Here is a 57671-nt window from a genome sequence, read left to right on the forward strand (position 1 = left end):
GCAAAGCGCAGCGGGCGAACGCCCGCCAGCACGCAAGGGACCGCCGCGCCGGACACCGCCCTCGCCTCGCGCGGGCACGCTCTCCGATGACGCCACGCAGGCGAGCCGGGGCGACGCAGCCGGACCGCGACGGCGGGCCGCTGCAAGCCCGTCCGGCGATGCCGTGACCCGGCCAGGCGGACCGCGCAAAGCGCAGCGGGCGAAGGCCCGCCAGCACGCGAGGCACCGCCGCGCCGGACACCGCCCTCGCCCCATGCGGGCAACCGCGCCTTTGACACCACGTAGGCAAGCCGGGGAGGTGGATAGCAGGATTGATGTCTTGGGTGAGGTGCAGAAGCGATCTACCCTAATGGGCACCTCGCACGCGCGGCGAAGGGGCTCGATGCCCCTGAGCCGCGCCTCCTCGCGACGAAAGAGGAAGGGAGGCCCGGGCGGATGCCCGAGCCTCCCATCGGGCGCTCACGCCCGGGTGCGTGCCTGCGGTGCGCGCTGGTCGTCGAGGCGGCGGATGTGCAGCGGGACACCTGCTGCGCGAAGGCGTTGCGCGAGGTTCGCCTGGATGCCGCTGCCTTCGCAGACCAGCGCTTCGACCGGGCGGAGGCGCACCAGGTTCTCGTTGCGCTTGAAGGGTGCGCTCTGCCCGTGTGCTGCGCTTGGTACGAAAGCGATCGACTTGACCTTGCGGGCCTGCGCCCATGCGGTTGCGATGGCGTCGACGCCCTTGCGCATGCCCGTCGTTGCCAGGACCATTTCGGGGATACGCGCCTTCATGTCGTCCAGCAGGCCCCAGAGCATCTCGTGGTCATGCCAGACCTGACCGCCCGACACGACGACCATCGGCCCGGAGGGGGCGTGATCCTCGTTGCGCTGACGCGCCCGGGCGGCAAGGAAGTCGCGTGCGGAGATCTGCGAGGCGGTTGCGCTGGTGCGCGCGACCTGCGAGCCGCGCGTTGCGGTGAACGGGCGTCCGGTCTCTACGCGGTACACCTCGGAGGCATGGTCGCGCATGGCTTCCAGAGCTTCGCGGCATCCCTGCAGGGTCTGGCAGAGCAGCTGGGCTTCCTCCATCTCGACGGCGTGGATTTCGGAGGTGTCGCTGATCCGGGCTAGTTCACCCAGCTTCTTGGCGGCATCGTCCTCGCGACCTTCTGCAAGGCGTGCGGTCATGTGGAAGGAGTTGACGATCCCCCACACGATCTGCTGCGCAAACTCCTCCATGCGGGTGTCGCGAAGGACGTCGAAGACCGTGCCAACGGCGAGTTCGACAGCTGCGCGGGCCATGTCGGGATCGGGCATTTCGGCTGCGATCGGCTCGTCCATGATCGAGAGCTTGGCCATTTCGCTGTGTTCGATGAAGGCGCCGCCGTAGGATGCAGCCTGTTCCTCGTCGCGTGCTGCTTTGGCGATACGGCCGTTTGCGAGGTTACCGGCGAGATCGGCGAATGAGTTGAACTTGGTCATGATAAGCCTCCATTTTCTCGTCATCCTCTTGATGACCCTCATCATCAGACACCGGGGATCAGGAGGTCAGGGACGGCCGCAGGCCGCCGCGAAGCGGGGAGCGGGGGAACCGATTTTCTGGGGCGTCCCGCAGGGGCGGTCGTGAAAATTGGGGGGACCGCTCATCCTTGACGGACGCCAAGCCCCGTGTGTCAGACTTGGACTAACAGTGAGAGTATTTTAGTTTGAGGTTTCTCCGCGCCCGCGGAAGGCCGTGTGGTTTACGCTGCCGTCATTGGGCGCGGGCACCATGCACAAGGGATCGTCACCCGTAGGGCCGAGACGGCCGCAGGCTGGCTCGGTGGAGCTTGGTCCGCCTGCAGCCCTGGCCGCGCCAGGGCGAAGCCGGGCCTAGCGGAATAGCGCCCGGTCACGCGCAAGCGTGATGTGCCCTACCCTTCGTCCGCCCAAGCCTTCGGGTTGTTACTGGAAAGCACGAACTTCACAGTGTTCCCGAAATACCGAGGATCAAAGGCCCGCATTCCGCGCCAGCGACAGCGGCGACGCGGATCGGTTTGCCTGAAAGCCCCCTGACCAGGCCGAGTGCAAAGGCGACAAAAATCCCGGCTAGTGCTGCAGCAAGGTACGGCAACCCGGCAGGCGGTATCGCAGCGCAGAGCAGGAACAGCACCAGTTCGACAAGAACAACCGCGAATGCCTTTCTCGTCGCAATCTCTCGCCAGTACCAGCACGGCCGTTGGCACGATGAACAAGCCGAGAAACACAAGGCCCGGCGTCGGAAAAGGAAGATCGAGCAGCACGGCCTGGCCCCGTCAGGTAGCAGCAGCGGGCACGCCGGAGTGGCCGCGGCGGCAACCGGACTCCCGGCTTCCGGACGTTGTTGCGTTGACGGTTTGAGCCCGCCGCTTATGCGGCGGGCGAGAGCGCCATCCCGAGGTTTTGCATGTCGACGAGGTGGCACAGGTAGATGTGGCCGGTGGCGATCTCGAATTCGATGTCCTCCCCATCGTAGAATATGCCGCACAGGGTATTTGATCCGAGTGCATCAAGGCCGAGGGCATCAATGAAGTCGGCGCGCCGCTGGGCGAAGCGCTCGAGGCTGGCGAGGCGGCGCGCTGCGCGATCGAAGGTGCGTTCGCGGGTGATATCGAAGTCGGACATTGGCGATCTCCTGCTGGAGCAAAGCGAAAGGGCGGCGCTGTGCGCCGCCCTCTTGAGGATCAGAGGAACTCGACGTCCTCGGCGATGATCTCGCAGCCGTAGCGGGTCTGGCCTTCGTTATCGGTCCAGCGGCTGTAGTGGATGCGTCCGGTGATCGCGAGCAGATCGCCCTTCTTCTTGTGGCCGCGCACGCCCATGCCCAGTCCGTTGAAGATGGTGATCTTGTGGAACTCGGCGTCCTTGACCGGATAGCCCGTCTCGGGGTCCTTCTCGACCTTGCCGTCGCGGATGCGGGGGCGTTCGGTGACGAGGATGACCTCGGTGATGCGGGTGTCGCGAAAGTCGCGGGCTATAGGGTCCTTGGCGATGCGGCCGACCAGGTTGACGGTGTTCATTTCGTAACCCTCCGATTGTGCCGGCGGACCGTCCGCCGGTGCCCCTGTTGAGCCCACGGGCGGGTGCCCTGACCACCGCAGCGAAGCGAAGGGGAACCCCTAAGGAGCGGGGTGGTGCGGGCAGCCCGCCGCAGGCGGGCAACACGGCCCGCGACGCCGGGGTTGGCTAGGGCACCGGTCGGGGGCAAGGGGCCCTGGCGAAGGCGGTCGGCTCCGCCGGCACTCTCAGGTGGTTGATCGCGAAGTGTGCTCCCAAGCAGGTTGACCCCTGGCTTGAGGACACTGGCGTCTTTGCCGGAACCAGCACCGCCGCCAGCCGCTCGCTCCTGCGGACCATCCGGCAGCGATGGCGCTGGGACAAGGCGAACTGCCGGCGCCTCCGGTCCTGGTGCGGACCTGGTTTCACGCTTCCGGTAGCGACTGGCCATGGGGACGTCCGGCCCCATCTGGGCTGGTGCGGATCGAAAGCCCCAACCTGTCGATGGCTCCATTCGCCCGACCCGCCGCACCAGCGGTTCTACAAGCGATCGGTCCACTGATCAAAGCGGCGGCCGGTGCGCTTGCCCGCTATGTAGCGGCAGACGTCACTGCAATGTCCGATCGTCAGAGCCAGAACGAGAACCCACCGTCCCCATTCGACAGACGATGCAGTAGTCACCCACGCGGTATCGCCCGCGCCCCGCGAGACCACCTGTCATAGCCTTGCCAGAGGCGCTGCTCCTCGCCTGCCGCTACCCGCGTCCTCGGGACACTGACGATCCGCTCGGACGGTGTCTGTCGAGCCCGAAAAAGGGTCTTTTCAGCGCAGGATGACAGTCCGATCTGCCAAGCCGAGGCGCTTTTCCACCTCGTCGAGCGTGCTGGCCGTATCACGGCCTGCGCGAATGTCCTCGAGGACCTTGTCGGAGAGGTAGATGCCTTTCATGTCCTCCAGGCCATGCTCGATAATTTCGCGCAGAGCAGATAGGAGAATTTCGTCCGCCCGGTTGCGGCAGCAAGATGATCGAGGCGCTGCTCGACGTGGGCAGCCAGCCGAACTGAGGTTGCCATGGCGGCTCCTTCACACGAATACGTGTATTCAATGTATCGCCACCCAAACCCGGCTTCCAAAGAAGTGCTTGCGGCGGCCACCATCCTGGTCTTCAGTGCTCGTAAGAGCACCATTCAAAAAGAAAGGCCCGCCACCCCGGAGGCTGGGTGACGGACCTTTCCCCGACGCTTGTGCGTCATCCATCAGGCGGCAATGGGGTGGACCATTTCGCCAATGAGCGGGATCCCACCATCGCTGGCCGCGTTCGCGGCATTCGAACGGAATGGACATGGTTGCGCCCAGCTTCCTGAGATCGCCGTGCGCGTGAAGGACCTGCGAACGCGCCTCGATCAGCGTGGTCTGCAAGCCGGCAACCCGGGCCAAAGGACGCTGGGCGTCCTGGGCGCTATGCCCGGTGGCTGCGCGCGCGCGAAGGATCTCGGTGAGCAGGGCCCCGGTCTTGCCGAGAAGGGCGTCGATGTCGTTTTCCACTTCGCCCAGCGAACGGGCGACACGCAGACATGCGGTATCGGCAGTCATCATCGATCTCGTGTCCTGTATTCTCGAGATGAGGTGGATGGCCGGGCCCGATGGAGCCCGGCCAGGGTGTGTCGGATCAGGCCGCAACGGTGTCTTGGGCCTCGGCGGGCGCCTTGCGGCGGGCACCGGCTGGCGCGCCGCGTGCAGGCGCGGTGCTTTCGCCGAGGCCATCGCCGCCCGACATCGCACCCGAGCCCGAGCCCGAACCGATGCTGTCCGCACCCTCGTCAGAGCCTGCGGGGGGCATCGGCGGCAGGGCATCGTTGCTACCGAAGCTGGGCGCTGCGCGGCGCCGCTGGGGACGACGCCAGCTGACGTTCAGCGTGCCGTCTTCCTGCCGGAACATCGCCACGTCGAGCGGCTTCTCCAGGCTGGGATCGTCGATTCGGCCCGACAGGAAGGCTTCTCCGGTCTCGTTCGAGGTATATTCCCAAAGGGCACCGATCTTGACCCAGGTGCGGCGATCAGCCGACAAGCCCATCATGTCGTAAGCGGGTGCACGATCGTTGCTCGAGTTGACCTCACGCAGGGCGACTACAGCGTTGAAACCCAGCGTCACGATGCGACCGACCAGAGTGCCTTCGTCGTTTGCCTTCAGGCTTCCGATATTCATGCTCATGCTGCTTCTCCAGATGCTCCCGAACCTCATGTCCGAGACACCTTCTCCCTTCCCCCTCTCCCCCCGGGCCGTTTCAGGCCCGGCAGCGCGCGAACGCGCGCATCCGCTTCGCCTCTTCAGGCCAGCGTCCTCCTGAAAAGGTGCAAGGAAGACGAAATGCACCACGCCCTCCTATGCACGCCCGCTACGTACCGGGCTCAAAGAGGCAGACCGACCAAGGGCATGGACCATTCGAGCGCGGCGCACCCGCCAGCCCCACCGCGACCCTCTAATCCCAGTACACCGTGCGTCGGTCCGCACATCGCCTGGCTTCGCCCCTACCCTCGGAGGGCTGGACATGGGCACGCAACATGAAGCTCTGGCCCGCGCGACGATAGTCGAGCGAATGCATGCCGGCCTTGCCGCAAGCAGACCCGCTGCGCATCGGATGGTCGGCTCCGTCATCGATCACATCGCCGATGCGCTGGGGCGCGGAGAAAACACGAAGATCACGGGCTTTGGCTCGTCCGATCTGAACGACAAGACGGCGCGGACCGGACGGAACTCCAAGACCGGGGTTGAAGCGTTGGTCAGCGCACGGCGGGTGGTAGCACTCCGGCCAAGCAGGAATCTGCGGACCAGGGTCAGCCGGCCGGATAGAAGGGCGAGACCGGCAGCGCGGATCGTTGAGATCCGCGATGAACGCCCTGTGGCCAGGTAAATCGAAAATGACCCGGAAGCGGATGCACCGGCTCAAGTTGAATAAGGGCATAAACCCTTCTGGTCGGGCGAGATGAAGTTTGTCAGAACCGGGTGGCTGCCGATCGGCATGGGAATAACACTTATGATCCAGACGATGCGACAATTTGTGGATCGCGCGCTGGACCGCGTTCGGTATGAGCCACCGCCGCACTCTTGAGATGTGCGCCCTCGCGCAACAACGCCGGTATCCACTGGGGAAAGGCCTCCAGAAGGTTGCGGTGCAACGTCTCATTCTCACTGGGAAAAAACGTACCACCCGGCGCCGGCCGCGTGATCATCATTGCGCTCGCGACAATGTCCTCAGCGGTGCGCCGCTCGTCGGACGGGGCCGCCCGTGCATTGTAGGTGATCGGTGCGGTGAAACCGGCACTGATCCATGATCGAAGCCCCTCTTGCACCGCTTCAACATAGGCGATCGCTTCCGGACGCTCCTGCGCCCTGGCGTCGATCACGGCGACAAGCTCACGATACGTCCCGAAATCATGCCTGTTTGCCCGCGCGGCGATCTCAACGCCTTCGGGCGGAAGCCCGTGTTTGGCAATAAGAGCCGCCCGGTAGACGGTAAGCTCAAGGCGATTACAGTCCTCAAAGTCCGGTGTGCAGCCAAGCTGAGCGCAAGCTTCCTCGAGTGGCGCGGGTCCGATCTGGAAAACACGGGTCATCGTCATCTCCTCTAGTGACGATCTGCGCTCCCCCCTTTTCTTTCCCATCTCGAAACAGCTGTCCTGGATGCACACGGTGCGACGGCTGCGAAGCGGCGCATCAGCCCGGTCATGTGCCGCGCAGGCGGTCGATGAATACGCGTGCGGCGATCTGGTGCTCGCCATCGGGGCGTGCCGAAGTTTTCAGCCGGTCGATTTCCAGGCACTGCCCCAGGTCGGCGGGGATCGTGCAGAAAGGTTCGATGAGACGGATGGCATCCGAGGCTGTGGGAAGCGCACGATAGTCTGTGCCTTCCCAGAGGAAACAGTCTTCCTCACCGTCCTTTATGCGCCTCACCTGAACGAAGAACGTCTGCAAGGGGCGATCCCACCCGATCGAGGCCGAACTTGCGCCGCTACCGGCTTTGACGGGGACATCATGACGGCTCATCCAGTTCGCCTTTGTAGGAGCGACCCGGGCAGGCGGTACAGGATTGTCCGGTACGCTCTGGTCAAGGCCGCGTTGATTGTCCGGGCTGCCTTCGAAACTACGGTTGCCGGAGGGAGTTTGCAGCCGCGATGTTGCGGTCGCAAGACATCGAAATGCCATTGCCCCGGCGACGCCTAACCCCGAGCACGCAGTCTTAAATATCCTCGCGCGCCATGATGGTGAGAACCCGGCCCTCCCGGTCATCAAGACAAGCCTTGCTGCATGCCGGGACCGGAACGGCAGTGTTTCAGGATTTTAATCGGCGAAGCGGTCAAGCGGAAAGCGCCCCGTCGCGAACATTCGGCATAGCGCCAGAAGGAATTCTTAACTGCTGCTTGTCAGACCTTCCATATGCACCGTACTCTTCTGATCCTCGTCGCCCCGCTCGCTCTCCTCGGTTGTGGCTCTGCGCCCAAATGCGCCACTCCAGACGCGCAAGGTGTTGTGAGTGCTATGGCGCCAAAAGAACAGTTTCGGTCCATGCTGAAGGCGGTAACTGAGCGGACCCAAACTGCGGCCATGGTCTCGAAACGTGACGAATCATCGTCACCGGAAGCACGCTCGCGCGCCGTCGACGCGGTTGTCGAACGCCATCATCACGAGTGGGAGCAGAACTTAATTAGCGTGTGGGGCACGCTTTCCTCTGGCGAGCTTGCTCAGGTCTGCACTGCTCTCGGCGAAAGAGATAAGGCTACATACATGAAGTACGTAGTGCGGGTTGGTGCGGAAGTGCAGAAGAAAAACGAACCGCTACTTACGCGGGCAGGAGTAGAGGTGCTCGAAGCGGTCCACTGATAGGACGTCTTGCGCTTGAAGCGGTACCTTTCCACCCCTCTCGGTTGTCAGGCGACGGCAAGCCGGTGCTTGGAAGCGGAATGACGCCTTGCAAGATTTTAATCGGCGAAGCGGTCCAGCGGCAGACGCCCCCTTGCGGTCATACTGATCAGCGTGGCACGCTCCACAAGCAGATGTTCGAAGGTGGGTAGTGATGGTTAAGCTGTTCCGTGCTGCTCTAATGGCGGTCGGATGTTTTTCCGCAATCATCGGCCTCGCGATTCTCTCGCAGATTTCGCACGCATCTTATTATGGTAGCCGGGCAGAGGGACTGAAAGTTCTAGCAATCGTATGCGGCATCATGGGGCTTGCCGCGGCGTGCTTTTTTGTCCGGGCGCGGCTGCGATTGCGGTAGGGATGCTCTCGCCCCGTTGCGGTCGTTCATTCTTGGGCTTAGCTTTCCCCCATGCGCGGGATAGCTGCTTTTCTAACAGTCATTCTGTTGCCATCCTTTGCGGTGGCGGCTGAATGTCCACTCGCCTTCACCCCTAACGACGTCAAATTGGTACGGCCAACGATGCCATCGTTGCCGGACCGAGACCGTGATCCTTTTCCCGAAGCTGACGCTCTTGTGACTTGCAGGATTGCAGTAGGCGGCCATTTGAACGGCTGCTCGTCAAATCTTGTGGACGAAAGGGGCGCTGCGCTCGTCGCCTATGTAACCCGATGGAGAGCCGTGTCTTCTGTTAGTCGCGGTTGCCCTCTTCGCGGGCAGCAATTCTCTGCAAAGTTCAAGCTTCGCAACGGCAGATAACCACCCCTTCCCGCCTCTCAGGAACCCGAGGGCCGCGCTCCATAAGGGCCTGTCCGATTACCCTCGCGCGGGAGGAAGAGCCGCCAGAGAAGAAAGTAGTGGTTCAGCGCAAAAGCTCGCTCACCGGCGACGGCTTCTTAGCCAGCATGGCGAGCAGAACCTGCGCGGGGCCGGTGGGATGGCGGCGGCCATGCTCTCAGTTGAGCAATGTCCTCCTGGCGACGCCGATGCTGCGCGCGAATGCGCTTTGGGAAAGGCCGGTGCTGGCCCGGACAGCGGCCACCTCCACGGTCGGCACCTCGATCCGGTGGACGATCGCCTCAGTCTCCTTGCCCTGTGCATGGTCCAGCGCCTCGTTCAATCCTTGCATAATGCTGTCACACGCGCTCATTTGCGGTCTCCATAGGCTGCGACCAGTGCCGTGTTTCCAGTGTTAAAGGAGCGAAGATGATGGGGCTCGAACAGATCACTGACAAAGAGTTGGTCGATGCCTGTGACAAAGTCTAAGCCGGTCTGATCAAAATTGAACAGATGTTAAGGCAACCGAAAAACGCGACCGGCTCGTTGCCGCTACCCTATATCAAGCGGGCAGCAAGCCTGTCGCGACCAAAAACGCACCCGCCAGACACAAAGACCACGTCCCGACGGGGTCAGCCCAAAGTTGGCCATGATCGTCGCAGTCACGACCATGATCCCGAAGGCGCTGATCTTCAGGAAAGATGCGGAAAAGGGCGGGTATCTGTGCAGCTCTGCACACTTGTCGATGAGGTGCAAGTTAGCGCAGATGGACGCTCACTCCGTCCGGTGCGTGATCTTCACCCGGCGCGCCAGAATATTGGCAGCAACCTGACGGTAGATTTTTTCGGGGATGACGCCTATAACCGGGGTGCCGTTAGCGCCCGATCGCACGTCAGGCCCGACCCATGTGAACTCGTTCATATCGTTCCAGACGATACGGCTTCGCACATCCAAGCGCAGATGCTCGATCACGCCCTGCGGCAATTCAAGCGAGTGCTCGGGAGAATAATCGCGCGTCGTCAGCGGCACCGTGATGACGCGCAAGCGTCCGTGCTTCAGGTACGTGCCAACGACCATACATGGCCGGATTTTCCGGCCGTCTTCTTGGCCTCGGTCGTGCTCGTGCCGCCAGAGGTAGAGATAGTTGATGACTTCGCCCGGGCGCGGCTCAGTCTAGGAGCTTGTTGGCATCGTAGGACTCGGGCACTGGCTGGGCATTGGCGATCGCGTTGAACGCATCGTCGCTCAGGTCCTCGGGAGCGAGCGCGATGTGGTCGAGCCGCGCCAAGCGTTCGTACTCCGCTGCAGGGAGCATGACGACGCGCGCGGCACCATTACGCTCGACCGCGATGGGGCGGGTCATGGCTTCATCGTAGTAGAAACCGAAGCGCTTCGAGACTTCGCTCGAGCGGAAAGTTTCGATGGACAAGCTCATGGCCTGATCTCCTGCTATCGCGCAGATACCGCGCAATCCGTACATTTATCGACATTCCGTATCATACGGAATCAGGGGAATTGCAATTGCAGGTCAAAGATCCTCGCGGACCGTGATTGTCATGACGCGGCGCGCAACGCTGGCATTTGTGGTGTCAGGCGAAACCCATTTCAGATCGGCGTCGTAGGCGTCGATCTGGAAATAGACTGTTGTTCCCTTGCATTCGATCTGGCCACGATCGCGCTGGCTCTTGTCGCCCTCGGGATAGGTGAACTTGCGGACTTCGGCGAGGATTGGGGCTTGGGCTACAAGTTCGGACATGGTGTTTTCGGCTAAGGTACCAAGACAGGGCCGGGTGACGACGATGCGTTTGGTACGGTCGAGACCGTGCCGGCAGCGATCGTTGAGACGGGGGATGATTTCGCGTTCGGGCCTGCCGGCGGTGGCATTTGCAAGGGACATCGAAATTCTCCATTGGGTCGGGCGGTAAGTCGGGGGCGCTGGGCTGGGGGCACGGCAGCGTTGAAGCGCTCGATCCAGCTGCGCATGGTCGGGCGCTCGTCGACGGGGATCCCCTACCTTGTTGGTGATGACGATCGGGGGAACAGGGAAATCGGCCTCGCCGAGATAGGCATTCACCGCCGCGAGACTGCCGAGTGCCGCGACTTTCGCGCGATCGACATAGGCGGTGCCGTCTTCGCTGCAGGGAAAGATGGTCGGATCGCCGGTCCCGGTGAAAACGACCTTTTCCGGGCCCCATTGCCCGGTAGAACCGTAGGAGGAGCGCACGAACGGTAAGCCGTGGGCCTGACAGATCGGTTCGAGTTCCTTGAAGGTGCCATTGGCGACTTCGTGGGCATAGAGGCACAAGGGCTGGCCCTCGATCAGGCCGCCGCCGGTGAAAGGTTCTCCGTCCAGATCGGCGGACGGGGCCTCGGACGCTATCGCGGCCGAAAGGGCCTGCCAGAGCGAAAAGCTGATGGTGCCGCCGATCGTGATCGACGCGGAAACGCGGTCTACCATGTTCCCGCCCTCAGCGCAGTTCTTTAAGGACATCGGCGCAAAGCTGCGCATCCTCGCAGGCGAGACGTTCGACGCGCGGCATGTCGCCCATGTCGATCACTTCGTAATCGTCGGACATGAACGCGTACTCGGCGGGATCGAAGTCGTCACGCCAGCACCAGGTTCCGTCCGGCCAGAGGACGAGCTTGATGCCTTTGTTGGCGTTCGGGGTGGCAGTCGGCTCAGTTTTAGGGCACATGCTGCATCTCCTACTGGCGCGGAAAATCCGTACCTTCGCCTTCACCCCTCCCCCTTTCCTTTCGCGGCCTCGGCCAGATGCAGGATGTCAGCGAGTGTCGGAGGCCCGGGCCTGCGGGGGCGCCGGCGAAAGACGTGGCACTGCTTTTTCGGGCATATTGGTGAAGGGCGTCGATTTCACGGCCGATCGCCGCGGCAAGATTTGTGAGGATGATGCCGTGCTCATAAGCGATCCGCAGCACGGCAAGATGATCAGGCGTCCAGCGCTGGCGGCTTTCGTGCACGAGGCTGAGGACATTTGTGCGCGTGAAGATGGCGACGCGGGTCCCGGTTCATCTGACGCGCGAGTTCAGGCCTCGGGATCTTGTCGTAGTCAGGGCGAAGCCAGGCTTCGTCGGCCTCGGACCAGTCAGGACCAAGGCGGAAGCCTTTGGACCGGGCATGGGTGCCGCGAAGGTTCAGGTATTCCGCTAGCCAACGGATTGAGAAGACCGATCGATCGAGACGATTGCGCTTAGGCGTCAGGCGGGCATAGTCGCGGTAGGCTTTGATGAGCAGTTCATCTTTCACGGGCATCCAGACGGGGCGCCAGCCCTTTCCCTGCCCTGTCCGCTTCCTCAGTCCCTGACGCGATGACGTGGTCCGGGTCTGAAACCTTCCGTGCCAAGGATCGTACCGATATGGGCTTAGCTGTGTCCGGTCTGAACAAGTTCGATAGCGCGTTCGATCTCGGCGTTGGTCCAGCCTTTGGATGGCTGGCATGCCTAATTCCCAGCTTGCTGGCAGGGCTATAAGCGCCGGAATGGGGTCGACCGACTATCAGGGCTGGCCAGAGCCGAGCGAATGGCTCAGCGCGTTCTGGCGACGGATTGCGGCGCGGCGAAACGCAGGGCGCTGCCGAAAGTGCGCAGGGCGCGTGCCATTTCACGGCGCATATGGGCTTTGTTGGAAAAGGGAACCTGCGAGGAGAGTCTCAGATTGCCGCTGGTCACAAAGCCTTCTGCGGGACTGCCGTCGGTCAGGCTCACCTGCAGCAGATGGCCACCCCCCGGACCTGAGCCGCCGTAGCGCACGATGAACTCGCCGAGCTTGCCGGTCAGCCCCAGCGACCGCTTGCTCCAGCGGATGTGCCCGGCGCCCAGGTTTTCTCCCGGCATCACCCCCCGGCACAGCCATATGTCGAAGTGCGCTCGCTGTTGCAGGGCTGAGTTGCGCGTGCGCTCCATTGTCCGGCAGATCGCAAGGGTAGCGACAAGGGCGTCGCTGACCCGCAGCTCTTCACCCTGCACGGCGACGAGGAGATCGGCGATGTCACGGCCCGCAAATGCGCTTCGCAGAATCGAGACCTGGACCGGGTCCTGGATCAGGGTATCGGCCTGCGCACGCGTCATCGGTTGCACGGGTACACAAGGTCCAGAGGGGTCGACGACGATCCCGCGCGCGCCGATGACAATAACAGTGGCGCGACAATTCGAGCGCTCCTGCACGATTTCGACGAGCGAACGACCAGGGCGACCCAAGATGTCACCGCAGTGCAGGTCGGCCTCGGAGAGGATGATCGCACGTCGGTGCCAGGAACAGGGCCTTCTCGCGTCTGAAGGTTAGGGCCACAGGCTCGGAAGCATCCGGGCTGTGTCCGGTCTGCCGCTGACCTGTTCGTCACGGGCTTCAGCGCCGAAGGCGCGCCTCGCCTGATCGAAGAGATCGCCGCGGTCACCGCCGCCATCGGCAAACCCTCTGTCGTAAGCTTCGCGCAAGGATGCAAGAGAACGACCTCGCCCTGCACTGAACGGCGCGCGGTGGGCCCATCCTGCATGCGCTGCATACCGGCCCTGCGCGTACTGAATAGAGGCGTCCCAGTCGTAGGCATAGAGATCGCGCCCACGCAGGATCGCCCGATCCTGTTCGTCGGCCTCGGCCCGCGCGACCTTTGCGGTCGTACAGTCCAAATTGTGCGCCTGGCGCGGTACCTCGAGACGCTCCGCGGTGGCCACGAAGATCGGCCGCATGGCGCGCACGCGTGCGCGGGTCCGTGCCAGGCGGGCCTCGGGCACCGCGTTTACGGGAAGGTCCGGGAATTCGCGCCAGGCTTGTGCAAGCGCCCCGGCCTCAGCGGGTGTCCGGCCTCGGGCTAGCCAGGCCTAGGATCGGTGGCAACGCAATCGAGCGTGGTCATTGCACGCTTTCCTGATCCGCAGCCCACTCTGCAATCCAGGTCTCGACCACAGCATCGTGCGCGATCTCGCCGGCGGCAATGAGGGCGTTGATCTCTTCCCTCGCGCGTCGCAGGTTTGCCTCCCATCCCCCGCCCTCAACTTGGAGCCCGTACGACGTGTCCAGCCGCACGTCCATGTGCCGCGCTGCGCCACGCGCGGCACATGGCGCGGCACAAGTAGCCAGGCGCTTCTGTTGCAGAAACCAGCGCGTCATATGATCGGCAACAAAGCGGTCGGTCTTGGAGATGCCCTGCTTCAGAGCATCGTGACGCGCGGCAATCCCGTAGGCCTGGGAGTCGATGCTGGCCACCCGGTCCCCGAAGGCCTTGAGGTAGGGTAGCGCTGTGCCTTTCGCTCCGAAGCAGTGGAGACGCACGCCCGCCGGCAGAATGCGGTCAAGGTGCTCGACGACCGCGACCAGACCTTCCGGGCCATGGATGTCGCGCCTGCACATGCTTCCGATTCCGATCGTGCGCCCCGGGATGATCGACCATGCCAGAGCATCCGCGCAGCGCGCGTAATCGCCCGGTGTCCGGCCCTGCAGAACGGGCATGAACCGCTCCGCAATCCCGGCATCCAGCGCACGCCGACGGGTTTCCCGGTTGGCGCAGATCGTGCGGGCAAGCCGTTCATCGATGGCGACACGGTCATGAGCGATCTCGCTCTCGACCGGGTAGTCGAAACTCGCAAACAACGTGAAGGGAAAGGACGCAGCAAGATCGATGTAGTGGTCGATCGTCCAGGGAAAGCCGCCGTACCGCATGTGGCTGGTGAAACCGCCGCAGTCGAGGATGAGCGAGCGCCCTGCCGGGACATTGCGAAGCTGGCGAAGATCCCAGCCCCGCCATTGGCGGGCAGCGCCCTTCCCCTGCCAGCGGGAGAGCCCGTTCGCGGAGACGAGCATGGTCGCCTTGAGCGTGAGCGCGCGGCGCAGGAGCGGGCCTTGCCGCAGGTGCGGCAGGCCAAGTGCGATATCGATCATGGCGCGGATCAGCGCGCGAGTTCGGCAGGGCGCTCGATCTGTTGTGCTACCAGTCCGGCGAAAGTGGCTGCCTCGCCGCGTTCGTCATAGCGGGCGGCATCGACCAGTGCATAGTACTCGGGACCCGCATAGGTAATATGTCCGAGGTGATCGACCGCCTCGATGCAGCGCCCGACCACGCCGACCTTTGCTGCAGGAACCCATGACGCCCAGTCGCCCCAGGCTGCGGTCACGCCAACCTCGCCGATTGCCGAGAGATAGGCTGCGCGGCGTTTCAGGACATGGGATTCGTTAACTGGGACGCTCTCACCGGTAAACGCGCTATAGGCGCTCGTGTGCCAGCACCGCACGGTGTCGCGTGCCACCTGGATATGAGACGGCGCGTAGACGGCACGGTCCCGAAATTCCTGTTCGAAGGCCAGCACGACCCGGCCCCATGCAACATGCTTCTCGTAAGCCGCTTCTTCGAGGGCAAGAGCGGCGGGCATTGCCGCCTGCCGCGCGGCAGAAAGGATCAATCCGCCATGAGACGGCGTGGCAACGCTCCAGATCCCTGGAAGCAGCTGATCGGCCTGCGCGACCAGGCCCCAGGGGGATGTTGCGGGGCGCGGCGAGGGAAAGAATTGCGGCATGACGTTCCTCCTTGTCGGATCGTCTCCTTTCCTCCCCTTTCCCTTTCCCGCCGGCCCTTTCCCGCCGACCCTGCCGCGGCTACGGCCCCGCCCCGACTACGCCCTTGAGGCGCAACGAAGGCCGCCGTTGCGCGCGCACGGTATCGTCTAGGACCGCTGGACCAGGGCCGTCCGGCCACCGGGCCCTCGCACCAGGCGACAGACCGCGCAAGGGCTACCGCGCCTGCATTCGTGTCGGAAAAACCGGGCCTCGAACGGCCATCCGTGCAGCATCGAACGGCCGTTGCAGCGCGGTGATCTCGGCATAGGAACCGCGCAGCCAGGTGTCGATGTCCCTCTCCTCGAGGATGGTCACCATCGCCTTGGGGTGGATGGGTTTTACCACAGGGTTGGGATCGCAGGTCACCATTGCGAAGCCGTTTCCGCTTTCGGTGGCCTGCCAGAAGCCGGCGACGGCGAAGACCGGTCTGTCAGGGACGCTAAACCACATCTCACCCTTGAGCGGCGGCTTGCCGTCGCCAAGGTCGTGCTTTTCGGGCGTGAATTCGCAGAACTCGGTAAGCGGCACCAGACAGCGATTTTCCGGCCGCTCGGCGAGATGGCGCCACTGAGGTGCGCACAGGTTACGAACATTGGTCATCGGCCAGGCGGCCTTGCCACCCAGCACATCCCAGCGCATTACGTCCCAGCCTCGCACCCCGTCCTTGTCGCGAATGACATAGGCCCGCCCTTTGGGGCGCAGTTCCTGGGGATCGAAGCGATTGTCGCGCGGACGCTCGCTGAAGAGCTCGGCGATCGATCCCCAGATCGTTTCGATTTCGCCTTTCATCCGGGCGCGGTTACACATGGGCACGGCTCCTGGTCACGCCATGCCCCTATCGCAACCTGCAAGTGGACTGCAATGGGCGCGGCCCTGGAACGCGTCGCGCTAAGGCTGAGGCATTCAGTTCCTGAAGATGGGGACGAGACCGGTGTGCCACCGGGTCCGGACCTTGGCGCGCAGCCGATCGGCGTCTGCTGCAAACTGCTGGCCGGCAGCGAGCGTCTGGGCGTTCAGGGCAAGGTGCTCCAGCGCCTCCGGGGTCAGGCTCGCCTTCATGGTTTTCTCTCGTCATCGCCGGCAGGGAGATTGAAATGCGCGAGGCGGCATGAGGTTGCCCGGTGAAGCGGACCAGCCATGAAACGGGCAGCCATGAAACGGGTCGGCACAGGGCCTCAGACACGTCACCGCCGCGCTTGCCGAGCCCGTCAAACCAGCGCGCGCGCTTTCGCCTCGTAGGCGGCAGCGCGGCGCTTGAAACGCTCTGCAGCGCCGCCCCGGGCATTGGCTGCCCTCTCCCGCTCGTCGAGCGCGCGCTGCCGGAAATAGGCAGCGTCTATCTGGTCGAACACAAGTCAACTCTCCTGCGAACGCCTTTGGCATTTCGAGAGAAAGCCAGTAGCCATGATCCGCGACATAATCACGACAGTTCTTGCGTAATGGATCCAGATCGGCCCAGATTATTGATGCAATCCCCGCATCAGACCGCGCAATAGAATGTCCGCCGAGCGGTAATGCAATATCATCGAGGAGCTGAACCAGAGAAACTGCGAAAGGTTATGGACCAGCGCGCCATCTCCATCTCGGCGATGCTGTGTTCCCAGTCGTACCGGGCAGGTCCGCTGATGTGATATCCCGCGCGCGGTTCGAGCGGCATTGCCGCACGAACAAAGCTTTCGCCTTTGCGCCTGCGGAAACGCATGGTCGCTGCCGCGCCTAACGAGATGCCGACGATGTGCGCATAGACGGGGCGATCTCGATGCCAACCGATGCCGGCTCCGGGATCGTAGCGGATCAGCAGGGCCTGGATCAGCAGCTCGGGTGCGAGACCGGCAAGCATCGCTGCCCTTTCGCGAAACGGTGCCAGCCAGTCCGGGATCGGCGCAGCCTTTATGGGCCGCCCGACCTCGAAGTCGTAGCTCCAGCCAAACGAGGTCGTCAGCCGCTTGCCGGTCCAGCCCTGGAAGCGAAAGGGCGTGAGGTCGCTTTCGTCGATCCTGCGAATAAGCATCCGCTCTTCTGCAGGATCGATGATATCGGGCCGCACGGCGAGGCCCGGAAGGACCGGCGTGTCGAAAAGATCGAACATCATGCTGCCACGTTCGGTGCAAAGATCGGCAGCACAGTACCGGCGCTCGCGGCGTCCTGGCCGCAAGCTTTCGCGAAGTTCGATACCGTGACACCGACCAGCCGGATTCCCTTCACCGGCGGCAGCACCGTGCGAACGAGCTCGATGGCCGAGCGCTGCAGGCTATCCCGGGTCAGGATGGCGCCGGGCTGGCTGCGGCTTCGCGTGATCTGCTGGAAATCGCCATACTTGATCTTCACGGTAACGGTCCGGCCGAACGTCTGCCGGGCATCGCACCAGCGCCAGACATCTTCTGCCATCTTCAGAATACCGGCTTCGATTTCATGGGGATCCGTGAGGTCGCGTTCGAACGTGGTTTCCGAGCCCGAGGACTTGCGGACCCGGTTGGGATTGACCGGGCGGTTGTCAATGCCACGCGCGATCGCGAAGTACCACTGCGCCGAACTGCCAAAGTTCTCCTGCAGAAATTCCAGCGGCTTGGCGCGCAGATCAGCCCCGGTCTCGATGCCGAGGCGTTTCATCTTCTCGGCCGTTACCGGACCCACGCCGTGGAAACGGCTGACGGGCAAACTCTCCACCCAGGCCGCGCCCATATCGGGCGTGACCGCGAACTGTCCGTTGGGCTTGCGGTGATCGGAAGCCAGCTTGGCGAGGAACTTGTTGTACGAGATGCCGGCCGACGCGGTGAGGCCGGTCTCCTCGAGGATGGCCTGCCGAATGGCCTTCGCTGTCTTCCAGGCCGTCTCGATGCCGGCCTTGTTGGCAGTCACGTCGAGGTAGGCTTCGTCGAGCGAGAGTGGCTGGATCAGATCGGTGTAGCGCGCGAAGACCTTGTGGATCTGCCGCGAGACATCCTTGTAGACCTCGAAGCGCGGCGGCACGAAGACAAGCTGGGGACAGCGCCTAAGAGCGGTCACCGATGGAAGCGCGGACTTCACGCCGAACTGGCGCGCTTCGTAGCTGGCAGCCGCAACGACGCCGCGCGACGCACCATGGCCGACCGCGACCGGACGCCCTCGCAGACGGGGATCGTCACGCTGCTCCACGGCGGCGAAGAAGGCGTCCATATCGACGTGAATGATCTTGCGGATCGCGGTGTCGCCCATGCCGGGGCTGTACCATAATCAGAACAAAATGGGAACAGGAAACCTGCGTCATTTTCGTTTCGCAGGCTCTCCCTCACCCTGAGGGGGCTCGAGCACCCGGTTCAGATACGCAGCGATGCGGATCCCGGCCATCTTCAGGCGCGTGTCGATATCGTCGCGGTGCCGGTAGACGTAATCGTAGGAGAGCGCCGGATCCGCCGGATAGGCGGTGCGGCGCATGACGATGCTTTCGTGCATCCATACCCTGGGATCGCGTTCATTCCACTGGAGCACCTGCTCTGGCGTCGTCGAGCGTTCCAGCCACTGCGCATACTCCGAATAGGAAAGCGCGCGCTGTTCGATCAGGCTGGAATCCCAGACGGTGTGCAGGTTCGTCGGCTTGCCGAACCAGGTGACCTTGACCGCATTGCCACCTTTGTCGGTGCCCGTGCCTACGTGCAGCGGTTGGTGCAGATCGCCGATGATATGGACGACGAAGCGCAGTGCCATGCGTTGATCGTCGATCGATGCCTTCGGATCGCGCAGTGTCGCGGTGAAGCGCGTAAGCGCCGTCAGTGCATCGCCCTCTCCGGGTTCGTCGGATGGCACATAATCGTCGCCGGCAACGGTGACATAGTGCCAGGGGGGCGAGGTCTTCTGCCAGAACGCGGAAGGGTCCGAGCGCATGTCGTCCGGCCACGTCGCGGCTTCAGCAAGATCCTCGTGACCCAGCAGGATCTCGACTTTCGCACGCGCCACGCCGCTTAAGGCATCCTGCGCGATGGCGCCCGTGATGCGATGCCCGACAGGTCCCCACGCCAGGGTCGGGCTGGAGATGACGATCGCGGCGCCCAGTACGGCAGCAGTGACAAAACGCATTCGATATCCTTCAGGAGCGAGCGGACCGCGAACGATCCATGCCGGGCAACCCTGTGTCCAGCCATTATGACACAGGCACGACACCCAATGCCGCCAGGGATTGCCAAGGCGGCATTCGGTCCGTCGCAAAACGGCATAGTTCTCCCCGCTATTCACAGGCTGCGAAGGACCGGGCCGCTGACGCGTCAGCGCCAATGGCGTATGATGAGACCCATGCGGTTCCTGTGCACTCTTGGTCGGCACAAGCCATCTTCCGTCTCGATTTCGCGAGGCAAGGAAGACGCATATCACGCGCTTTGCGGCGAATGCGGCGTGCCGATGGTCAGCCGCGGCAAGAATGCCTGGCGCGCCGCGAAACCCGCTTACGCAGGTTCGCCTTCCTCATAACGGCCTGCAAGTCGCAGCTGCCTGACGATCCCGTTGAATGCGGCTGTCACGCCTTGCGCCCGGCCGATGTCATTCTCCTGGCCTGCCGCATCCCAGTACAGCTCCAGCGGCCAGCGCTCGCGGCAATGCGCCAGCAGACAGCGCAGCGCCAGGCGCACCTCGACGGTATCGACGCGGGTAGTGCTGCAGCGAACGACGCCGCCGCGCAGGATGTGTACGGACAGCGCTATGATCACGCGCTGATGTTTGGGGAGCGTGACCACGGGTCAGTGAAAGTCGTGCGACTTGAAGCGCACGGCCTCTTCAGGATCGCAGCCTTGCGCATGCGGCGGCCAGTAACTGTTGGCCGGCCTCGGGCTCCAGTCCCGCTCTCCTGCGATCCCGTCGCCGCGATCGGGCGCGCCGGCATGGCGCGCACCGTCCCCCCGCCCGGTCTGGTGGGGGAACGCCATCTCGCCGACCTTGTGCAGCAAGTCGCCATGGTCGACGATCCGCTCGCAGATGACGTGGATCACCTCGCCCTCCTTTTGCACCCGGCCTTTCAGGCCCACCATCGCTGCGGACATCACCGTGCGGCGCTGCGCCTCGAAGCGGTCCGGCCACAGGATCCCGTTGGCGATGCCGGTCTCGTCCTCGATGGTGATGAAGAGCACGCCCTTGGCCGATCCCGGCTTCTGGCGCACCAGGATGATCCCGGCCACCTCGACCTTGCGCCCGTCGCGAATGTTCAAGAGGTCGGCGCAGCGCGTAACCCCGCGCCGGGTCAGCTCGCCCCGCACGAAGGTCAGCGGATGGGCGCGCAGCGACAGCTGCAGCGCGCGATAATCCTCGATCACCTCGCGGCCATCGGTGAGCGGGCGCAGCGCAACCTCGGGTTCGTGCCCCTCGACGCTGATCGCCTGGGCAGCCCGGCGCTGCGCTGCGTCCGCGGCGGCAAAGAGCGGCAGGGGCGCTTCGCCCAGCCCCCTCGCCGTCCACAGGCCCTGCCGCCGGTCGGCCCCGAAGGTGCGAAAGGCATCGGCATCGGCCAGCTTCTCGATCGCGGCACGCGGGACGCCGGACCGGCGCCAGGCATCTTCCAAGCTGCCAAACGGCGTTGCCCCGCGCGCACCGACGATCCTGGCGCCATCGGCGTTGGAAAGCCCCCTCACCTGCCGCAAGCCAAGCCGCACGGCGTGGTACCGGCCGCGCGTCGGCTCGAGTGAACAGTCCCAGCGGCTCGCATTGATGCACACCGGTCGAACCTCGACGCCGTGCTGGCGCGCATCGCCGATGATCTGTGCCGGCGCGTAGAAGCCCATCGGCTGCGCATTCATCAGGGCGGCGCAGAAGACGTCCGGATGATGGTACTTCATCCAGCTCGAGGCATAGGAGATCTTGGCAAAGCTCGCGGCATGGCTTTCCGGGAAGCCATAGGAGCCGAAACCTTCCAGCTGGCGGAAGGTGCGCTGGGCAAAATCGCGCGGGTACCCGCGCGAGACCATGCCCTCGATCAGCTTTTCCGAGAAATGCGAGACCCCGCCGGTCATCTTGAAGGTCGCCATCGCCCGGCGCAGCTGGTCGGCCTCGACGGCGGTGAACCCTGCGCCCACGATCGCGACTTTCATCGCCTGTTCCTGGAAGAGCGGCACGCCGAGCGTCTTTTCCAGGACGGCGCGTAGTTCGGGGCGCGGGTACTCCGGCTTCTCCAGCCCTTCGCGGCGGCGAAGATAGGGGTGGACCATGTCGCCCTGGATCGGCCCGGGCCGCACGATCGCGACCTGGATTACGAGGTCGTAGAAGCGGCGCGGCTTCATGCGCGGCAGCATCGACATCTGCGCCCGGCTCTCGATCTGGAAGGTGCCGAGCGTGTCGGCCTTCTGGATCATGGCATAGACGTCGGGATCGTCGCCCTGCAGGTCCGCCAGGCCCATGTGGATGTCCTTGGTTTCGGCAAGGAGGTTGAAAGCGCGGTTCATGCAGCCCAGCATGCCGAGCCCCAGCACGTCGACCTTCATCATGCGCAAGGCATCGATGTCGTCCTTGTCCCACTCGATGATCTGGCGATCGACCATCGCGGCCGGCTCGATCGGCACCAGATCATCGAGGCGATCGTGCGTGAGGACGAAGCCGCCCGGATGCTGGCTCGACTGGCGCGGCACTCCGATCAGCTGGCGCGCGAGATCGAGCGTCAGGCGCAGCCGCCGGTCGGACATGTCGAGGTTGAGTTCTTGGGCCTGCTTCTCGCCCACGCCTTCGGCGGACCAGCCCCAGACCAGCCCCGCAAGCGACGCGGTCAGATCCTGGGGCAAGCCCATGGCCTTGCCGACGTCGCGCACCGCGCCGCGCGCGCGAAACCGGGTAATGACCGCCGTCAGCGCGGCCCGGTCGCGCCCGTAAGTCTCGAATATCCACTGGATGATCTCCTCGCGCCGCTCGTGCTCGAAATCGACGTCGATATCGGGCGGCTCGCGCCGCTCGCCCGAGACGAAGCGCTCGAAGAGCAGTTCGTGTTTGATCGGATCGATCGAGGTGACGCCCAGCACGAAGCAGACACAGGAGTTCGCTGCCGATCCCCGCCCCTGGCACAGGATGCCCCGGCGCTTCGCTTCTGCGACGATCGAGTGAACGGTGAGGAAGTAGGGCGCATAGTTCAGTTCGGCGATGAGCTTGAGCTCATGCGCGATCTGGTCACGGTATTCCTGTGCAGGGTTGCCATCGAACATGGCGCCTAGTGCCTCATGGGTCATCTTCTCGAGGGCCGCTTGCGCGGTCAGGCCCGCGATGACCTGCTCGTGGGGGTAGTGATAAGTGAGATCGCCGAGCGAAAAGGTGCAGGCGCTGGCGATATCGACGCTGGCGCGCAGGGCATCGGGGTAAGCGGCGAACCGGCGCTGCATCTCCTCTGGCGACTTCAGCGCGCGATCGGCGTTGACCTCGCGGCGATAGCCAAGTTCGTCGACGCGGCAATTGTGCCGGATCGCCGTCACTACATCCTGAAGGAGCCGGGTATCGGGCGCATGGTAGAGCACGTCGCCGGTCGCGACCGCGCGTACCCCGGCTTGCGCTGCCTGGCGCGCAAGCGCATCGATCCGCACGGCATCGTCGGGGCGGCGACGCTGGAACAGGGCCATGTGGGCGCGCCGCCCATAGACGGACCGCACATCCGCCAAGGCCGCGGCATTCCCGGCATCTGCCTCCTGCGGCAGGAGAATGGCGATCACGCCTTCGGACCAGGCGTCGAGTTCGTGCCAGTGGAGCAGGCAGGCGCCCTTGCCTGCCCGGCGCTTGCCGATGGTGAGCAGGCGCGTGATCCGCGACCAGGCGGACTTGTTGGTCGGATAGAGCAGCAGACGGCGCCCGCAGGAGAGGTCGACCCGGGTCCCGGCAATCAGCCGCACCCCCGTCGCTTTCTCGGCCTCCCAGGCGCGCACGACCCCGGCGACGCTGCCAAGGTCGGCGATGCCGATGGCGCCATAGCCGAGCCTGGCCGCGGCCGAGAACAGTTCCTCGGGGCTCGATGCGCCGCGCAGGAACGAGAAGTGCGTGAGCACCTGGAGTTCGACATAGGCGCTCATGCGAAGATCCCGTGCATCCACCACGAAAGATCGCCGGTCTCGCCGGCGATGCCGTCCCCCCGGCGGAACAGCCAGTACCGGCCGCCCGCTTCGTCCTCGACCCGGTAATAGTCGCGCACGGCCCAGACTTCGGCGTCGCGCCGCCACCATTCGCCATGAATGCGCTCGGGCCCATCGCCGGCGACGACCGTGTGGGATCGCCCGCGCCACTCGAACCGCTTGGGCGGCTGGTCGGGCAGCAATGCCATGACCCGGTGCAGGGGCTCGGGCCGCGCGAACAGGCGCACCGGGCGCTGCCAGGCCGGCCAGGTGCCGGTGGTGCCGATCGGGTTTGTCGCCCTCACCGCGCGCTCGGGAACATGGCTTTCGACAGGCGCGATGCGGAATACCGAACCGGGCCCGATCCTGCCGGCCACGACATCGACCAGGCGCGCGGGATCGCGCAGCATCCTGTCACCGGCAAGGATCGCCCCCAGATTCTCGGCATCGAGCGGCTCGGTATGGGGTGCCAGCAGCCGGAACTGCTCAAGGCCCATGCCGGGGTCGATGCGCTCGATCCTCAGCTTCAACAGGCGCAGCAGGTGCGCTGCCTCACGGGTCGGCCGGGAGGTGCCGATCGCCACCACCTGCTCGCCGCCGTCGATACGCAGGGCAACGAAGCGCAGCGATCGGACACCCAGGCCCTTGCGCTGGAGCACTTGCACAAGATCCTCGAGCAGGTCGTGCATTACTTGCGCGATCGCTTCGGCCGTACCGACCGGTTCGAGCAGCCGCCGCTCGACCGCAGGCGTCACGAGATCCTCGCGCGGGGTGATCGGTTCAGCCTTGCCGCCCAGCGCCTGGTCGAGCCTCTCGATCGCGGCCAGCCCCAGCCTGCGCGCCAGGGGCCCTCGCGCCACCGGCAAGAGGTCGGCGATCGTCTCGAAGCCGAACTTGCGCGCTGCGACGAGCGCCCCGCTGTCGAGGCGCAGCGCTGCGACCGGCAGCGGCGAGAGCGCTTTCGTCACACCACCGGCGGGCGTGATCGCGATGTCCCTGGCGCCAAAGCGAGCGAGCGCATGCGCGGCGCCCGGGGTATCGGCAATCGCGATGCGCGCCGTGAACCCTGCCCGCCGGCAAAAGGCATGAAGCCGCTGGCAGAAACGCGCCTCCCCGCCATGCAGGTGCGCAGCGCCTGTCAGGTCCAGCCAGATGCCGTCGGGCGGCGCGACCGCGACGATCGGCGACCAGCGGCGGATCCCGAACAGCGCGAGGCGATCGAGCAGCGCCGCGTCGGTATCCGGCTCTGCGGCGCGGAAATCGAGATCGGATACCAGCGCCCGGGCATGCGTTGCCGCCATGCCTGGATGGATGCCCAGAGCCCTTGCGGCCGGACAGGCCGAGACGATCTCGTCGCGGCGGCCGACTTTGCCAATGAGCGCCAGCGGGGCAGCCGAGACTTGCGGCGCAGACCGCAGATGCCCGGACACCGGTGCCGAGGCTTCCCGCCTGAACGGATGTTCTGCCGCTTCCGAGCGCCGACCCAGTTCGCGCATCGGCGGCCGGGCGTGCAGCGGCAGGCCAGCGATCTCGCGCTCGACATCTGCACGGGAACGTTCACGAGCCTGGGCATCACCCTCGACCTGCCTCTCGCGCGCCCAGCGCGCACCGGGGCGCCACCCGCCCCCGCGCGGGACCGAGCAGGCACCGGGATCGGCATCGACAGGAAGCTGGAGCGCGCGCGGCTCAGGCCGCGGTGCGGTGAGCCGGTCCTGCCGTCTCAGCCGTTCGATGGCCAGAAACGGCAGGAACAGCGAGACGACCCGTCGCATCGCATCCCTCCACGATCAGGGAAAAGCCCTCGCCGCCGCGCTGGCGTGCAAGCTCGACCAGCCAGCGTGGGCGTCCGACGCCGGCAACGCCCAGCCTCTGGGACGGCGCGACCGAAATTCGCCAGCGTGTCCAGGCGGCCGAAGTGTCGCACAGCGGGTCCCGATCCCGTCCGCGGTGACGCCGCAGCAGGAGTACCGGGATATCCGCTTCAGCTGCCGCTAGCTGCAGGCGGCGTGTCGCGACCATCGAAACCTTGCTGGCTTCGGCGACCACGGCCGCCGGCGTTCCATCGCGTAGCGCATCCTCGACGACCGCGAGCAGCGCGGCATCGTCGCGCGGCTGCGCGTGGATGACATCGCCGGACGCAAGCCCTGCCTGTTCGAGACCGGGGGCATAAAGGTCGTTGCGGCAGCTGACCCACAGGACAGGCGCTGCCGCCGCGCGGGCCTCACGCGCCGCGATACCGGCCAGAAACAGCGTCGCCGCCGCATCATCGACCAGCGAGCAGGTCAGCGCCGCCGCTTCGTGCAAGGCGCCGGCGCGCAGACCGCCGGCGACCAGCCGCGCATCCAGCGCGTCGGCTCCAAAGGGTAGGATCCGATGATCGGCGAGCGGCGTTGCCAGGGCGCGCAGGGCATCGATGCCAGGATGCGCCAAAGAGGAAGCGGGGTTCATGGTGATTCTTGAGACTCGGATTTTGTTCCTTTTATGTTCTCACTTTCGACATCTCTCGGTCAACCGGCTAGATTGCCCTCGCACGTCCGACATGGGGACAACCCTGTGCAAACGGCGCGCGCGCCAGTCCCCCCAGGGCCCCAGGAACGGCGATCGACTTGCGCCAAAACCGGATGCTGTTCAGCTACCGGGTTGCAGCACAAGATGATCGATGCGCAGGCGTCGCGCTGTCGATCGGGACCCTGGACATCGCGGTTTGTCGGAAATGACGCCGATATCGCTGGCAATGACGAGCGCTGCGCCAGGCGCTGCCGGACCGGCGGGATGCCCATGGCGGCGCTCGAACCAGCGGACCCTGTCGTCGAATTTGAGGACCGGCTGCGGACTGCCTCCCGGGCAGCTACAAACAGGCGATGAGGCCACTGTTCACGGCCGGTTGGACGTATCGGCCTTACGCGTCGTCTCGACTTTCGCAGCGCGCGCCAGCCTCGCCAGCCAGATGGCTATGAGCTCGGCCCGGTGTAATCCAGGTTTCATAACCACGCCCTACCCGCTTGCCCCGCAACAGGGGAAGTAACACTATGAAATCGCAAGCGATAACTTTGGCCGCGATGGGTATCTCCATTCTGGCTCCGGCGCAGGCGCGGGCTGATGCTGCCAGCGCCGGGAACGGCGAGGCGATTGTCGTCACGGCGCAGTTGCGCGAACAGGATCCGATCGATGTGCCGATCACACTGAGCGTGATGGGGGGGCGCGATATGGATCGCCTGGGGATCAAGGAGTTCGACCAGCTTTCGCGCTTCGTCCCCGGCTTCAACGTACAGAACCAGTCGCCCAACAACCCCGGTTTCGTAATGCGCGGCATTACGTCGGACAGCGGCACGGCGTATAACGAACCGCGCGTCTCGGTCTTCCAGGACGGCGTTTCCATCTCGAAATCGCGCGGCTCCTACGTCGAGCTGTTCGATATCGAGCGGGTGGAAATCGCCAAGGGACCGCAATCGACCCTGTACGGTCGCGGCGCCCTGATCGGTGCTGTGAACATCATCCAGAACAAGGCAAGTCTGGACCGTTACGAAGCGGCAGGCGCGGTGTCTTATGGGAACTACAATTCGTGGTCGGCAGAAGCGATGGCCAATGTCCCGGTGAATGACGACATGGCGATCCGCCTGGCAGGTCGCGTTCGTCAGCGCGACGGCTATGTGAAGAACCTGCTGGGCGGGGGCGATTTCAATTCGGTGGATACCAGGGCCCTGCGCGGCAGCTTCCACGGTCGCTCGGGCGCACTGACGTTCGACCTGATCGGCAATTACCAGAAGGACACGCCTAACGGCACCGCGTTCAAGTCCATTGCGTACAACCCGACCGATCCGGCCACGGGCGCCGTTATCGGCGATCGCGGGCGCAACAGTGCTGCAGCGCTGGCACCGGGAGCCGGTTTCGAGGGCGGCAGGGCGCTTGGCCTCGATCGCCAGGTCTGGGGCGTTACCGGCATTGGCAATCTGGAACTGACCGACCGCCTGAAGCTGACTTCCACCACCGCCTATCGCCGGTTCGATGCCCTCGAAATCTTCGACGCGGACGGCCTGTCGCTGCCGATCCTCACCGCTGCGGAAGATGCCCGCGGCCAGCAGACCAGCCAGGATTTGCGCCTCACGTATGAAGCCGGACCGATCACGGCCGTTCTGGGCGGCAGCTACTTCCATGAGACGGGCACGCAGCGCACCCCGGCCCAGTTCGATGAGCGCGCCGTGCTGGCCCGTCTGGCCGGAGCCCTGAACGGCGGCGGCGCGATTGCCGGCCGCAGCGCGAACGATCCGGTACCGATGGCCTTGCTGGCGAGCCCGGCTTTCACCGGCGCGTTGCTGCAGGGCGTGGCGCAAAGCTACGGCCTTGCACTGCCGGCTGCGGCGGCGCAGGGGATCGCGGCCAACCTCAAGCCCGGTCATCTGGAAGATACGATCAATGGTGCGCGCACGCGGGCATTCGATCTGTTCGGCGACCTCACCGTGCGCGTTTCGGACCGGTTCGAAGTCTCCGGTGGCTTGCGCTATTCGCATGACGACAAACGCAGCACTTATGCCTCCTCCGTGGTCAATGGCCGCTCGATCCTGGGTGGTCTGATCGGTGCGCTGGGTCAGCCTGCAGCCGTGCGCAATCAGCTGATCGCAGCGCTTGCGACGCCCGGCGCAGCCAACATCCCGGTGTCGGCCGCTTACCCGGTCCCGCTCTTCGGTCTGGGCGCACAGCCCACGGCAGGCAATGGCGGGCAAGACGCAGCGAGCCTCAAGAACGGCGGATTTTCCTGGAGGCTTGCGGCACGCTACGCGCCGTCCGATGACACCAGCCTTTACGCCACATATGCGCGCGGTCGTCGCCCGCAAGTGCTTTCTGCCGGGGCACCTTCCGCTCCGTTCGACCCGGCCCGCTTTTCGGTGCTGGATGCAGAAACCGTCGACAGTTACGAACTGGGCGCCAAAGCCGCATTGATGAACCGGACGCTGTTCCTCGAGGGCGCGGCGTTCTTCTACCAGTACGATCATTTCCAGACGACCGTGCAGCAGGGCACGCAGTTCGTTCTGGTGGATGCCGGCAAGGCCGAGAGCTACGGTTTCGAAGGCCAGATCCGCTGGGAGCCGAGCCAGGCCCTGACGCTGTTCGCCAACTATGCCTGGAACCACAGCCGGTTCAAGGCAGGCGCCCGCGAAGGCAACCGCTTCCGCCTCTCGCCTGATCACAGCGCGTCGTTCGGGGCGATGGCCTCGGTTCCGGCCGGCCCGGGCCGGGTGATCTTCACGCCCAGCGTGACCTGGCAGTCCACGGTGTTCTTTGACGACGACAACGATCGGGCGGATCTGCAGCAGCCCCCTGCGGCACTGGTCGCGGACAACATTCAGGATGAGATGCAGGGCGGCTATGCCCTGGTCAACGCGCGTCTGGGATACGAGGCGCCGGGCAGCGCATGGCGGGTGGAGGCTTTCATCGAAAACGCTTTCGACAAGAAGTACATCATGGACGCAGGGAACACGGGTGACAGCCTGGGCCTGCCCACGTTCATCGCGGGCGCCCCGCGCTTCTACGGTGTTGCCGCCAGCTTCCGCTTCGGAGCGGGGCAGTGAGGGTCAATCGGCGCGCTGCACTGGCGGCACTGGGATCGAGCGCGGTCCTTCCCGGTCTGGCTTGCGCTGCCGCGCCGACCGGAGCGAAGTTCCTGCACGGGGTCGCCAGCGGCGACCCCACATCCACAGGCGCCATACTGTGGACGCGCGTGACGCCTGACGGCAGCGGGCAGGACGCAGCATTTCCGGTACAGTGGCAGGTCGCAGCGACACAGGGCGGCAAGCCGCTCGAGAGCGGTCGTGCCCAGGCCCACAGCGCGCGCGATTTCACCGTGAAGGTGGAACCGCGCCGCCTGCAGCCTGGCCGCGAATACTGGTACTGGTTCGAACTGGCGGACGGTACCCGATCGCCGGCAGGCCGGTTCCGCACCCTGCCGCGCGGCTCAGCCGATGAGGTGGTGCTGGCAGTGGTGTCCTGCCAGCTCTACCCCGGCGGCTACTTCACCGCCTATGACGATATCGCCCGGCGCGACCGCGTGGACGCGGTTGTTCATCTGGGCGACTATATCTACGAATATGGCGAAGACGGCTACGGTGGAGAGATCGGCCGCAAGCTGGGTCGGTCGGTGCAACCCGCGCATGAGATCGTGTCGCTGGAAGATTACCGCACCCGCCACGCGCAGTACCGGACCGACGCCGCGCTGCAGGCAGCGCATGCCCGCGCCGCTTTCATCTGCGTGTGGGACGACCACGAGACTGCCAACGATGCCTGGACGGGCGGGGCCGAAAACCATCAGCCTCATAGCGAAGGCGAATGGGCGCGGCGCAAAGCGGCCGCAATGCAGGCCTATTTCGAATGGATGCCGATCCGCGACCCTGCCGGAAACGATCCGTGGGAAGCAATCAACCGCAGTTTCGAATTCGGTGATCTTGCCAGCCTGATGATGGTCGAGACTCGGTTGCTGGCGCGCAGCGAACAGGCCGGTTTCAAGGGCAAGATGCCCGCCGAGGCGGATATCGCCGCCGTTCTGGCGGAGCGCAATCGCTCCGATCGCGAGATGCTGGGCGAGCCGCAGCGCGCCTGGCTGGAAGGGAGGCTGACCGCGTCGGTCAAGGCGGGCACGCGCTGGCAGGTGCTGGGCAATCAGGTCAACATGGCCCGCGTGAACGGCCCGGACATGGCCAAGCTGTTCGGCGCACAAAAAGCGGCGGCGATGTTTGCCAGGCTGGCGCCCGACATTCGCGGACAAGTGGAAGCATCGCAGGCCGGGTTCCGGGCGGGCCTGCCGTTCAACCTCGATGCCTGGGACGGTTACCCGGCCGCGCGCGAACGCCTGTATCGCAGCATCCTGCGTTCCGGCTCCAGTCCGCTGGTGCTGGCGGGCGACAGCCATGCCTTCTGGCTCAACGAACTGAAGGACGAGAAAGGCACGCCAGTGGCCGTGGAATTCGGCACGTCGTCGATATCCAGCCCGTCGGTAGGCGACGCTCTGCCCGGCCTCCCACTGGGCGACCTGCTCGAGACGGTCAGCCCCGAAGTGCGTTTCTGCGACCAGCGCGCGAAGGGCTATATCCTGCTCACCTTGACGCACGACCATGCGCGGGGCGAATACGTGGCGATGTCCACGATCATGGAGCCAGTGGCAAGCGCGCGCGTCATCGCTGTTGCCAGCGTGAAACCGGGAGCCCGCAACGCAGCCCTGGAGCGCCTGTCGCCGTAGCGAGATCTGCTAAGGCTCTGCATCGGTGATGGCCAGGATCGGATCGCCGGTGCAATGCGGATGGTATGCTCTGGCAGTGGCGATTGGCACTGGCCCCGATCGCCACCCCCTTCGTCGATCCGTGGAAAATGCGCACTTGGCTCCGTTTGTGCGGCACATCGCTGGCCCAACCGCAGGATTTCAAACCAGCAGCCATGCCTGATGCATCCGTCGATCGGGGCAGGGTTCAGTACATTTTCCCGCCGCCGGAAGACCGCGAGACTTCGATGCTCTCCTGGGCCATTGGGTTGCACGCAGGCTCTTGGGCTCAGAATCTGCCGGTCATGGGAGACCTGCGGCAGCTGTTTACCAATCAACAGTCCTGGCATTCAGGATTCCAGCACCGCACGAACTTTGGCTGCAAGCTGCTCAATGGTGAACGGCTTGCTGATCAACTCGACACCCGGATCCACGACGCCATTGTGGACGACTGCGTTGCGGGTGTAGCCCGAGGTGAACAGCACTTTTAGCTCAGGGCGCCGACGAAGAGCTTCATCTGCCAATTTACGCCCATTGATGTCCGGCATCACGATGTCCGTGAACAGCAGGGTGACTTCAGGATGCGCGTCCAACAGACGAAACGCCGTCAGGGCCCCGTCGGCCTCCAACACCTGGTATCCCAGCTCCTTCAATGCAGCAACGCTGAATTCGCGCACTGCCGGCTCGTCTTCGACGACAAGAACGAGCTCTTGATGCTCTCCCATCGGAAGCGGCTGGGGCGCAAAGGGCTCAGGCTGGGCATCCTCCCCCAGAAAGCGAGGAAGGTAGATCTTGACGGTCGTGCCCTGAGAAGGCTCCGAGTAGATTTTGACGTGGCCGCCTGACTGCTTCACAAAACCGTACACCTGGCTAAGCCCCAGCCCGGTGCCCTTGCCGACCTGTTTCGTGGTAAAGAAGGGGTCGAATGCCTTGGCAATGATGTCAGCGGCCATGCCGCTGCCGGTATCCGTCATCGCGATCAACACATACTGCCCTGCGGGAACACCAAGGTTGGCCGCAGAGTAGCGCTCATCGAAATGGGCGTTCTGCGTCTCGATAGTGAGCCTCCCGCCGTCCGGCATCGCGTCACGTGCGTTGACCGCGAGATTCAGGATGACATTTTCCAGCTGGTTGCGGTCGGCATGTGTACGCCACAGCCCAGCGGCAAGAACGGTTCCGAGGCGAATATCGGTGCCGAGCGAATGCGCAAGGAGGTCCGACATGGCCGGAACCAGCTTGTTCGCATCGAGAACCTCGGGATTGAGAGGTTGCTGGCGAGAGAACGCCAAGAGGCGCTGTGTAAGGGTAGTAGCCCGGGCTGCGCCTTCCAGCGCGGCATCGACATAGCGCCTGGCGCGCGGGTCATCCGATGGAAGCCGGCGACTGAGCAAGTCAAGGGAGCCTATGATGACCGCCAGCATGTTGTTGAAGTCGTGGGCGATGCCGCCGGTCAACTGGCCGACGGCCTCCATCTTCTGCGATTGACGCAGCGCCTCTTCGATCTGTTCACGCTCGGCAATGGCAGTAGCCACCCGTCGTTCCAGATGTTCGTTCAACTCAAGGAGCTGAGCCTCGGAACGCTTCCTTTCGGTGACGTCGATGGCCGTCCCGATAACCCGGAGACAGCGGCCATCTTCGTCGAAGACGCCGCGCCCTTTCGCGGCGACCCACCGCAAGATGCCGTCCTCCTTTCCAACGGTCCGATATTCGACATCGTATACCGCCCGACGTTCAGGGTCGGCGGCAGCCGCATAAGCTTGCGAGGTCGCCTCGCGATCATCGGGATGAAGGCCGCTGTAATAGTCCCCCATCGACACCGGCACGTCCGGCGAAATCCCGAACATGCCTTTGACGATGGGCGGCCAGATCAGAATGTCATGAACGACATCGACGTCCCAGAAACCGACTTCGGCGGCCTGGGTCGCCAGACGCAGGCGCTCCTCGTTCATCGCAAGCTCGGCACGCGTACGCTGGCGCTCGGTCAGATCGAGCATCGCGCCGATCATTCGTACGGCCTTGCCGCTCTGATCCCGGATCACGTGTCCGCGATCGAGGATTGCTGCATAATTGCCGTTGGCACGGCAGAAGCGATATTCGTCGGACCAGGCATCGGCGGTGCCGTCGATCGCTGCATGAATGCTGTCGTTGACGCGGTCCCGATCATCGGGATGGATATGCTCGATCCACCACTCCCCAGTGGGGTCCACTTCCGCCAGCTTGTACCCATGCGTGGTTTCAAGAGCTTCGTTCCAGATCACGTGATTGGACGCGAAGTGCCAGTCCCAGACTGCGTCATTGGTTGCTTTGCCGGCGAGGCGATAGCGCTCCTCGACCGCTGCCAGCGCCGTTTCCGCTTCGGTGCGTTGCGCGATCTCATCGCGCAGCTTCATCTGCGCTGTCGTCTCTGTGACCGTGTCGAGCATGCCGACCACCTTCCCGCTCTCGTCGCGGATGGGGCTGTAGCAGAACGTGAAGCAGGTGCTCTCCGGGTAACCATGCCGATCGATGGTAAGCGGGAAATTCTCGATGTAGGTCGCGTCCCCGGCGAAGGCCTTCTCGACGATCGGCGCCAGCGAAAACCACACTTCGCTCCATACGTCGCTGAAAGGGCGCCCCATGGCATTGGGCTTGTCCCCGAGGATTTCGAGGAAAGCCTCGTTGGGGATGGTGATGAGGGCCTGTCCCCACACGATGCATTGAGGGAAACGCGATGCCAGGATGAGACTAACGGCATGCTTGAGCGCGACAGGCCATTGCCCCGGCTCGCCGATGGGGTTGCCGGTCCAGTCCAGCGCACGAATCGCGTCGGCTTGTACCCCGCCACCTTCCAGAAATCTCATCATGGCAGGGTGATAGCCCAAGCCCGGCTGCATACCAAGCGTGGCGCCACACGCATTGGGGGCGACAAGGCGATGCGACAGGAGGTGGCGGTGCGGCGCCGGCCACTCTGGCATCCGGAGCCTTGTGTCGTCGGGCGTAATACGCGGCCGCGGATCGGTCAGGAAGATGGTGATACCTTTTTACCCCGGGTAAGCGCTCGAGGCCATGGCGTCACTTGATGCTTGAAGGGCGAACCCGCACTCTCTGACCAGTGCCCGCGGCCTTCCCGGCAGCGCATTACCGCACCTCGCGCGCCCTCCTGTTCAGGCCACGCTTGCGCCTGCCGGTCGAAGGTCATCGAATAGACGGTGAGATGCAGCGATCAGGCTTCGCCTCTTCGCGTCAGGCTTGAGTACGCGATATCGGCAGAACGCCATGGCAACGATGGTGCTCAGTCACCCGGGGCCTACCGTTCTGCCCAGAATACCCGATACTCCATGCTCAGGACACGGGCGCGCTGCAGATCGTCTTCAGGACTGCGCGCGGATCGAAGGGCTTGCCGATGAATATGGCATCCGCTGGCATGTCGGCGACGGCAAGCCGGAACGCTCCCGATGCAATGAGGACGAGAGTGGAAGGATAACGCTTGCGGATATAATGCGCCAGTTTCACACCGTCCATCGATCCGGGCATGTCCACGTCGGTCAGGACGACCCGGATCGAAGGCTGCATAGCCATCAGTTTGATGGCAAATTCCGCATTCTCCGCTTCGAACACCTCAAAGCCCGCATCCTCGAAGAAATCGAGAAGATCGTGCCGGATAAGGGGTTCATCCTCGACGATCAAAATGCCGTGGCGGGATGTATCTACTGCCTGGCCCATCTTAGCGTTCCGAAGCACTCGCCTTGGGCAGCGGGGCATCGATGCGGAAAATGACTCCTGCCGGATCGAAATCCAGGGACGTCTCACCACGGAAATAGGCGCCCAAGGAACGCTCGATCATTTTTGAACCAAAGCCTTTTCGAGCAGGCGGCGTCACCGCAGGGCCGCCCTTTTCCTGCCATTGCAAAATGAAACGCGGCTCAGGCGAGTTTGGTGCCCGCTCTTTCGCCCAGCGGAGCGAGATCGTTCCCTCCTCGTTCGACAAGGCGCCATATTTGCAGGCGTTGGTCGTGAGTTCGTGCAGCGCGAGTGTCAGCGCGAGAGCGACTTGCGCATCAAGCCGGATATCCGGACCGTCCAGCTCGACCCGGCCTTTCGCGTCGCCGACTGACGACATCCCGGCTTTGACGACCTCATGCAGCGTGGCGGCTTGCCAGGCCGTGGACGTCAGGACATCGGTGGCCTGGCCCAAGGCGGAAAGCCGGGCGAAGAAAGCTGCATCGGCTGCCTTGATGTTTTCGCTCTGCCGAAAAGTCTGGCTTGCGATCGACTGGACGAGAGCAAGGACGTTCTTGAGCCGATGGCCAAGCTCTCCAATCAGAAGCTGCTGTTGTTCACGCGCCTCCATCAGCGGGGTCATGTCGCGCGAAACCGAGAGGATCCGATCTGGTTTGCCATCGGCCTTCAGAATTGGGGACACGGAAACGTCCCACCATTTCGAAGTGCCGGCGAATGTCTCCGCCTTGCCGATGAAATGGCTGGAGCGTCCCGCCTGAGCACGTGCGATGGCGGCCTCGGCTTCGAGGTGTCCTTCGCTTTCCCAGAAGTCGAGCCAGGGACAATCCTTGACTTGATTGAAGTCGCTGACGTCCATGACCTTCATACCTCCTTCGCTCATGAAGATCATCCGTCCATCCAGATCGAGGACTTTGATGCAATCGGTCGAACTGGCCAGAACCCCCGCCAGAAATCCCTGTCGCTCCTCGAGTTCGGTATTAAGGGACCGCGCCTTCTGGAAAACCAGGCGCAATTCGCCGACAAGGCGCGCCAGCATCGCGGTGACGACCAGGAAAAGAACCGAGCCTGTCCATTGCGCCTGGGACAGGAACAGAGGTTGCGCGGTCGAACCGATTGTGATTGCAGCGGCAAACGCCGAGAGAAAGCTCGCGTAGACGCCAACACGCTGCCCAAACACGAGGGCCACGATCAGGATGACGGGAATGAACAGGAGCCATGGAAGCAGCGAAGTGATGAACAACGCTCGCACCACTGCAATCACGGCAATTGAAAGGGTTGCCAGCACATAACGCCAAGGTGTCGCAAGTGGGCGATCAAGCGATCGCGCCAAAATGCGTTCAAGGATGGGGCTTGGGCGGATCGGCGTTCCTCGTTGGCTCAGCATGGCATTGCGGGGACAACTACCGTTGAGAAAGCAGGTTGCGCACGCTCGATCGCCATACCGACATAACGCTCGATATTACGGATCAACCTGGCTGTACCACGAGGATTTCGTGGAGGATACTGTTGACGTCGTAGATGGTGCTGCCGTGCAAACTGGCTCGTTCGATCGGCGGGCGCCGACGCGCAAGCCTGCGTTCATGTTCCTTTGCATGACGCTTTTCCACGCATGCGGCCTTGCCGGACAATCCTCTCCCGGCGGGATTGCAGAAAAGGCCGCTCCCGCCGCCTGAACTGACCCTGCCTGAACAGGCGCGTCTCAGGCTTCTCGAAACCGGATTACCCTGTAGAGGTACACGATCAGGATCAGGCTCATGATCGCGGTGCTGGCGGGACCCAGATAGCGGTCGATCTCGTCAAACTGGCGGCCAAGGGCGTACCCGCTAGCGCCCAGCGCAGTCGTCCAGATCCCGCCGCCGAGCACAGTGAGGAACACGAAGCGGGCCAGGCTCATCCGAAAGATACCCGCTGGAATCGAAATCAAGGTTCGAACGCCGGGAACAAGGTGGCCAAGCGGGACCGCCCATCGGTTGTGGCGCTCAAAGCCCTTCTCCAGGCCGCCGATCTGTCTGGGAGACAGGGTGATCCAACGTCCATGCCTGCGAGCCCAGCGTTTCAACCTCTCGTCGCCGAGCCTGCGCGCGACAGAGTACCAGAAGCAGGCGCCCAGAAGAGTGCCGGCTGTTCCGGCAATGAGCACGCCTGCGAGGCTAAGCTTCCCTTCACTTGCCGTGTATCCCGCCATCGGCATGATGACTTCGGAGGGTAAGGGCGGGAACACGTTTTCCAGGAACATCAACAGTGCGATCCCCAGATAACCCATGTCCTCGATCATCTGTGTTATCCAGTCGGTCAACGGTCATGCTCCAGGTTGTTGACCGCGTCCATCGGCCATGCTGCCATGAAAGTCGCGAACTGCAGATCGGCTCCGCAGCGCTGATCTGGCTGACGGGAATGGACGAGTAAGGGCGCGCTGGGTCGCCCGTTACCGACGCCCGTCAAGAGCTGAAGGGCAGCGGCGCGCGAGGCCAAGGCCTGGTTGTCGCCATCAAAAGCGAACCTGACGCAATGTGCGGCAACTTCTGATCCTGGCACCCGTTGGCGCAGCAGAGCCACCCATGACTTCCCGCCAGCGTGAGCACGTCACCTGGTGGGGCTCTTCGAGCACGCGAGGACGCAATGCCCCTTACGATCAATGGATCGGATCACGATTTCGCGGGCGATCCGCGGACCACCCTTCTGGATTTCCTGCGTGACGACTGCGGCCTGACCGGCACGAAGAAGGGGTGCGACCACGGGCAGTGCGGAGCCTGCACGGTCATCGTCAATGGCCAACGAATCAACAGCTGCCTGACTCTCGCCGCGATGCACGAAGGCGATAGCGTCACCACGATCGAGGGCTTTGGAACGCCCGGCAGCCTTCATCCGCTGCAGGCCGCCTTCGTCAAGCACGACGGGTTCCAGTGCGGGTATTGCACGCCTGGCCAGATCTGCTCGGCGAAGGCGATGATCGATGAGGCAAAGGCCGGCTGGGCCAGCTTCGTCAGCGACGATCTTGCAGGGCCCGTGACGCTGACTTCGGATGAGATCCGCGAACGCATGAGTGGAAACCTGTGCCGCTGCGGTGCCTATTCCAACATCGTCGATGCCATTGCCGAAGTGCTGGAGGCGGCGCGATGAAGGCCTTCACATATACCCGCGCTCAGGCGGTGACGCATGCGGCGGAGCTGAAACGCGACGGCGCACGCCTGATCGCGGGTGGTACCAACCTGCTCGACCTGATGAAGCTGGAAGTGGAAACGCCCGAAACGATCGTCGACATCAATCGACTGGGGCTGAACACGATCGAGGCGAACGAAGGGGGACTTCGCATCGGCGCGCTGGTGACCAACAGTGCCTGCGCAGCGGACAGGCGCATCGCGAACGATTATCCGGTTCTGGCCCGCGCGATCCTCGCTGGTGCGACGTTCCAGCTGCGGAACAAGGCGACGACGGGCGGCAACTTGTGCCAGCGCACGCGCTGCTTCTACTTCTACAACCGCGACCAGCCGTGCAACAAGCGGCAACCGGGCAGCGGGTGCAGCGCCCTGGGTGGGTTCAATCGGCTGCATGCCATACTGGGAGCCAGCGAGAAGTGCATTGCCACTTACCCTGGGGACATGGCTGTCGCGCTGAGCGCGCTCGATGCCGGGGTCGAAGTCAGCGGGCCCGATGGCGCCTTGCGTACGATCGCGGTACGGGATTTCCATCGTCTTCCGGGCGACCGTCCGCAGGAGGACACCGTTCTCGCTGCAGGCGACGTCATTACCGCCGTGCTTTTGCCCAGGCCGCTGGGCGGTACGCAGATATACCGCAAAGTGCGCGACAGATCGTCCTATGCCTTCGCGCTGGTGTCGATCGCCTGCGTCATCGCCATGGACAACGGCAGGATTGCGAACGCTTCGCTGGCATTCGGCGGCCTCGCGCACAAACCCTGGCATGATCCACGTGTCAACGACCTGCTGCGCGGTCAGGAACCGGGCGACAGCCTGTTCGATCAGGTGGCCGACACACTGCTGGCGGATGCCCAGGGCTGCGGCCGCAACGATTTCAAGGTTCCCATGACGCGTCGGGTCCTCAAATCCGTGCTGCGTCAGGCGACAGGAGACGCGGCATGACCCGGTCCTTCATCATGGACGAGCCCGACACGCGCAACCGTCTCGATAAGATGGCGCAAGGTGTCATCGGAATGCCGCTGGACCGGCCCGAAGGCCCGCTCAAGGTTTCCGGCATTGCGACTTATGCCGCCGAGTATCGTATCGAGAACTGCGCGCAAGGCGTGCTTGTCACCGCCACGATCGCGAAGGGCACCGTGACCCTGATCGATGAGGATTCGATCAAGGACCTGCCCGGCGTCCTTGCGGTCGTCTCGGACGAGCGCATGACGGCCCGCGCCGCCCAGGGTGGTGCCGGCAAGTCACCGGTCCGCAAGGTTCAGGACGTGCACTACTATGGGCAGCCCGTCGCGCTGGTGGTCGCCGAGACGTTCGAGCAGGCGCGCCATGCGGCCAGGCACCTGAAGATCGTCTACACCGAAGCGATCGATGCAATCACCGACCGCGAAGACGACGCCGTCGCGTTCGAACCTTTCGAGGAACCGACCGTCCAGGGCGATCTCGATCGGGCGATGGCGCAAGCGGCGCACAGCGTCGATGCGATCTATACCACCGAAGGCCACAACAGCGCGGCGATGGAGCCGCACGCCTCCATCGCTCAGTGGGATGGTGAGACGCTGACGCTTCATTCCAGCCTGCAGATGCTGCGCTATAACCGCAAGGAGCTGGCCGACGCTCTGGGCTTTTCGCTCGAAGCGGTGCGTCTGGTTTCGCCCTATGTCGGTGGCGGTTTCGGTTCGAAGTTGGGGATCAGCCCGGAAGGCGTGGCGGCATCGGTGGCGGCGATCACGCTGCATCGACCTGTCCGCGTCGTCATGCTGCGACAACAGGTGTTCCAATGCGTGATGCGCCGCTCCGAGACGCGCCAGCGCCTGCGGCTGGCAGTGAACGAGGAAGGTCGCCTGACCGGATTTGGCCATGAGGCCTGGGTTTCCAATCTTGCGGGCGAGAAATTCGCGGAACCGGTGCTTCAGGCAAGCGAATTCCTTTACCCCGGCGAAAACCGCGTGCTCGACCTCGAATTGTGCCGGATGAACCGGGTGACGGCAGGTTCGGTCCGCGCGCCGGGCGAGGCAGTGGGCATGCAGGCGCTTGAAGCGGCTATGGACGAACTGGCGGAGAAAGCCGGCATCGATCCTGTCGACCTGCGGCTGCGCAACATTCCCGAATGTCACCCCACCCAGGGCACGCCGTACAGTTCACGCAAGCTCGAAGAGTGCCTGAAGATCGGGGCCGAGCGCTTTGGCTGGATTAGCGCGGAGCGCAGGCCCTGTCAGCGCCGTGAAGGCGAATGGTGGATAGGCACGGGCATGGCTACGGCCACCAGGGTCCACAACATCAACGAGGCACAGGCCGAAGTGACGCTGCGGATGGACGGCACGGCGGTGGTCGCAAGCGATATGACCGACATCGGCACCGGTACGTATGCGGTGTTGCGCCAGATCGCCGCTGAAATGCTCGGGCTTAAGCCGGAAAAGGTGGAAGTGCGTCTTGGAGACACCCGTTTCCCGCCCGGCTCCGGTTCGGGGGGTAGCTGGGGTGCGGCGTCCACCGGTTCGGCAGTGTTCGAAGCTTGCGAGGGCCTGCGCGAAGTGCTGGCCAGAAAACTGGGCTGCGACGAGGCGGATCTGTTGCTCAAGGACGGGCTAGTGCAGGTCGGCGGCCGCAGGGCCGCCCTGTGCGAACTGATTGACAGCGCGGACCTGACGCAAAAAGGTCACTTCAAGCCAGGCAAGATCACGGATGCCTTTTCTGCCGCGATGTACGGGGCGTTCTTCGCCGAAGTGGCGGTGAATGCCTACTCGGGGGAAACCAGGGTGCGGCGTTTCACCGGGGCATTCTCGATGGGCCGGGTGCTCAACGCCAAGACCGCCACGTCTCAGTGCATGGGCGGGATGGTATGGGGCATCGGCAGCGCATTGACCGAAGACCTTGTCTTCGATCCGCGTGACGGGCACATCGTCAATCCGGACTTTACCGAATATCATGTGCCGGTGAACCTTGATGTGCCCCACCTCGATGTCGTGCTGGTGGAGGAACGCGATCCTGCCGGGAGCCCGCTGCAGGCCAAGGGTGTGGGTGAGCTGGGTATTTGCGGCGCGGCCGGCGCGATCGCCAATGCAATCTACAATGCCTGCGGTGTTCGTGCCCGCAGCTTTCCGATAACGCCGGACAAACTCCTGCAAGAGTTGCCGGACGTCTGACAACTATAAAGATACAAGGTCGTCGCCGCCAGTGCGCTCGTCGCCGGGGCGGAACTGGTCCCGGGCGCTATTTCATCTGTTTCAGCGCGCCCGGCGACGAGATGCAGAGCGAACTGGCCTTGTCCCGCTCTGGCCAAGCGTTCGCATCGTTTATCGAAGGGGCAAGATCGTTGATAGCAAGATCAAGTGGGGCCGAATTTTACCAGTGATCCGTGTAATCGGCAGCAAGATGAGCAACGGCCGACTGCAGCTATTCCCGGGCATGAATGACACGTTGCGCTTGGCCGCTTCCCTTTGCGAACCGAGACAGGGCGACGCCAGGAAATGCGCGTCACGGTTCAACGGGCGCCATGTTCGAATAGCGTCAGGCGCCCTCCTGATCATACCCTATCAGGCGTTTCCAGGCGCAAGTGCCAGCACACCCTCCATAGTTCGAAAAGATCTATCTGGGCCGACAATACAGGAACAGGAAATCTTCTGCATCCAAGGATCGGCGATCAAATAGCGAGTGCCTAAAACGAGTAGACGATGACAGGCAGGACCCTGGGACATTGCCGACGTTGCAAGCGCCTGTATATCCAGCACGGGTCATCTTTGGAGGCCCGCAGCCGATAAGTCTATTCTCGAGCAGTCACTGACCTTAGATTTTTATCGTAAACTCAAGAAATGCGAAAGTGACCCGAGGCTTCGCAGCGATGTGGCGGCGGCCAAATCAGCTTTGCGCGCATGTGAAGGCTGGGCGGCATTGCACGTCCTCACCTAAATGCGCTGAGTTCACGACTTGCGGTCTGCCTGGTCCGCGCCAATTGCCCTCGTCCGACCTCGTAACACATGACATTTCGTTTCTGCATGGAACTGCAATCTTCGCATCCCATTAGGCCCGTGATGCCTGATGAAATGCTTTCCGATGCGCCTGTTGCGCTCGTTGTTCACAATGCCGATGCCGGAACCGATCCGGTCCCGCGTGCGGAAATCGAAGCCGTTATCCGCGCTGCTGGGATGCGCACCCGGTATTGCGCCCATGGCGAGGACGACCTTGAGGTTGCGCTTGCGTCCTCGTTTGATTTGGTAATCTGTGCCGGGGGCGACGGCACGCTGGCCCATATTGCTTCCTGCCTTGGCAATGCAGAGCGACCCATCGGCGTGCTGCCGCTGGGCGGGTCCAACAACATCGCTCATGCTCTGGGAGTCGACGGCGATTGGCGCGACCTCCCGCACCGATGGTCGCTCGGCCGTTGGACGATGCTGGATCGTTGCGAGGCCGATGGTCCGTGGGGGCGGCGTGGTTTTGTTGAGGCGGTGGGGGCAGGATCGCTGACGCAGTCGTTCGAACGTGTGGACGCCGAACCCGGCACGCCGGCCGAGAAAAGAAACAACGGCCGCAAGGCATTTCGCGCTGCGCTCGAAAACGCACAACCGTTCCCCTGCTGCATCGAAGCGGGAGACTGGAGTTGGGAGGGTGCGTGCCTGATGGTTGAGCTTATGAGCATTCCATACGCTGGACCGCGTCTCAGGCTCGCCGCCGATGGGGATCCGGCCGACGGACTGTTTGACGTCGTGTTGGTCAGACCCGAGGATCGCATCGATATGCTGGCTTGGTGCGACAGGCCCGACGATGCTCCCTGCCCGATCGAGACCCGGCGCGCATCGATGGTCAGGCTGAGTGTGAACGACCTCCCCTTCAGGCTGGACGACCGGTCGCCCGACGAACGATTGTCAGGCACCGTCACTGTCCGCTTCCGCCCGCAGCCGGTGCGCATACTTGTACCGAGCCAGCGCTCGACGCAGGAGAACGTCTGATGGCCGACCGGCTCGATGAAGGACTGCTCTTAGAACTGGAAACGATCGCGGTCGAACTCGCGCGGCTCGGTGGACACGAGATTCGTGCCGCCCTCGGCAAGATGCAGGAAGTCCACTACAAGGGCGTAGAGGCCGATGCGTCGCGCTTCACCGATCCGGTGTCCGACGTCGACGCACGCGTCGAGCAGATGATCCGCGAACGCCTCGCTCAAAGCTTCCCCGACCATGACATCATCGGCGAGGAAATGGATCATAGGCCGGGTCGAGGCCATGACTTTGTCTGGGCGGTCGATCCCATCGACGGCACGGCCAACTTCATCAACGGCTTCCCGCTGTTCGCATCCTCTGTGGGCCTCCTGTATCGCGGTAGTCCGGTAGTGGGGGCTTTATGGTGCAGCACAAGCCATGCCCTCGATGCCGGGATATACCACGCCGTCGTTGGACGGGACTTACGCTTCAACGGCGTTCCATACGTGCCTTCGCGAAGCCCGCTCGTTCGCAGGCGATTGGGCGGCGAGCCGCACTCTGCGCGTCAACGCCTTAGCTGGGATGGACGCAAGACCGGCTCGGCCGCGATCGAGTGCGCCTTCGTTGCCGCGGGCCTTCTCGACATGGCTTGGTTCGAACGGCCCAACATCTGGGACGTCGCGGGTGGCCTCGCGCTCGTGAAGGCAAGCGGCGGACAGGTGATCGAGCGCCGCGACGACGCATGGCGCGGCTTCAGCGGCTTCACCCAGGGCGGGCAAGATCCTGCTGACTGGACCATGCCCATAGCGCTCGGCGACGCACAGGCGTTGGACGAGTTCTCCGTCTCCTGACGAGCGGCGACAAAGGGGTCGTGCGTTGTCGCAGCGGCTCTGAATGGTCGCGGCCGGCGCCAGCGGATATTTCCATCTTGGCACGGATGTCTTCATGCCGGGTTTTGAGGGGTTCAGCGAAACGGTCGGAAAGCCCGGCTCCCCGGCTCCCCAGGGCCACCGGAAACGGAACCTGGCGGCCGGCAGGTCGACGCCTGAAGACAACTCGCCCAGTCCACCCCGCCGCCAGGCAAGACGGTTTTGAAACCTTCCAATGATCACGCATTCATGCCACTCGGCCATGCCTGCCCACAACGGCAGGTCCCATGCAGCTATGCTCGCCAGGTTCTGGCTATACCTGCGCTTCCAGAGCGTGCGTCCGGCAATGCTCAAGGTATCCCGCCTCGTGCCGGCCCGCCAGATCGACGACCGAACGCCATAGCCATGAGGGCGCCTCCAGGCCTGCCGAGCGGCCTTGATGGAGTTCGCGTGCCCATTCCTGTTTGACTGCCCGGTCCATCTGGCGCGCATGGGCGCGGCCCACGACGTGGGCGAGATAGCGCGCAGCCTTGAGGGCCTCGCCGCGCGAAAACTGCTCGACTTCGATCTTGAGGTCCTGTGGCATCAGTTCGCGGATGAAGAGGGAATGTCCGCTCAATCGCGCAGTCGCCATCCGCTGCCCGAGATGCGGGGAAAGTGCCTGGGCGGCAGCCAGAACACGGTCTGCGGGATCGGCGGGCATCGCCGCGCCCCTGGCCGCGGGCGCGATCGGCCCAACGGCTTCCTTAAGATCGACCAGCGCGTAGTCGGTTTCCCGCTGGCCTTTCAAGGCGACAATGGCCGCATAGCGCATAAGTCCAAGCGAGCTGCAGCCCTTCATCCAATAGGCAGCATCGACCATCACCGGCTCGCGCTCATCGCCTTTGTGGTCCAGGGCGAGGATCATGCCGCTGACCTGCGGTTGTGTGACGATGCCGCGCAATCCCGCCAGCTCCGCTTCTTCCAAAGGCCAGAACCGCTTGCCCAAGGGGATCCTGGGTTCGACATCCTCCAGGCGCTCCTTGGCAAGATGCCGCCATCTTCGGCCAAGCGCCCGCTTGCGCACCACGCTCACGATATCGGGCTCGTCTCCCGCGCCTTCATCGTCATGGTCGTCGTCGGGCTCGCAGAACGCGGCTTCGTAGCCTTCGACCATCTCCTCCATCATCTTCGCCGTCACGACACCGGGGAGATCCGACCCCCGGGCCGCAGTCGCCAGGGACAAGCCAAGCCTGATAAGATCATGGGCCGGATTGCCGATGACGGCCTGGTCGAGGTCCCGGATCTGGATGGCAACCCGCCCTGCCCCGTCGGCAATCGGTCCCAGATTACCCAGATGGCAGTCGCCGCAGATCCATACCGCAGGCCCCTCGGGCACGATCCGTCCGCCGCGGCCTTCCAGCAACCATTCGTAGAAGCGATGGGTGTTTCCGCGCACATAGGCATGAGCCGAGCGTGCCATCTTCAGGTCTCGCCGGTTATGAAGGATGGCGAGGCGCTGCGCCGGTACCGTGATTGTCATGCGGCAACAAACTGGCAACACTAGGTTCTGTTCCGGCGGGCGGTGAAGAGAAAGGGTCAGGTCGTGATGGGCGCTTTCCGCCGTTCGGCTTCACCGGTTAAAATCTTGCTACGTTGTCGTTCCGCCTCAGGCGACCCGCGTTGCGTCACCGATGCCCGAAGGAGTGGATTGCGGATAGACCGCTTAAGAGACGCCGATCGCCAAAGCCGATGCTCGCTGGGAAATTGGCCAGTGACCAACGACTTCCTCGTCGCCCGATCGGCGCTAAAGCGGTAGCATGTCGATGATCATACGAATCGCAACGCTCGAAGACGAAGCGTGCATCACTGCGTTGTGGCGTGCCTGCAATCTTGTGGCGAGCTATAACGATCCATCGGCCGACTTTCGCTCCGCGATGATAGGCCCGAACTCGGCTGTGCTTGTCGCCGAGGCGGGAGGCCGCATCTGTGGAAGCGTGATGGTTGGGCATGATGGCCATCGTGGTTGGCTTTACTATGTCGCCTCCGCACCCGACCAGCAGAGGGAAGGAACCGGGCGGGCAATTGTTGAAGCGGGTGAGCGGTGGCTTCGAGAGCGAGATGTGCCGAAGGTGCAACTCATGATCCGCGAAACCAATACGACCGTAGTGCCATTCTACGAGCGCCTCGGCTATGAGGATACGCCCCGGATAATCATGAGCAAGTGGTTACATCAGACCGATCCAGCCTAGGCCGCGTTGACAAAGTGGATTCCCAAACAGGCTGACTTCTGATTCAAAGCTGCTCTTTGCGGGAGTGGCAATGGCTCGGGGTGATTTGACGGACGAGGAATGGGAAGTGATCGCGGGACTGCTGCCATCGGAGCGTGGCCGCAAATCCCGCCCAGCTCATGATAACCGGCGCTATCTTAACGGAATGCTGCACGTGTTGCGGGTTGGCTGTCCGTGGCGCGACATGCATGAACGCTATGGCCTTTGGAACTCGGTCTATGTGCGCTTTCGGCGCTGGGCCGAGCAAGGCGTGTGGGATGCGATCCTTGCGACGCTGGTCGAATTGGGACTGACGGATGACTGGCAGCACATGATCGACAGCACCACAGTTCGCGGCCATGTTTCGGCGGTGGGCGGAAAAGGGGGGCTTCTGCGCAGGCTTTTGGTCGATCACGCGGCGGCTTTACGTGCAAGGTCCACGCCCGCTGCGACAATCAGGGACGCCCTCTCGGCTTCATCCTGACCGGTGGAGAAGCGTCGGACTATGGCGCGGTCGATCGCTGATGGCAATCCCTGTCACCAAGCCAAAGGCTCTACTCGCCGACAAAGGCTATGACGGCGACGCTGTTCGCGAAAACCTGCTGATGCGCGGCATATTGCCGATCATCCCGCCCAAGGCGAACCGGCGCCAACCCATCCCCTGCGATTTCCGTCGCTATTGTGACCGCAACCGCATCGAGCGCATGTTCGGCCAGCTTAAGCAGTTCCGCCGCATCGCCACCCGATATGACAAAACCGCCCTGTCATTCGCCAGCTTCCTGAACCTGGCTGCAATCCGCAAGTGGTTGCCGAACTTTGTCAACGCGGCCTAGAGAATTGACCGCTATCAGGCAACTTCACTCAGGCTTCCAACGGCAACCAAGGGGCGGAAGCCGCCGTTCGGCTAGCGCCCCTAAGCGGAACTCCGACTATTGAGTGATGCCAATATCTTCAAAGCTGGCTGCGACGTGATGTTTCGCCCGGATCGCGGTCTCTATGTCGTTTTGGCCTCTCGCGTCTCCCAAACGTATGCGGGCGATACCGCGTCCATATGCGGCATCGGCGAGCATCGGATGAGATTGGAATTTCTTATCGCCTAGCGCTTCATTAAAATCACGCAGCGATTGATCAAACAACCCTAATTGCAGTTCAACCATTCCACGAAATACAAGCGTGTAGCCCTGTCTATTCGCTGCCAACGCTGCATCGCAAACTTTCAGAGCGTTGTTGAGGTCTAGTCCATGAGCCGCGCGTGCCCAGCATGCCGTGTTTGAAAGCGACTTATCCTCAGGATGCCTCGTGACATTGTCATCATAGAACGCGAGAGCCGCTTCGGGGTGACCGGCAGCGGCATCAACCCATAAACTCTGCTCCATGATGTCCGCAGCCGAACGGCCGGAATGGATGAGAGCATCCTTGATATAATTTGCTGATTGTTCGTCGGTGACCGCCAATTTCAAATCATGCCAACTTAGCGCGTAGTATGGCTGGCTTTTTACCACTTGTATAACATGGTTCAGCGCGTCTTGTTTTTGCCGCGCGATAGCAATCTCCTGACCCGCGACACTTGTGACTGCAAGGCATGCAATCGTAAAAGCGACTGCCAAACCCCAAGGCTTGATGGACATTCTGAATACCTTATCTGCCGTATTCACGCACATTGGCTTGTAACCCATGATGTCGTCAACGTCGCCTTTCCACCCCTCCCGGTCATCAGGCGATGGCAAGCCGATCGCTGGAAGCGGAATGACAGCCTTGCAAGATTTTAATCGGCAAACCGGTACAGCGGGAAGCGCCCCCTTTTAGCCGTTACAGATTGCTCGCACGCCGTCCGAAACTGCCGGAGCCCGCTTTGACATCTGTCGTCGCTCGGCGGTTTCAGTCTCGACGATGAAACCTTCCCGTCGATAAAATGCGTCCGCAGGGTTTGTGGTGAGAACACTCAGCTTAATAGGTAAGCCTCTCGCGTTCGCTTCCTTTAACTTCATTTCAAGCACGGCAGCGCCAAAGCCCTGTCTTTGGAACGGAGTATCAATATAGAGCTTCGCGATAAAAAGATGATCAGGCTGCCAATTTACAGCAACGCAGCCGATACGGACGCCATCGCATTCTACTACCTGATGGTTTGTCAAATCAAACGTTTCGATTGTCGAGCTTGGCTTCCAGCTTCCCCAGAGCGCTTCTGCGTACTCACGCATGCAAATCTCCTCCAACTGGAGGAGATAACTGCCATCCCCGACTATGGCAGTCCGCAATGTGACACGCGTATCCGAGCCCATGCGCTCATCGTAGCAGGTATTTGGGGTGTGTGTAGTAGCGGCTGATCCCGAGACCCGCCAGGCAGAAGCCCACCCCTCTCGGCTATCAGGCGACGGCAAGCCGGTGCTTGGAAGCGGAATGACGCCTTGCAAGATTCGAACTGCTGCCGGATGCTCGGGCGAGCCTGCTGGCTTGGCTGGATCGGCGCGGCGCGGCGCCACGGTGGAGGATTATGTCCTTCCCAGCAGGGTAGATCATAACGGGCATCTCAGCACCCGCCGGTACGCGCGGCTTGTCGACGAAGGGGTGACAGGTGTCGGTCTCATGCGAAGCGCGTATGGCACGCACTCGCTCCACGAACGAAGGCGTCGATAATCTACAGGGCCACCACCAACCTTCGCGCCGTCCAAATCCTCCTCGGCCCGAGAGCCCGGCACGGTCCGACGATGGCCGCCAGCTCCCTGCCACCCGGTCAGTCCATGCAGGGCTGCGCGAGAAGGCAACGTCGGTTTGTCCTTGCATCGCGGTCCATCGAAAATCGCGTCCCGGGCACCGCGCCGGGCCTTCCACAAAAAAATCTGGCGAAGGCGGAAGGAAAGTTCCACGACATGTCTCTTGCAGGAGAGAACGGGAGTTCAATCCCGGCGATGGAGGATGTCACGCCAGGAGAGGCAGACGTAGCAGGGGCAGGCGGCGAGCCAGCCCGACGGCGCCGGATCGCGGTCTGGGTTGCGCGCGAGATCGTGCCGCATGAAGCGCGGATCCGGCGCTGGCTCGCGCGTTCACGCCTTTCGCCTGAGGATATCGACGAGGTCATGCAGGAAGCCTACTGCCGGATAGCCATGCTTCCCTCGGTGGAGCACATCGACCAGCCGGTCGCCTATATGTCGGCGATCGCGCGCAACCTCATGCTGCGTCGCCTCAAGCGCCAGCAGGTGGTCGTTTTCGAGGCCGTCAGCGAGATCGACACATGGCGCGACGAGATGCCCTCTCCCGAGGAGCAGGCGGCCAGCCGTATGAGCTACGAGCGCGTGCTGGCCATCATCGGCACCCTGCCGGAACGCTGCCGCCGCGTGGTGGAACTGCGCAAGATCGAAGGCTGGTCGCAAAAGGAGATCGCCGCCAAGCTCGGCATCACGGAAAAGGCCGTCGAGAAGCAGGTCTGGACAGGCGTGCGCGCCATTCGCGAAGCGTGGCTTCGCGCAGAGGCGCTGAGCGAGGACAAAGTGCTCGCAGCCGAAGCGCGGGAGGCTCGCCGGTGGTGACGCCTGCTATGGAAAGCCTGCGGAACGAGGCGGCGCAGTTCGTCGCGCGCATGGACAAAGACGTCTGGAGCGCAACTGACGAAGCCGAACTGCAGGCATGGCTGGAGGTCGATCCGCTGCGTCAGGGCGTGCTGCTCCAGGTGCAGGCCCACTGGCTGGCGCTGGCACCCCAGGCGCAGCAGGCAGAGGGAGAAGTCGGCGGATGGGCCGAATGCGACGAGGCGCAAACGCCCTCCGCCCCCCAGTGGGGGCGGCGCGGGGTAATGGCCGGGTTGGCGGCCTCGGCAGCTCTGGCTTTCGCGGGCTGGCGCTGGACGCAGACTCCGGCGGCATACACCACCCGTCTCGGGGAAATCCGGCGCCTGCCACTCTCCGATGGTTCGGTGATGACGATGAATTCCGGCAGCGACCTGACCGTCACGATGGCCCAGCAGTCGCGCCGGATCGAACTGACCCAGGGCGAGGCATGGTTCGAGGTCGCCAAAGATGCCAGCCGCCCGTTCGTCGTCGCCTCGGGAGACGTACGGGTGCGCGCGGTGGGTACCGCCTTCTCGGTGCGGCGGCGCGAGACGGGGGTGGAGATCCTCGTCACGGAAGGCGTGGTGGAAACATGGGCCGAGGGCGACCGCGATTTGCGCATGCGGCTCGAGGCCGGCGACCGGGCGATGATGAGCGCTCATGCCGTGATGGACTATGAGGCCGGCCGATCCTCCTCGGTCGACCGGGCGCTCGCATGGCGCAGCGGCATGATCGATCTCGACGGGCGAACGCTCTACGATGCTGCGGACGAGTTCAATCGCTACAACAGCCGCCAGATCATCATTGCCGACCCACGCGTTGCGCGCGAGCGCCTGGACGGGCTGTTCCGGGTGAATGACCCAGAAGGCTTTGCCACCGCCGTGCAGGCGAGCCTTGGGGCATCTATAGACACCAGCAACCCGGCCTTGATCCGGATCGGTGGCGGCGGGGATTAAGCCACCAGGACAGCGTGACCCCTTTTTCCGGTTTTTTGTGCCACCCGGAAGGATTTCACGCCAGCAGGTCTCTTGGAAAATACAGGCGGGAAAAAGACCGTCGAACAGGGGAATTGGGAGGGATGATGAAGAATTCCACTTTGCGGGGCGCTTTGTTCACGTCTGCGGCGATCGTCTGCACGATATCGTCACCCGTGCAGGCCGCCGCCCAGACGCGCCAGTTCGCGATCGAGGCGCAGCCGGCCGAAACCGCGATCACGCAGCTCGGCCGGCAGGGCGATGTCCAGATCATCGCCGCGCGGCGCCTGACCCAGACGGTTCGCACCAACGCCGTGCGGGGCGAGATGAGCGTCGATGAAGCGCTGTCCCGTCTGCTCGCCGGTACGCGTCTTGTCGCGAGGCGCACGGGGCCGGGGTCCTATGCTGTCGTTGCGCGTGCCGGAACGGGCGCATCCACCGCGGTTTCGGCGACCGTGCCCCGCGCCGTGACGCTGACCAGCCTCACCACGGCATCCGCCGCGCAGGACAACATCGGCTCCAATGCCCGCAGCGACAGTCCCCCCGAAACGCCGGACGAACCTGCCAATGGCACGGAAATCCTCGTCACCGGCTTTCGGGGCAGCCTTGCCAAGGCGCAAGACCTCAAGCGCCGCGCAGTAAATCTCACCGAAAGCATCATGGCCGAGGACATGGCCAAGATGCCCGACCTCAACTTGTCGGAATCGATCCAGCGCCTGCCCGGCGTCGCAATTTCACGCGAGGGCGGCGAAGGCCGCAACATCACGCTGCGCGGTTTCTCCCCCGATTTCACCCGCACGACGCTCAACGGCATGGAAGTGCCCGCCAGCAGCGACGGCCTCGATTCGGGTGGTTTCACCATCAACGCCGGTCGCGCCTTCGATTTCCACGTCTTCGCGTCCGAACTGTTCAACCGCATCGACGTGCAGAAGACCCAGCGCGCTTCCATCGAGGAAGGCGGCATCGCCGGTACGGTCGATCTCTATTCCGCCAAGCCGTTCGACTTCAGCGGCTTCCACTTCGTCGGATCCGCGCTCGGCGGCTATAATACAATGACCCGCAAGGTCGATCCGCGCGCCACGGTCATGATTTCGGACACTTTCGCGGACGACAGGATCGGCGTGCTGTTCTCCGCCGCCTATTCCAAGCGCACGGTCTATCAGGAAGGCTTCTCCAGCGTGCGCTGGACGTCGCCTTACGTGAACGGCGACAGCTGGGCAGATACCAGTCCCGCAGTGACCGGGACGCCCGAAGACTGCGGCGCAGCCGACCGGCTCGACTGTCTGTGGGCCCCGCGCCTCCCGCGCGCCGATTTCTTCGGCAATGACCAGAAGCGCCTTGGCCTGACAGGATCGATCCAGGCGAGACCAGTGGAGGGGCTGACGCTCAGCTTCGACGCGCTCTACTCACAGCTCGACAGTGACCGGTACAGCTACAATTCGATGGAATGGCTGCTGACGCATGGCAGTCCGGGCAACTTCGTGGGCCAGACCCCGCTGTCGTTTACCGTCGCGCCCGATGGCAAGCAGCTGGTCGCCGCGGCATTCGACGATGTGACCTCATGGTACGAAAGCCGTCACCAGACCTCGACCTCCAAGTTCCGCCAGTTCGTGTTGTCCGGCGATTACGAGGTGACGAGCGCCCTCAAGATCGACGCGATGGTCGGCAAGGCGCGCGACACCGCCGACCGCTCCGAGCTGCGCTTCTATGCGCGTTCCGTCCCGCATTACTATGCCTATGACTATTCGGGCAGCAAGGACGTGGCGCAAGTCGATTACGGCAGTTACGATCCGAACGATCCTGACAATTTCATCAATGCGACAACACCTGCCAATCGTCTCAATAATGTCGTGAAGGACAATGTCACCGCCAAGGCGAACGCCACGTTCACCAAGGGCCGCTTCACTGCGCAGGCGGGCTTCGCCTACAACCGCCGCCTCGTGCGCTATTCCGAAGCGCAGGGCGATCTGCCCACGTTCGATCCATCGCGCTATCTGACCAGCTTCCCTTACGCGCACTTCGGCAGTGGCGTGGTTTCAGGCGGGCTGCCGACGTTTGCGGTCATGGACTTTGACGCGATCGGCTCCTCGGGCCTGGTTTCGGGAAACTACACGACCAACGTCGCCGCAGGGTGGCAGGTGGTGGAGAAGACCACCGGCGGATACGGTGAAGTCACCGGCGAGATCGACATCGGATCGATGACCCTGCGGCTTGATGGAGGCGCCCGGTGGGTGCGGACGGATGTGGAATCGAGCGCGGTGATCTCCGGCTCGCCGGTCCAGGTCAAGCGTCACTACGACAACTTCCTGCCCTCGTTCAACGCGGCGCTGAACATCACGCCCGACCTCGTGGCCCGGTTCGCCTATGCCCGGTCGATGACCAGGCCTGGCCTGGCCTCACTGAACATCGCAGCGCCGGTGTTCGAATATACGACGCGCACCGTCAGCAACCTGGGCAACCCCGCCCTCAAGCCCTACCTCTCGAACGACTTCGATCTCGGGTTCGAATGGTACTTCAGCAAAGGCGGCCTGTTCGCCGTGGGCGTGTTCAAGAAGAACATCATCAGCTCGCTGACGACCTCGGTGGTGCAGCAGTCGGTTCCACAGGAGTACTGGGCCGCGATCTACGCCGATCCCCGCTACGATGCGTCCTATCAGGCGGACCCGGCGACGGCGCAGTACACGTTCTACAGCACCGTCAATTCCCCTGATGGCAATAGCGTCAAAGGGCTGGAGGCCACGCTCAACGTGCCGTTCACGTTTCTGCCAGGAGCACTGTCATACTTCGGCATCGCATCGAACTACACGCATGTCTCTGCACGCGATTCCACCGGACTGTCGCCTAATTCGTACAACTTCACGGCCTACTATGACACCGGTGACCTGGGGGTAAGACTGTCGGTCAACAAGCGCGACGACTACCTGCTCAGCGCGCCGGGGGGCAACGGCCACATCCAGGAACGCAAGTACGGTCCGACGCAAGTGGACTTCTCTGCCTATTACAACCTGACCAAGCGCATCAGCATCAACCTTCAGGGGATCAACATCACCAACGAGAAGGAGCGCATCTATGGCACCGGTGACGGCACGCAGTACCTGGTGCGCGAATTCTCAAGGACCGGGGCGCAGTGGTTCGTGGGTGCCCGCTACCAGTTCTGATAACCTTGAAGGGCCGTCGCCAACCCCTCCGGAGGCGGCCCTCTTTTTCTTTGGGGAAGGCATTGCAGTGACGCCAGCGAAGCGCGCGGTGCGATCTTTCGCACCCTGTCCAGTCAAGCCCGGTCTGGTCAAGTGCCGCCTGGTCAAGCCGGGCCTGGTCAGGCTGTGTCTGATGGCGTTCTGGCTGATCGCCCTGAGCCTGTCAGCGCTCGGCCTGACAGTTCCGGGCCGGGCAACGGCGCGCGAAGTGGATGACGGCTACACCATCGCCCAGCGCTTCGCACAGTACAGGGACAAGTATCCCGGCATCGCCTGGCCCGCCGTGCAGTGGCGAGAGGGCCAGGCGGTTCTCTTCGATCGTCCTTACAAGACCGTCGACGGACGCGATCTGCATGTCGACGTCTTCCGTCCGGCCCAGTCGCTCGGGCCGTCGCTCGGGCAGCCGCTCGGGCAGGCGATCGTGCTCGTGCATGGCGGCGGCTGGCGCGCTGGCGACAAGTCGCACTTCTACGCTCTGGCCGCCCTCCTCGCGCAGCGTGGCTATACGGTGTTCCTCCCCGAATTTCGCCTCTCCCTCGAAGCGGCCTATCCGGCTGGTATGACCGACATCGCCGACAGCCTCGCCTTCGCGCACGACCACGCGGCGCAATTCGGCATCGATCCTGAGCGCATCGCGGTAGGTGGCGCTTCGTCAGGCGGACAGATGGCCGCCCTGCTCGCGTATGCCGGACCATCCGGGCTGTTCGGGCCGGGTGGTCCGCGCACCGCAAACGCGCTGATCGATCTCGACGGCGTGCTCGATCTCACGACACCCGTTGCCTTGGCGTTCGAGAACGCCGCTGGCGACGCTTCCCCCGCCGCGCGTTGGCTGGGCGGCTCCTACGAACATGCTCCGGACCGGTGGCGCGAGGCGAGTGCGGCGACCCATGTCGGTCCCGGCTCGGCGCCAACGCTGATCGTCTCCAGCGGCATCGCGCGCTTTACCGAAGGCAAGGACGCGGTGATCGCCGCGCTCAGGCGCCAGGCCATCCCATACCGGTTCCACGCTTTTGCGGACGCGCCGCACGATTTCTGGCTCTTCAATCCCTGGCTTGCGCAAGTGGCAGGCGAAATAGACGCATTTCTCCTGAGCCTTCCTCAACCCGTAAAAGGCGGTTCGCGATGAAGTCCCTTGCCCTGGCTGGTGCCCTGTTGGCGCCCGCCACCGTTTATGCCGCGCCCGACGCGTATACGGTACAGCCTTCCTGCGACCAAAGCGCCCTGCCCTGCTACACCGCTATCCAGCCGGCACTGGACGCGGCCGCACGGGATACCTCGCCGCAATGGATCACGATCCATGTCGCGCCCGGCGACTATGCGGAAAAGCCCGTCGTCGCACGCAGCCGCATCCGTCTGATGGGCAGCGGCATCAAACGCACGCGCCTCCACTTCGGCGCCGTGGCACAGACCGCGGGCAGCTATCATCGCGCCGGATGGGGGACGCCGGGATCCGCCACGCTGACGATCAATGCAACAGATGTGATCGTCTCCAGCCTCACGGTAGAAAATACGTACGATTACCTCGCCAACGATCGGCTGAGCGAACCTGCGCGCATTCGAAATCCGCAGGCGCTGGCCGTGTTGCTCGATATCGCCAGCGACCGTGTCCGGCTCGATCGCGTGGCCCTGCTGGGGTATCAGGACACGCTTTTTGCCAATGGCGGGCGGGCGCTCGTGCGCCGAAGCCTGATCGCAGGCAATATCGACTTCATCTTCGGCAACGGCCAGCTTCTGATCGAAGACAGCGAGATTCGCTCCAGGCAACGCAGCGAACCATATGTGACGGGCACGATCCAGTCGTTCATTGCCGCACCTTCCACGCCGCTCTCGCAGCAAAATGGCATCGTCATCTATCGCTCACGGCTGACGCGCGAGGACGGGGTTCCGGACGGCGCTGTGGCACTTGCCCGGCCATGGCACCCCACTACCCGCTTCGCGGACGGTCGTTACGCAGATCCCGCCGCTGTGGGGCAGGCCCTGTTCATCGACTGCTATATGGACAGTCACATCCATCCCGATCACTGGACCACGATGAACGGTACGGCGAGGGACGGAACCGCGACACAGGTCTTCTACCCAAAAGATTCGCGCTTCTTCGAATCCGGATCCTTCGGCCCAGGGGCCAAGGCGCGCGATACTGGCATGACCTGGAAGCCCACAAGGACCATATCGCAAATCCGGCGCCAGATCGCGGGTTGGGCTGCTGTTGAACCACGCGACTGATCCTGCTTCTGATCCGGCAGGAGGGCAGCGCGCATCACCCACGCAAAAGCCCTGCGGATCGCGCGTGCTCGAAAGGACGGCTAAACGGCCAGGAGGGGGCTCCTGTCGGGACTGCGCCTGCCAAACGGGCGTGGGAGGCCCCCGGGGCCGGCGCTGGCGCCCGCGCCGAAGAGTGCCCGCTGCACGCAACCAGCGCCCTGGCCGACAACCCCGGAACAGTTGCACGGGTGGGGCCGGTTGAACTGACGTCAGGGCGCATGTACTTCCGGCTGGCCGACAGGTTTATGTCACGGACACGCAAAACAAGGCCGATCCGGCGCGAACTCTCACGGGAAGACTTATGCTCTGCACGCCCTGGGTTACGCGTTTGCAAAGCGCGACGGGTTCTATCCAGCCTGCGCAGAGTGGCGCGATGCACCAGCGTGCAGGTCTCGCCAACGGCACGACATTGCAGTCGTGTGACACTCTGGGCCCGCTATAAAGGTCCAGTTTGTCGCGAAAAATGCGAATATAGGGCATATTCGCGGATGTCCCGGAAGTCCTTCATAGTATATGTTCGTTCGATCTCGCTCGTTCGGGAGGCAATCGATGCGACATATACTCGCTTTTTCTGCAGTGCTCCTGGTTCTGATGGTTTTCGGTGTCCCCCATCCTGCCAGGGCCTGGGGAACTAACGGTCATCTGACGATATGCGACCTTGCCTATCGCAACTTCACCGCCACGACGCGGGCGAGCGTCGCATCACTGCTGCACTCCAGAACCGGGGGTATCACCGTGAAGGGTCGCGGCAAGATGGCGGACCGTCGCTACACCGCGTTCAACCTGGGCTGTCTGGAGGAGGACAAGCTCCCTCGCCGCAACCCGGACGACCACTTCATCAATGTGCCGCGCGAGACCGATGTCATTCCGGATGCATGCCTGGGCGAGAGCAGTTGCATTTTGTCCGGTATCTCGCGCGACATCGGCATTCTTCAGGACGCGAGCCGTACGGACGAGGCGCGCGTCTTCGCTCTGATGGCGCTCGGCCACTGGATCGGTGACATCCACCAGCCGCTGCATGTCTCCTTCGCCGATGACAGGGGGGGCAACGGCATTGACGCGAAACTCGCCGGGCGCTGCGGCCGATCCTCCTATTCGGTCAAGAACCTCCATGGCGTGTGGGATGCCTGCCTTCTTGAAGCCGGACTCTTCGAGAAGGTCCGCAAGCGGGCTGATTTCAAACGCACCTGGAGCAAGACCACGATAACGTACAGGGCCGTCGATACGCTTCAGGCCAACACGTCTCTTGAGGAGGAACGGCGGATCGTGGCCGGGAACCCGCAGACGTGGGCGCAGGAATCCTTCGCCATCGCCCTCGATCCTCAGGTCCTCTACTGCACGCGGCAAGGCTCCACCTGCCGATACAGCCAGGACAGGGTCGAATTGACGGGCCGCGACAAGCGCCGGCAGCTCATCGATCAGGCCTATCTCGCCAGGTTCGCGCCGGTAGCTGAGAACAGGGTTCGTCTCGCCGGTTTCCGGCTCGCCCACCTCGTCAACACTGCGCTCGACCCCGACTATCGAGGCCCGGTGCGCAATTCGACGCAGGCCGATTGACGTAGCCACAACGATTGCGGGGGATCACCCATGACAAAGACTGAACTGCCGACCTTCGAGCGGGACGACTTCATCCTCGACCATCCGCCGGAATGCGACATGATAATGGCGGGAGGGGTCAGTTCCGGCGTGGTCTATCCCTATGCCGTTCTGCAGATTGCCACGAAGTACCGGCTGCGTTCCATTGGCGGTACTTCGGCCGGGGCGATCGCCGCGGCATTTGCTGCAGCCGCCGAATATGGCCGCAGGAACGGGCGCCCGGAAGCCTTCCTCGTCCTGAAGAAGTACTGCGACGAACTGCCCGAGAGGCTGTCGTCCCTGTTCCAGCCGCAGCCGCAGCTGGCGGACGTGTTCACGACCGCCAAGGGGGTCATCAACAACAAAAGCCTTCTGCGCATATTCGCTGGTGCCAAGGTGCCTTTCGCTGCGGGTTCGGTCGCAGGGTTCCTGACCGGTCTCACGTCCGCCATGCTCCTCGATCCGACCTGGTATGGCGGGGTATCCGGCTCCGTCCTGGGATGTGTGCTGGGCGGGGCAGGTGCAACCTACGCATGGGGCCGCTCGCGCCTGATAGACCCGCTCGCCAGGGCAGTGAAGGATCTGACGAAGGGCGGATTCGGCTTCTGCACGGGCTCGACGGTGCCTGAACTTCCAGAGCGGCCCAGCGACGCCGATCTGGCCCGACTGGGCCTCACCGACTGGATG

The 57671-nt window shown here is 63.5% G+C and carries 52 protein-coding genes and 2 pseudogenes (1 of these 54 cut by a window edge); 19 read left to right on the plus strand and 35 right to left on the minus strand.

Annotated features, from left to right (window positions below; translation table 11 throughout):
• Window positions 1-459: 459 nt before the first annotated feature.
• The 6 genes from GGR40_RS19800 to GGR40_RS19825 form a co-directional block, all read right to left on the minus strand.
• Window positions 460-1461, minus strand: coding sequence for a DUF2493 domain-containing protein (locus tag GGR40_RS19800; RefSeq protein WP_429277973.1), 1002 nt, complete (start codon window positions 1459-1461; stop codon window positions 460-462).
• Window positions 1462-2367: 906 nt separating this feature from the next.
• Window positions 2368-2622 carry a hypothetical protein gene (locus tag GGR40_RS19805; RefSeq protein ID WP_429277974.1) on the minus strand — a complete coding sequence of 85 codons (255 nt, stop codon included), beginning with the start codon at window positions 2620-2622 and terminating at the stop codon, window positions 2368-2370.
• A gap of 59 nt (window positions 2623-2681) precedes the next feature.
• On the minus strand, window positions 2682-3017 hold the full coding sequence (locus tag GGR40_RS19810; RefSeq protein WP_429277975.1) for a single-stranded DNA-binding protein: 336 nt from the start codon (window positions 3015-3017) through the stop codon (window positions 2682-2684).
• Window positions 3018-3816: 799 nt separating this feature from the next.
• Entirely contained in the window at window positions 3817-3942 is a 126-nt protein-coding gene (locus GGR40_RS19815; protein ID WP_429277976.1) for a hypothetical protein, read from the minus strand.
• A gap of 153 nt (window positions 3943-4095) precedes the next feature.
• Window positions 4096-4590, minus strand: coding sequence for a hypothetical protein (locus GGR40_RS19820; protein ID WP_429277977.1), 495 nt, complete (start codon window positions 4588-4590; stop codon window positions 4096-4098).
• Window positions 4591-4663: 73 nt separating this feature from the next.
• Window positions 4664-5206, minus strand: coding sequence for a DUF736 domain-containing protein (locus tag GGR40_RS19825; RefSeq protein ID WP_429277978.1), 543 nt, complete (start codon window positions 5204-5206; stop codon window positions 4664-4666).
• 337 nt (window positions 5207-5543) lie between these two features.
• Here GGR40_RS19825 and GGR40_RS19830 point away from each other — a divergent pair, with 337 nt between their 5' ends.
• Window positions 5544-5906 carry an HU family DNA-binding protein gene (locus tag GGR40_RS19830; RefSeq protein WP_429277979.1) on the plus strand — a complete coding sequence of 121 codons (363 nt, stop codon included), beginning with the start codon at window positions 5544-5546 and terminating at the stop codon, window positions 5904-5906.
• 121 nt (window positions 5907-6027) lie between these two features.
• On the opposite strand, the gene GGR40_RS19835 is transcribed toward GGR40_RS19830, so the two are convergent.
• Window positions 6028-6609, minus strand: a complete 582-nt coding sequence (locus GGR40_RS19835) for a hypothetical protein (protein WP_429277980.1) — start codon at window positions 6607-6609, stop codon at window positions 6028-6030.
• Window positions 6610-6718: 109 nt separating this feature from the next.
• Window positions 6719-7198: a hypothetical protein gene (locus GGR40_RS19840; protein WP_429277981.1), complete on the minus strand. Its 480-nt coding sequence runs from the start codon at window positions 7196-7198 to the stop codon at window positions 6719-6721.
• Between the two features lie 360 nt (window positions 7199-7558).
• Between GGR40_RS19840 and GGR40_RS19845 the strand changes: the two genes are divergently transcribed.
• The gene (locus GGR40_RS19845; protein ID WP_429277982.1) at window positions 7559-7873 is read left to right on the plus strand and encodes a hypothetical protein; all 315 of its coding nucleotides are present in this window, start codon (window positions 7559-7561) and stop codon (window positions 7871-7873) included.
• Between the two features lie 989 nt (window positions 7874-8862).
• Here the strand turns inward: GGR40_RS19845 and GGR40_RS19850 are convergent.
• The 20 genes from GGR40_RS19850 to GGR40_RS19945 all read right to left on the minus strand — a co-directional run bounded on the left by GGR40_RS19850 (window position 8863) and on the right by GGR40_RS19945 (window position 25733).
• Window positions 8863-9036 carry a helix-turn-helix domain-containing protein gene (locus GGR40_RS19850; RefSeq protein ID WP_429277983.1) on the minus strand — a complete coding sequence of 58 codons (174 nt, stop codon included), beginning with the start codon at window positions 9034-9036 and terminating at the stop codon, window positions 8863-8865.
• A gap of 422 nt (window positions 9037-9458) precedes the next feature.
• Window positions 9459-9728: a hypothetical protein gene (locus tag GGR40_RS19855; protein WP_429277984.1), complete on the minus strand. Its 270-nt coding sequence runs from the start codon at window positions 9726-9728 to the stop codon at window positions 9459-9461.
• A gap of 124 nt (window positions 9729-9852) precedes the next feature.
• Complete coding sequence (locus GGR40_RS19860; RefSeq protein ID WP_429277985.1) at window positions 9853-10119, minus strand: type II toxin-antitoxin system Phd/YefM family antitoxin; 267 nt, start codon at window positions 10117-10119, stop codon at window positions 9853-9855.
• A gap of 93 nt (window positions 10120-10212) precedes the next feature.
• On the minus strand, window positions 10213-11193 hold the full coding sequence (locus tag GGR40_RS19865; RefSeq protein ID WP_429277986.1) for a DUF3768 domain-containing protein: 981 nt from the start codon (window positions 11191-11193) through the stop codon (window positions 10213-10215).
• Complete coding sequence (locus GGR40_RS19870) at window positions 11153-11380, minus strand: hypothetical protein (protein WP_429277987.1); 228 nt, start codon at window positions 11378-11380, stop codon at window positions 11153-11155. The genes GGR40_RS19865 and GGR40_RS19870 overlap by 41 nt, the downstream gene beginning before the upstream one ends.
• Before the next feature lie 251 nt (window positions 11381-11631).
• Complete coding sequence (locus GGR40_RS19875) at window positions 11632-11949, minus strand: hypothetical protein (RefSeq protein WP_429277988.1); 318 nt, start codon at window positions 11947-11949, stop codon at window positions 11632-11634.
• A gap of 278 nt (window positions 11950-12227) precedes the next feature.
• The gene (locus GGR40_RS19880; protein ID WP_429277989.1) at window positions 12228-12899 is read right to left on the minus strand and encodes a hypothetical protein; all 672 of its coding nucleotides are present in this window, start codon (window positions 12897-12899) and stop codon (window positions 12228-12230) included.
• An 81-nt stretch (window positions 12900-12980) separates the two neighbouring features.
• On the minus strand, window positions 12981-13388 hold the full coding sequence (locus GGR40_RS19885) for a hypothetical protein (RefSeq protein WP_429277990.1): 408 nt from the start codon (window positions 13386-13388) through the stop codon (window positions 12981-12983).
• Window positions 13389-13551: 163 nt separating this feature from the next.
• A complete protein-coding gene (locus GGR40_RS19890) occupies window positions 13552-14577 on the minus strand; it encodes a deazapurine DNA modification protein DpdA family protein (RefSeq protein ID WP_429277991.1) in 1026 nt (341 codons plus the stop codon).
• An 8-nt stretch (window positions 14578-14585) separates the two neighbouring features.
• Window positions 14586-15209 (minus strand): DUF7007 domain-containing protein, encoded by a 624-nt coding sequence (locus GGR40_RS19895; RefSeq protein ID WP_429277992.1) that lies wholly within the window; start codon window positions 15207-15209, stop codon window positions 14586-14588.
• A gap of 214 nt (window positions 15210-15423) precedes the next feature.
• Window positions 15424-16056: an SOS response-associated peptidase family protein gene (locus GGR40_RS19900; protein WP_429277993.1), complete on the minus strand. Its 633-nt coding sequence runs from the start codon at window positions 16054-16056 to the stop codon at window positions 15424-15426.
• A 96-nt stretch (window positions 16057-16152) separates the two neighbouring features.
• On the minus strand, window positions 16153-16308 hold the full coding sequence (locus tag GGR40_RS19905) for a hypothetical protein (protein ID WP_429277994.1): 156 nt from the start codon (window positions 16306-16308) through the stop codon (window positions 16153-16155).
• 149 nt (window positions 16309-16457) lie between these two features.
• Window positions 16458-16601, minus strand: coding sequence for a hypothetical protein (locus GGR40_RS19910; RefSeq protein ID WP_429277995.1), 144 nt, complete (start codon window positions 16599-16601; stop codon window positions 16458-16460).
• A 170-nt stretch (window positions 16602-16771) separates the two neighbouring features.
• Window positions 16772-17341 carry an alpha-ketoglutarate-dependent dioxygenase AlkB gene (locus tag GGR40_RS19915; RefSeq protein ID WP_429277996.1) on the minus strand — a complete coding sequence of 190 codons (570 nt, stop codon included), beginning with the start codon at window positions 17339-17341 and terminating at the stop codon, window positions 16772-16774.
• On the minus strand, window positions 17338-18444 hold the full coding sequence (gene dinB / locus GGR40_RS19920; protein WP_429277997.1) for a DNA polymerase IV: 1107 nt from the start codon (window positions 18442-18444) through the stop codon (window positions 17338-17340). Before dinB ends, GGR40_RS19915 begins: the two co-directional genes overlap by 4 nt.
• A gap of 48 nt (window positions 18445-18492) precedes the next feature.
• A complete protein-coding gene (locus GGR40_RS19925; protein WP_429277998.1) occupies window positions 18493-19302 on the minus strand; it encodes a S1/P1 nuclease in 810 nt (269 codons plus the stop codon).
• Window positions 19303-19664: 362 nt separating this feature from the next.
• On the minus strand, window positions 19665-19952 hold the full coding sequence (locus GGR40_RS19930; protein ID WP_429277999.1) for a hypothetical protein: 288 nt from the start codon (window positions 19950-19952) through the stop codon (window positions 19665-19667).
• Between the two features lie 3 nt (window positions 19953-19955).
• On the minus strand, window positions 19956-23246 hold the full coding sequence (locus GGR40_RS19935) for an error-prone DNA polymerase (RefSeq protein WP_429278000.1): 3291 nt from the start codon (window positions 23244-23246) through the stop codon (window positions 19956-19958).
• Window positions 23243-25057 carry a Y-family DNA polymerase gene (locus GGR40_RS19940; protein ID WP_429278001.1) on the minus strand — a complete coding sequence of 605 codons (1815 nt, stop codon included), beginning with the start codon at window positions 25055-25057 and terminating at the stop codon, window positions 23243-23245. Before GGR40_RS19940 ends, GGR40_RS19935 begins: the two co-directional genes overlap by 4 nt.
• Window positions 24972-25733, minus strand: coding sequence for an ImuA family protein (locus GGR40_RS19945; protein ID WP_429278002.1), 762 nt, complete (start codon window positions 25731-25733; stop codon window positions 24972-24974). The genes GGR40_RS19940 and GGR40_RS19945 overlap by 86 nt, the downstream gene beginning before the upstream one ends.
• A gap of 611 nt (window positions 25734-26344) precedes the next feature.
• Here GGR40_RS19945 and GGR40_RS19950 point away from each other — a divergent pair.
• Together GGR40_RS19950 and GGR40_RS19955 are read left to right on the plus strand one after the other, a co-directional pair.
• Complete coding sequence (locus GGR40_RS19950) at window positions 26345-28852, plus strand: TonB-dependent receptor (RefSeq protein WP_429278003.1); 2508 nt, start codon at window positions 26345-26347, stop codon at window positions 28850-28852.
• Window positions 28849-30513: an alkaline phosphatase D family protein gene (locus GGR40_RS19955; protein ID WP_429278004.1), complete on the plus strand. Its 1665-nt coding sequence runs from the start codon at window positions 28849-28851 to the stop codon at window positions 30511-30513. The genes GGR40_RS19950 and GGR40_RS19955 overlap by 4 nt, the downstream gene beginning before the upstream one ends.
• 368 nt (window positions 30514-30881) lie before the next feature.
• Here GGR40_RS19955 and GGR40_RS19960 read toward each other — a convergent pair whose 3' ends face one another.
• The 4 genes from GGR40_RS19960 to GGR40_RS19975 form a co-directional block, all read right to left on the minus strand.
• Window positions 30882-33374, minus strand: a complete 2493-nt coding sequence (locus tag GGR40_RS19960; protein ID WP_429278005.1) for a PAS domain-containing protein — start codon at window positions 33372-33374, stop codon at window positions 30882-30884.
• A gap of 478 nt (window positions 33375-33852) precedes the next feature.
• Window positions 33853-34233, minus strand: a complete 381-nt coding sequence (locus GGR40_RS19965; RefSeq protein ID WP_429278006.1) for a response regulator — start codon at window positions 34231-34233, stop codon at window positions 33853-33855.
• A gap of 1 nt (window position 34234) precedes the next feature.
• A complete protein-coding gene (locus GGR40_RS19970) occupies window positions 34235-35536 on the minus strand; it encodes a sensor histidine kinase (RefSeq protein WP_429278007.1) in 1302 nt (433 codons plus the stop codon).
• Window positions 35537-35950: 414 nt separating this feature from the next.
• A complete protein-coding gene (locus GGR40_RS19975) occupies window positions 35951-36547 on the minus strand; it encodes a DedA family protein (protein WP_429278008.1) in 597 nt (198 codons plus the stop codon).
• A 323-nt stretch (window positions 36548-36870) separates the two neighbouring features.
• Here GGR40_RS19975 and GGR40_RS19980 point away from each other — a divergent pair, with 323 nt between their 5' ends.
• From GGR40_RS19980 to GGR40_RS20000, 5 genes are all read left to right on the plus strand, one after another.
• Complete coding sequence (locus GGR40_RS19980) at window positions 36871-37371, plus strand: 2Fe-2S iron-sulfur cluster-binding protein (protein WP_429278009.1); 501 nt, start codon at window positions 36871-36873, stop codon at window positions 37369-37371.
• Entirely contained in the window at window positions 37368-38348 is a 981-nt protein-coding gene (locus GGR40_RS19985) for an FAD binding domain-containing protein (protein ID WP_429278010.1), read from the plus strand. Before GGR40_RS19980 ends, GGR40_RS19985 begins: the two co-directional genes overlap by 4 nt.
• The gene (locus GGR40_RS19990; protein ID WP_429278011.1) at window positions 38345-40549 is read left to right on the plus strand and encodes a xanthine dehydrogenase family protein molybdopterin-binding subunit; all 2205 of its coding nucleotides are present in this window, start codon (window positions 38345-38347) and stop codon (window positions 40547-40549) included. The genes GGR40_RS19985 and GGR40_RS19990 overlap by 4 nt, the downstream gene beginning before the upstream one ends.
• 885 nt (window positions 40550-41434) lie before the next feature.
• Window positions 41435-42349 carry a diacylglycerol/lipid kinase family protein gene (locus tag GGR40_RS19995; protein WP_429278012.1) on the plus strand — a complete coding sequence of 305 codons (915 nt, stop codon included), beginning with the start codon at window positions 41435-41437 and terminating at the stop codon, window positions 42347-42349.
• Window positions 42349-43167, plus strand: a complete 819-nt coding sequence (locus GGR40_RS20000; RefSeq protein ID WP_429278013.1) for an inositol monophosphatase family protein — start codon at window positions 42349-42351, stop codon at window positions 43165-43167. The genes GGR40_RS19995 and GGR40_RS20000 overlap by 1 nt, the downstream gene beginning before the upstream one ends.
• Before the next feature lie 331 nt (window positions 43168-43498).
• On the opposite strand, the gene GGR40_RS20005 is transcribed toward GGR40_RS20000, so the two are convergent.
• Window positions 43499-44707: a DUF2252 family protein gene (locus tag GGR40_RS20005; RefSeq protein ID WP_429278014.1), complete on the minus strand. Its 1209-nt coding sequence runs from the start codon at window positions 44705-44707 to the stop codon at window positions 43499-43501.
• 277 nt (window positions 44708-44984) lie between these two features.
• On the opposite strand from GGR40_RS20005, the gene GGR40_RS20010 reads away from it, so the two are divergent.
• Together GGR40_RS20010 and GGR40_RS20015 are read left to right on the plus strand one after the other, a co-directional pair.
• Window positions 44985-45416, plus strand: coding sequence for a GNAT family acetyltransferase (locus tag GGR40_RS20010; protein ID WP_429278015.1), 432 nt, complete (start codon window positions 44985-44987; stop codon window positions 45414-45416).
• 70 nt (window positions 45417-45486) lie between these two features.
• Window positions 45487-46267: pseudogene (locus tag GGR40_RS20015) on the plus strand (IS5 family transposase).
• Between the two features lie 96 nt (window positions 46268-46363).
• On the opposite strand, the gene GGR40_RS20020 reads toward GGR40_RS20015, so the two are convergent.
• Both GGR40_RS20020 and GGR40_RS20025 read right to left on the minus strand, forming a co-directional pair.
• Entirely contained in the window at window positions 46364-47110 is a 747-nt protein-coding gene (locus GGR40_RS20020) for a tetratricopeptide repeat protein (protein WP_429278016.1), read from the minus strand.
• A gap of 126 nt (window positions 47111-47236) precedes the next feature.
• The gene (locus tag GGR40_RS20025; RefSeq protein ID WP_429278017.1) at window positions 47237-47632 is read right to left on the minus strand and encodes a GNAT family N-acetyltransferase; all 396 of its coding nucleotides are present in this window, start codon (window positions 47630-47632) and stop codon (window positions 47237-47239) included.
• Window positions 47633-47835: 203 nt separating this feature from the next.
• Here GGR40_RS20025 and GGR40_RS20030 point away from each other — a divergent pair.
• From GGR40_RS20030 to GGR40_RS20065, 8 genes and pseudogenes are all read left to right on the plus strand, one after another.
• Window positions 47836-48115, plus strand: a pseudogene (locus GGR40_RS20030) (site-specific integrase); the annotation flags it as partial.
• A 186-nt stretch (window positions 48116-48301) separates the two neighbouring features.
• Entirely contained in the window at window positions 48302-48958 is a 657-nt protein-coding gene (locus GGR40_RS20035) for an RNA polymerase sigma factor (RefSeq protein WP_429278018.1), read from the plus strand.
• Window positions 48952-49932 (plus strand): FecR family protein, encoded by a 981-nt coding sequence (locus GGR40_RS20040; RefSeq protein ID WP_429278019.1) that lies wholly within the window; start codon window positions 48952-48954, stop codon window positions 49930-49932. Before GGR40_RS20035 ends, GGR40_RS20040 begins: the two co-directional genes overlap by 7 nt.
• Before the next feature lie 122 nt (window positions 49933-50054).
• Window positions 50055-53108 carry a TonB-dependent receptor gene (locus GGR40_RS20045; RefSeq protein ID WP_429278020.1) on the plus strand — a complete coding sequence of 1018 codons (3054 nt, stop codon included), beginning with the start codon at window positions 50055-50057 and terminating at the stop codon, window positions 53106-53108.
• Window positions 53109-53280: 172 nt separating this feature from the next.
• On the plus strand, window positions 53281-54273 hold the full coding sequence (locus GGR40_RS20050) for an alpha/beta hydrolase (RefSeq protein WP_429278021.1): 993 nt from the start codon (window positions 53281-53283) through the stop codon (window positions 54271-54273).
• Window positions 54270-55370 carry a pectinesterase family protein gene (locus GGR40_RS20055; protein WP_429278022.1) on the plus strand — a complete coding sequence of 367 codons (1101 nt, stop codon included), beginning with the start codon at window positions 54270-54272 and terminating at the stop codon, window positions 55368-55370. The genes GGR40_RS20050 and GGR40_RS20055 overlap by 4 nt, the downstream gene beginning before the upstream one ends.
• Window positions 55371-55958: 588 nt before the next feature.
• The gene (locus tag GGR40_RS20060) at window positions 55959-56966 is read left to right on the plus strand and encodes a S1/P1 nuclease (protein ID WP_429278023.1); all 1008 of its coding nucleotides are present in this window, start codon (window positions 55959-55961) and stop codon (window positions 56964-56966) included.
• Window positions 56967-56996: 30 nt separating this feature from the next.
• Window positions 56997-57671: the 5' portion of a patatin-like phospholipase domain-containing protein gene (locus tag GGR40_RS20065; RefSeq protein WP_429278024.1), read on the plus strand. Its footprint extends 1125 nt past the window's final position; only the first 675 of its 1800 coding nucleotides appear in the window; its start codon is at window positions 56997-56999; its stop codon lies off the right edge, out of view.

It is taken from the genome of Novosphingobium gossypii, from assembly GCF_050433305.1.
Classification (GTDB): domain Bacteria; phylum Pseudomonadota; class Alphaproteobacteria; order Sphingomonadales; family Sphingomonadaceae; genus Novosphingobium; species Novosphingobium gossypii.

Excerpts from the sequence above, each read along its gene's own strand:
- GGR40_RS19800 (WP_429277973.1), bottom strand. The coding sequence starts at position 1,461 with ATGACCAAGTTCAACTCATTCGCCGATCTCGCCGGTAACCTCGCAAAC.
- GGR40_RS19805 (WP_429277974.1), bottom strand. The coding sequence starts at position 2,622 with ATGTCCGACTTCGATATCACCCGCGAACGCACCTTCGATCGCGCAGCG.
- GGR40_RS19810 (WP_429277975.1), bottom strand. The coding sequence starts at position 3,017 with ATGAACACCGTCAACCTGGTCGGCCGCATCGCCAAGGACCCTATAGCC.
- GGR40_RS19815 (WP_429277976.1), bottom strand. The coding sequence starts at position 3,942 with ATGAAAGGCATCTACCTCTCCGACAAGGTCCTCGAGGACATTCGCGCA.
- GGR40_RS19820 (WP_429277977.1), bottom strand. The coding sequence starts at position 4,590 with ATGATGACTGCCGATACCGCATGTCTGCGTGTCGCCCGTTCGCTGGGC.
- GGR40_RS19825 (WP_429277978.1), bottom strand. The coding sequence starts at position 5,206 with ATGAGCATGAATATCGGAAGCCTGAAGGCAAACGACGAAGGCACTCTG.
- GGR40_RS19830 (WP_429277979.1), top strand. The coding sequence starts at position 5,544 with ATGGGCACGCAACATGAAGCTCTGGCCCGCGCGACGATAGTCGAGCGA.
- GGR40_RS19835 (WP_429277980.1), bottom strand. The coding sequence starts at position 6,609 with ATGACCCGTGTTTTCCAGATCGGACCCGCGCCACTCGAGGAAGCTTGC.
- GGR40_RS19840 (WP_429277981.1), bottom strand. The coding sequence starts at position 7,198 with ATGGCATTTCGATGTCTTGCGACCGCAACATCGCGGCTGCAAACTCCC.
- GGR40_RS19845 (WP_429277982.1), top strand. The coding sequence starts at position 7,559 with ATGCTGAAGGCGGTAACTGAGCGGACCCAAACTGCGGCCATGGTCTCG.
- GGR40_RS19850 (WP_429277983.1), bottom strand. The coding sequence starts at position 9,036 with ATGCAAGGATTGAACGAGGCGCTGGACCATGCACAGGGCAAGGAGACT.
- GGR40_RS19860 (WP_429277985.1), bottom strand. The coding sequence starts at position 10,119 with ATGAGCTTGTCCATCGAAACTTTCCGCTCGAGCGAAGTCTCGAAGCGC.
- GGR40_RS19865 (WP_429277986.1), bottom strand. The coding sequence starts at position 11,193 with ATGCGCAGCTTTGCGCCGATGTCCTTAAAGAACTGCGCTGAGGGCGGG.
- GGR40_RS19870 (WP_429277987.1), bottom strand. The coding sequence starts at position 11,380 with ATGTGCCCTAAAACTGAGCCGACTGCCACCCCGAACGCCAACAAAGGC.
- GGR40_RS19885 (WP_429277990.1), bottom strand. The coding sequence starts at position 13,388 with ATGCGGCCGATCTTCGTGGCCACCGCGGAGCGTCTCGAGGTACCGCGC.
- GGR40_RS19890 (WP_429277991.1), bottom strand. The coding sequence starts at position 14,577 with ATGATCGATATCGCACTTGGCCTGCCGCACCTGCGGCAAGGCCCGCTC.
- GGR40_RS19895 (WP_429277992.1), bottom strand. The coding sequence starts at position 15,209 with ATGCCGCAATTCTTTCCCTCGCCGCGCCCCGCAACATCCCCCTGGGGC.
- GGR40_RS19900 (WP_429277993.1), bottom strand. The coding sequence starts at position 16,056 with ATGTGTAACCGCGCCCGGATGAAAGGCGAAATCGAAACGATCTGGGGA.
- GGR40_RS19905 (WP_429277994.1), bottom strand. The coding sequence starts at position 16,308 with ATGAAGGCGAGCCTGACCCCGGAGGCGCTGGAGCACCTTGCCCTGAAC.
- GGR40_RS19915 (WP_429277996.1), bottom strand. The coding sequence starts at position 17,341 with ATGATGTTCGATCTTTTCGACACGCCGGTCCTTCCGGGCCTCGCCGTG.
- dinB (WP_429277997.1), bottom strand. The coding sequence starts at position 18,444 with ATGGGCGACACCGCGATCCGCAAGATCATTCACGTCGATATGGACGCC.
- GGR40_RS19925 (WP_429277998.1), bottom strand. The coding sequence starts at position 19,302 with ATGCGTTTTGTCACTGCTGCCGTACTGGGCGCCGCGATCGTCATCTCC.
- GGR40_RS19935 (WP_429278000.1), bottom strand. The coding sequence starts at position 23,246 with ATGAGCGCCTATGTCGAACTCCAGGTGCTCACGCACTTCTCGTTCCTG.
- GGR40_RS19940 (WP_429278001.1), bottom strand. The coding sequence starts at position 25,057 with ATGCGACGGGTCGTCTCGCTGTTCCTGCCGTTTCTGGCCATCGAACGG.
- GGR40_RS19945 (WP_429278002.1), bottom strand. The coding sequence starts at position 25,733 with ATGAACCCCGCTTCCTCTTTGGCGCATCCTGGCATCGATGCCCTGCGC.
- GGR40_RS19950 (WP_429278003.1), top strand. The coding sequence starts at position 26,345 with ATGGGTATCTCCATTCTGGCTCCGGCGCAGGCGCGGGCTGATGCTGCC.
- GGR40_RS19960 (WP_429278005.1), bottom strand. The coding sequence starts at position 33,374 with ATGATGAGATTTCTGGAAGGTGGCGGGGTACAAGCCGACGCGATTCGT.
- GGR40_RS19965 (WP_429278006.1), bottom strand. The coding sequence starts at position 34,233 with ATGGGCCAGGCAGTAGATACATCCCGCCACGGCATTTTGATCGTCGAG.
- GGR40_RS19980 (WP_429278009.1), top strand. The coding sequence starts at position 36,871 with ATGCCCCTTACGATCAATGGATCGGATCACGATTTCGCGGGCGATCCG.
- GGR40_RS19985 (WP_429278010.1), top strand. The coding sequence starts at position 37,368 with ATGAAGGCCTTCACATATACCCGCGCTCAGGCGGTGACGCATGCGGCG.
- GGR40_RS19990 (WP_429278011.1), top strand. The coding sequence starts at position 38,345 with ATGACCCGGTCCTTCATCATGGACGAGCCCGACACGCGCAACCGTCTC.
- GGR40_RS19995 (WP_429278012.1), top strand. The coding sequence starts at position 41,435 with ATGCCTGATGAAATGCTTTCCGATGCGCCTGTTGCGCTCGTTGTTCAC.
- GGR40_RS20000 (WP_429278013.1), top strand. The coding sequence starts at position 42,349 with ATGGCCGACCGGCTCGATGAAGGACTGCTCTTAGAACTGGAAACGATC.
- GGR40_RS20005 (WP_429278014.1), bottom strand. The coding sequence starts at position 44,707 with ATGACAATCACGGTACCGGCGCAGCGCCTCGCCATCCTTCATAACCGG.
- GGR40_RS20010 (WP_429278015.1), top strand. The coding sequence starts at position 44,985 with ATGTCGATGATCATACGAATCGCAACGCTCGAAGACGAAGCGTGCATC.
- GGR40_RS20020 (WP_429278016.1), bottom strand. The coding sequence starts at position 47,110 with ATGGGTTACAAGCCAATGTGCGTGAATACGGCAGATAAGGTATTCAGA.
- GGR40_RS20025 (WP_429278017.1), bottom strand. The coding sequence starts at position 47,632 with ATGCGTGAGTACGCAGAAGCGCTCTGGGGAAGCTGGAAGCCAAGCTCG.
- GGR40_RS20035 (WP_429278018.1), top strand. The coding sequence starts at position 48,302 with ATGTCTCTTGCAGGAGAGAACGGGAGTTCAATCCCGGCGATGGAGGAT.
- GGR40_RS20045 (WP_429278020.1), top strand. The coding sequence starts at position 50,055 with ATGATGAAGAATTCCACTTTGCGGGGCGCTTTGTTCACGTCTGCGGCG.
- GGR40_RS20050 (WP_429278021.1), top strand. The coding sequence starts at position 53,281 with ATGGCGTTCTGGCTGATCGCCCTGAGCCTGTCAGCGCTCGGCCTGACA.
- GGR40_RS20055 (WP_429278022.1), top strand. The coding sequence starts at position 54,270 with ATGAAGTCCCTTGCCCTGGCTGGTGCCCTGTTGGCGCCCGCCACCGTT.
- GGR40_RS20060 (WP_429278023.1), top strand. The coding sequence starts at position 55,959 with ATGCGACATATACTCGCTTTTTCTGCAGTGCTCCTGGTTCTGATGGTT.